Genomic DNA, 55,895 nt, shown 5'->3' on the forward strand with positions numbered 1-55,895 from the left:
CGGCGCGCCCCAGCCGCGGGCCGGCGCGCGCACCGCCGCGCGCGCGTCGATCGGGCGCAGCTGTTCCAGCACGTCGGCGGCATTCTGCACCAGCGTCGCGCCGTCACGGATCAGCGTGTTGCAGCCCTGCGCGCGCGGATCGGACGGATGACCCGGCACTGCCATCACCTCGCGGCCCTGCTCCCCCGCCAGCCGCGCGGTGATGAGCGAGCCGGAGCGCGGCGCCGCCTCCACCACCAGCGTGCCCAGCGCCAGCCCGGCGATGATGCGATTGCGGTGCGGGAAGTGCCGCGCGCGCGGCTCGGTGCCGGGCGGCATCTCGGCGATCAGCAGCGCTTCCTGCGCGATCCGCTCCTGGAGCGCGGCGTTCTCGGGCGGGTAGGCGACATCGATCCCGCCCGCGATCACCGCGATCGTCGCGTGGCCGGCGCCCTCGTGCGCCGCGGTGTCGATCCCGCGCGCCAGCCCGGAGACGACGCTCGCCCGCTCCGCCGCCAGATCGTGCGCCAGCGTGCGCGCGAAGCGGCACGCCGCGGCCGACGCGTTGCGTGCGCCGACCAGCGCCACCGGCGTGCGCGTCACCAGCGACAGGTCGCCTCGCACCGTCAGCACCGCCGGCGCATTGTCGATCTCCGCCAGCAACGCCGGGTAATCGCTATCGCCCAGGAACAGCAGCCGTGCGCCGAGCTTCTCGATCAGCTGCTGCTCGCGTTCGATCGCCGCGGTAGAGGGAGGCTCCGGCACGCGCCCGCCGCCACGCCGCGCCAGCTCCGGCAATGCGTCCAGCGCCGCCGCCGCCGAGCCGAAGCGTGCCAGCAATTGCCGATAGCTGACCGGGCCGATCGACGGCGTGCGGATCAGCCGCAGCCGCGCCGCCACCTCGTCCGCAGCCGTCGTCATCAGTCGCCGCCGCCGCCGCCGTCGCAACCACCGCCGCCACCGCCGCCATCGCCGCAACCAGCGTCGCCGATGTCGCCACCACCGCTGTCATCACCGCCGCCGCCGCCGGCCGCATGCTGCTTCGACGCGCCGACGCGCGGTTCGGTGCCGTCGACCAGCCGCGCGATATTGGCGCGATGCTTCCAGAGCACGATCGCGGCCAGCGCCATCAACAACGGCACCACGTCGAAATCGCCGAGGATCGCGGCGGTCACCGGCGTGCTGATCGCCGCCGCCATCCCGGCCAGCGACGACAGCCGCGTCGCCGCCAGCAATCCCAGCCACACGATCGCGAACACCAGCCCGATCGGCCAGCCGAGCCCCAGCGCGATCCCCATCAGCGTCGCCACCCCCTTGCCGCCGCGAAGGCGCAGCCACACCGGATAGCAATGCCCGATCAACGCGCCCGCCGCTGCCAGCGGTTGATCGCCCGGCCAGATCCACGCCACCAGCAGCACCGCGGCCAGCCCCTTGGCGAGGTCGAGCAGCAACGTCGCCGCCGCCAGCCCCTTGCGCCCGGTACGCAGCACGTTGGTGGCGCCGATGTTGCCCGAGCCGATTTGCCGCAGGTCGCCCGCACCGGTCATGCGCGTCAAAATCACCCCGAAGGGGATCGACCCCAGCAGGTATCCGATCAGCAACGCCGACAGCGGCGCCATCCAGATGATCTCGGTTGGCAGCGTTCGATCCCCCTTGGTGCGCCCGGCTTAGCCGAAACGTTTCGGGTACGCCACCGCGAGAGCGTTGCCGGCCGCCACCGTTCCGGACTAAGCGCGGCGGGTGACAGAGGCGGCACCGATCCTGTTCTTCGATTCCGGGGTGGGCGGCCTGTCGGTGGTCGCGCCCACCCGCGCGCTGCTGCCCACCGCGCCGATCGTCTATGCCGCGGATTCGGCGGGCTTCCCCTACGGAACACGCACCGAGGCGGAGATTGCGGCGCGCGTGCCGGCGCTGCTCGGGCGGCTGGTGGAGCGCTATCGCCCGCGGCTGGTGGTGATCGCCTGCAACACCGCCTCGACGATCGCGCTGCCGGTGGTGCGCGCGGCGCTGGACGTCGCAGTGGTCGGCACCGTCCCCGCGATCAAACCGGCCGCGGCGATGAGCATCACGCGTGTCATCGGCGTGCTTGGCACCGAGGCGACGGTGCGCCAGCCGTATGTCGACGATCTCGCGGCGCGCTTCGCGGCCGATTGCACGGTCCTGCGCCACGGGTCGGCGGCGCTGGTGGAGCTCGCCGAGGCGAAGCTGGCCGGCGAGGCGCCTGATCCCGCAGGGGTGCGCCGCGCGCTGGACGGGTTGTTCGGGCAGCCCGGCGGGGACCGGATCGACGTGATCGTCAACGCCTGCACGCACTTCCCGTTGCTGGAGGCGGACATGGCGGCCGTCGCGCCGCCCGGCATGCGCTTCGTCGATGGCGGCCCGGGCATCGCGCGCCGAATCGCCTGTCTCACCGCGGGGCAGGAATGGCCGGCCGTGCCGGGCGGCGACACCTTGGTGTTCACGCGGCTGGGCGAGCGCGAGCGTCGGCTCGCGGCGGCGCTCCACTCCGCCCACGTCGAGGCGCTGTAGCGGCCGCAAACGCCGTTAGGCACGGGGGGTAGGGCAATTTGTCCACGCTTTCCGATTACACAGAATGCTGTTCTGCGCTGGCTATCGCGCTCGGCAGGGAGTAATCGCGGGCACCATGAGGACGGAGAGCATCGAGGCGCGCGGCGTGGATTACTCGCGCGTGTTCACCCAGGCGATCGACCGGCTGCACGCCGAAGGTCGGTATCGCGTGTTCATCGACATTCTCCGCAACAAGGGGATGTTCCCCAATGCGCGCTGCTTCGCCGGACACAACGGGCCGAAGCCGATCACCGTCTGGTGCTCGAACGATTACCTCGCGATGGGTCAGCATCCGAAGGTGATCGCCGCGATGGAAGAGGCGCTGCACGATGTCGGCGCGGGCTCCGGCGGCACGCGCAACATCGGCGGCAACACCCATTATCACGTCGATCTCGAGCACGAACTGGCCGACCTGCACGGCAAGCAGGCGGCATTGCTGTTCACGTCCGGCTATGTCTCGAACGAGGCGACGCTGTCGACGCTGGCGCGTGTGCTGCCGGGCTGCATCATCTATTCCGACGCGCTGAACCACGCCTCGATGATCGCCGGCATCCGCAATTCCGGCTGCGAAAAGCGCGTGTTCCGCCACAACGACCTCGCGCATCTCGAGGAACTGCTCGCCGCTGACGACGCCGCAGTGCCCAAGCTGATCGCCTTCGAGAGCGTCTATTCGATGGAGGGCGACATCGCCCCGATCGCAGCGATCTGCGACCTCGCTGACAAGTATAACGCGCTGACGTATCTGGACGAGGTTCATGCGGTGGGCATGTACGGCGCGCGCGGCGGCGGCATCTCGGAGCGTGACGGCGTCGCCGATCGGCTGACGATCATCGAGGGCACGCTCGGCAAGGCGTTCGGGGTGATGGGGGGCTATATCGCCGCCGATCGCACGATCATCGACGTGATCCGCTCCTACGCACCCGGCTTCATCTTCACGACCTCGCTGTCGCCGGTGCTGGTCGCGGGCGTGTTGGCCAGCGTGCGCCACCTGAAGCAATCCAGCGCCGAGCGCGACGGGCAGCAAGCGGCGGCGGCGGCGCTGAAGGCGATGCTGCACGATGCCGGCCTGCCGGTGATGGCGGGCGAGACGCATATCGTGCCCGTGATGGTCGGTGACCCCGTGAAGGCCAAGAAGATCAGCGATATCCTGCTGGCCGAATATGGCGTGTACGTGCAGCCGATCAATTACCCGACGGTGCCGCGCGGAGCGGAGCGGCTGCGCTTCACGCCGGGGCCGGCGCACAGCGAGGCGATGATGCGCGAGCTGGTCGGCGCGCTGGTCGAGATCTGGGATCGGCTGGAGCTGCGGCTGGCGGCGTGATCCCCACGGGATCTGCGCCACCGCCACACAAAGCCGCCTTCATCCTGCGCACGGCGAAGGGCGACTTCGCACCAGACCGACGGAAGCGATCGCTGTCAGGGCCAATCCGATCCTACATAACCGAACGCGATTCAGCGACAGGCGCATGATGGGCGACGCGGGCAGCGGCAAGGCGATAGCATCGCTTGTTCAGTACCGCTCCGACCCACCGCGAACGGTCCTCGACGAGCGCTAAGTGCGGCTGGCGGCATGACAGGGCCGATCAACATTCCGCCGGTTTCCCTGCAAGCTCCGTCGTTGCGAGCGTAGCGACGCAATCCAGAGCCGGACCGGGACACGCCGGCTCGCTACGCTACGCTACGCTACGCTACGCTCGCAATGACGGCTGAAGGGAGCAAATCTGCCTGATCGTGGAAACGCGGTTCGCACGAACAGATCGATCGTCCTTGTCGGTGAGCAATTCGGCACCCGCGGGGCGCTGGAGGCCGATCCCGCCAAGGCGATGGCGGCGTGTTAAATATCCTCTTACCGGTCGCTCTGCGTTCGTCGAACGCCAGGCCCGCGTGCTCCGATACGCCCCGCCCAAATAGGCGATCCTTCTTCAGTGCGTAATTGCCGAAGCGCGAACGGCGCCGGCATGTATGCCAGCGGCTCATCCTCGGCATGTGGACCAGCTGCGCCGCAAGCGCATCTGCGCGCTCTTCCGACCACGGATGGGTAGGGCTGATGGCATAGCCAGCGGAGCTAGGGCCGATCGACGTTCCGCCAGCGTCCCCGCAAGCGCCGTCGTTGCGAGCGTAGCGAAGCAATCCAGGGCGTCGCGCGGGACAATGGACTGCTTCGCTGCGCCCGCAACGACGAGCGGAGCGAGCAGATCTGCCGATCGTGCGAGCGCGGTGCGCCCTGACGGATGGATAATCTTCGTTGCCGAACAGCCCGCCATTCGGGAGGCGTCGAATGTCGATCCCGCCTGGGATCGGCGCGGGCCCTTCCTCATTCGCCGCAGACCCGCCGAGCGCGTGCGCCACGCTCGCCCCGAAGCGCCAGACCTACTTCAATGGTTCGTCGCGCAGTGCGAGCATCGGCGGCAGGTACGGCAACGCTGCCTCCTTCGGCATCGTCGCCAGCTCCGCCGCGATCGCATCGGCGCGGTCCCGGGACGACGGATGCGTGCGGCTGTGGAACATGCCGCCGTCGATGCCGCTGCCATATTCGCGCCAGAAGCGCACCGCCAGTTGGGGGTCCCAGCCGGCGTTGCGCAACAGGTAGGCGCCCAGCAGGTCGGCCTCGGTCTCGGTCCGGCGAAACAGCCGCGCGTTGCGGCCGAACTCAGACAGCAGCCCCCATTTGACCCCCGCCGCCTCGAGCCGGACGCGGTGGCGCAGGATCGCATGCGCCAGCTCGTGCGCGACCACGACCGCGATCTGGTCGTCGCCGAACTTCTCGAACAGCGCGCCGCCGACCTGCACGACCTTGCCGTCCGACGATGCGCCCAGCTTGCTGCCGGTCAGCACCTCGAACTCGACGCGGCACCCGGCGCGCGGCAGCACCGTCACCCGTCGCTCCGCGCCGGCGTGGCGCAGCAGCAGCGGGATCGGTGCGGCGACGGGAAGCGCGGCGATCCGCGCCTGCGCCGCGTCGCGGGTCGCGCTGGTCGGGGTGTCGCTCGGCTGCGGCGCGGGCAGCGGTCGCCCGTCCACCGCTACCACTCCGTCGTCCGCCGCCACCCCGGCGAGCGCCGCGGGTGCGCCCGGCACCACCAGCTCGACCGCGACGGGCGTCGCGAAGCCGTCGCGCAGTTCGCGCGGATATTGGTCCGCGGCATGCAGGGTGGCGCCGATCACCGGCTGCTGCTCGCGGCACAGGGTGGCGTTGGCGGTGGTCAGCCGCCACGCGATCGCCGCCAGTCGCTGGTCGACCTCCAGCAGGCTCGGTGCGGCGTGCGCCGGGAGCGCGGCGAACGCGAGCAGGACGGCGGACAGTCGAAGGAACATACGCATCACTCGGGCTTGTTGGCGGCGGGGCGGAACGCGGCAGGCTCGATCCCGTGGCGCTGCATCCGGTCGTAGAGGCTGCGGCGCGGCAATTGCAACTCTGCCGCCGCCGCACCGACGTCGCCGCGGACCCGCTCCAGCGTGGCGCGGATCGTCGCCGCCTCGAAACGATCGACGCGCTCGGACAGCGGCAGCTGGTCCGCGGCAGTGGCATCGCCGCCGCCCAGCCCCAGCACCACGCGCGTCGCGTAGTTGCGCAGCTCGCGTACGTTGCCGGTCCAGTCGTCGCTCACCAGCCGCGCCTCCACCGCGGCGTCGATCATCGGGCGCGGTCGCCCGAAGCGCTCGGCGGCCTCGCCCAGGAAGAAGGCGAACAGCAGCGGCACGTCGGCGCGGCGCTCGCGTAGCGGCGGGATGCGCAGCCGCACCGTCTCCAGCCGGTAGAGCAGGTCCGCGCGGAACCGTCCGTCGGACGCCGCTGCGGACAGATCGGTCTTGGCGGCAGCCACCACGCGCAGGTTCACGATGCGCGGCGCGGCGCCCGGCTGCGGCAGCTCGCGCTCCTCGACGACGCGCAGCAGCTTGCCCTGCAGGGCCGGCGACATGCTGTCGATCTCGTCCAGGAACAACGTGCCGCGATCGGCATCGGCGATCCGCCCGGGATGCGCGCGGCTGCCGAACAGTGCCTCGTCGGCGATCGCATCGGGCAGGGCGGCGCAGTCGACCGCGACGAACTGCCGCGTACGCCGGTGGCTCCAGCGGTGAAGCAGCAGTGCGACCAGCTCCTTGCCGGTTCCCGTCTCGCCTTCCACCAGCACGTCGACGTCGATGTCGGCGAGCTGGCGGATCGTCTCGCGCAGCCGCACCATCACCGGCGTCTCGCCGATCAGCGGGTAATGCGTCTCCGCCTCCTCGACGGCGACGCGCAGCCGGCGGTTCTCCAGCACCAGCCGCCGCACGTCGAGCGCGCGGCGCACGCTGGCGATCAGGTGGTCGGCCGCGAACGGCTTGGCGATGAAGTCCCACGCGCCCTTCTTCAGCGCGGCGACCGCGGTGGCGATGTCGCCGTGCCCGGTCATCAGGATCACCGGCAGTTCGGGGTCGCGCGCCGCCACCGCCTCGGCGACGGCGTGGCCGTCCATCTTCGGCATGCGGATGTCGCTGACCACCACGCCGGGAAAGTCGGCGCCGAGCAGCGCCAGCGCCGCGCGCGGGTCGGCGAACGGCTCGACGTCGATGCCCGCGATCGCGAAGCTGTCGGCCAGCGCATGACGCAGCCCGTCGTCGTCGTCGATCAGCACGACGCGCAAGGCGGGCGGAGCGGTGGGTGTGTCGTTCATGCGCGTCGCACCGTCGCCACGAACGCCGTGCCCCCCAGCGGCGACGCGACGATCTGCAGGCTGCCCTCGAACTGCACCATGATGTCGCGTGCGATCCCCAGGCCGAGTCCCAGTCCGTCGGGCTTGCCGGTCACGAACGGGCTGAACACGTCCTCGCCCAGCGCCGGGTCGATGCCCCCGCCGTTATCCGCCACGGTCACGCTCACCCATGTCCCTTCCTCATCCACCAGCAGTGCGATGCGTGGATCGTCGCGCCCGGCGACTGCGTCCAGCGCGTTGTTGAGCAGGTTGACCAGCACCTGTTCCAGCCGCACGCGCCCCGCGATCACCGCGGGTTGCCCGCGCGCCGGCCAATCCAGCGCGACGTTCGCGCCGCGCAGCCGGTCGCCGACCAGCAGCAGCGTACCCTCCAGCACCTCGTCGAGCGCCACCGGCTCGATCCGTCCGGTGCCGCGGCGTGCGAAGCGGCGCATCTCCTGCGTGATCGACCCGATCCGCGCGGTCAGCCCGACCGCGCTTTCCAGCGTCGCGCGCACGCGATCGAGCCGGCCATGATCCAGGTGATGCTGCGCATTCTCGGCCAGCGTGCGGATCGTCGCGACCGGCTGGTTGATCTCGTGCGCCAGCCCGGCGGTGATCGATCCCAGCGACGCGAGCCGGTTCGCCTGCGCCAGTTCCTCGCGCGCGGCACGGAAGCGCCGGTCGGCGTCGGCGCGGCGCTCCATCTCGGCGCTGAGCTCGGCAGTGCGCTCGGCGACCGCTTCCTTCAGTTCCTCGCGCACCGCCGCGCCGCGCGCCGCGCGGCTCGCGCGCCACACCAGCAACGCGGCCAGCAGCACCAGCACCAGCACCAGCGTCGCGGTGGCCAGCCGCGCCAGCCCGGTCGCCTCGCGCAGCGCACGTGCGATCGACACCGTGCGCACCAGTCGCCAGCCGGGTACGTCGAGCGTTGTCGCGACCATCAACAGGGTCGGATCGGCGCCCGGCCGGAAAGACGTCGGCGGCAGCGGTTCGTCGCCGAACTGCCCGCTGGCCCGGATCGCGGCGCGCGTCGCGGGCGACAGCGGGTAGAGCGTGCGCAACCGCTCGCGCCGGTCGGTCGTGGCCAGCACGATGCCGCGCGCATCGCTCAGCAACGTAACGCCGGGATCGTTGGCCCAGGCGCGCGCCACCGCCTCGAACTCCACCTTTACCACCACCACGCCGAGCGGCCCGCGCGAGCCGTCGATCCGCCGCGCCATGAACAGCCCGGGCCGGCCGCTGACGTTGCCCAGCGCGAAATATTCCGACGCCGCGTTGCGCATCGCCATCCGGAAATAGGGACGAAAACGATAGTCGTGCCCGACGAAGCTGTTCGGCGTTGCCGCGTTCGATGCCGCGACGGTCAGCCCGCGCGCGTCGATCGCATAGATCACCGCCGCGCCGGTCCGCGCGGCAAGCGGCGCCAGCTTCCGGTCGAGCCGCCGCGCCGCGCCCGCATCGGTGCCGCCGGTCAGCGCATCGCGCAGGTCGCCATATTCGCTCAGCACGATCGGCAGCAGCCGGTATTTGGCCAGTTCGCTGTCGAGCAGCCGCGCCTGTTGCTGCGCGGTACGCAGTGCGGTGCCGCGTGCCTCCTCGCGGGCGTGACGGACCGTCCACGACGCGGCCGCGAGATAGAAGAGCGTCGCGATCGCCACGATCGCCAGCGGCGTCAACAGCCGGGCGTGGCGACGAAGCAGCGACATGCGTGCGGAATATCGCACCCGCGGCTGCGAAGTCACGCAGGATTTCGCGACCGCCGAACTGATCCACAGCAGAACCGCCTATAGAGTTTCGAGTTGATTCATCGTTTTACCCTATCGGCACAGCGACTTTTTGCGATCGCGCCCGTCCGCGTCATGCTGCGGACAAGCCGAGAGACACGGCAAGAGAGGACTGAATGTACAAGGATTTCAACGCGGCGCGCGGCGCCAAGGCAGCCGGGCGCACCATCGCCGTTCGCGCGCTGCTGCTGGGCGGCTCGCTGCTCGTCGCGGTGCCGGCGCTTGCTGCGCCGCTTGATCCTGTCGCCCCGCAGATGACCGGGACGAAGGAGGCTCCGGCCACGCCGTCCGTCGTCGGCTATCCCGCGATCGGCAACGGCGAGGGGACCCTGTCGGGCAAGTACAATGTCTCGCGCTGGGCCGAGGACTGGCGCGCGATGCGCGATCCGGCCAGGCGCGACGATCCGCTCGACCGGCTGAAATACCTGCCGCTGACGCAGGAAGGCGACGTGTACCTGACGCTGTCGGGCGAATTTCGCTATCGCGTGCAGGAAACCACCAACCCGGACCTGCGCGACCGCGCCGCGCAGCGGCAGGAGCGGACGCGGATCTTCGCGGGCGCCGATCTGCATCTCGGCGAGCACGTCCGCTTCTACGGCGAGCTGGCACATGCCGGCTTGTCCGGCGTCAATCTCGGCGCACCGGGCGCCAATTTGCGCAACACGCTGACGCTGCAACAGGGCTTCGGCGAGGTGAAGGGGCAAATCGGCGGCGCCGAAATCGGCGTCCGCGGCGGCCGGCAGGAATTCACCGACGGTCCCAATCTGTTGATGGCGGTGCGCGACGACCCCACGCTGCACTTCGTCCTCGACGGCGTGCGTGGCTATGTCCGCGGCAAGCGCCTGCGTGCCGACGTGTTCGACCTCAACTTCGTGAATTACGGCCGTGAGGGGCTGGGCGACGACCGTACGGACGGCGCGCGGCGGTTCAGCGGCGTGACGTTCGGCTATGTCGTGCCCAACGACTTCCTCGGCACGTCGAAGCTGTTCTTCGATCCGTTCGTCTGGCGGCTGCGCAACCGGGCCGCGGCCTGGGGGCGGCAGACCGCGCGCGAGGAGCGGATGTTCTACGGCCTGCACCTGTACGGCGACGTCGATCGCGCGACGATCGACTGGACCGTCAACTATCAGGCCGGCGACTTCGGCGATCGCAAGATCAGCGCGTGGCAGGCGTTCCTGGCGCAGACATGGCGCATCGCCAAATCGGCCGGCGCGCCGCGCGTCGGCGTCCACGTCGATTATGGCAGCGGCGGCGGCGCTGCCAGCGGGCAGGGTTCGGTGCGCACGGCGAGCGGGTTGTACGGCAACAACATCTATTACAGCTATCAGGGCTTCCTGACGCCGACCAACCTGATGGCGATCTCGCCCAACGTCACGGTGCAACCGGTCAAGAACCTGCGCGTCACCGGCGAATACACGATGGCGTGGCGCCCGAACGTGGGCGAGGCGGTCTATCGTGCCTCCGGCGCTCCCTTTGCGGGGACGCAGAACGTGGGCGGCAAGCACGTCGCGGACCTGATCCGCGCGCAGGCGATCTGGTCGGTGACGCCGCGGATCTCGTTGACCGGGCGTTACGAACACATGATGGTGAAGGACGCGCTGTCGAACGCCGGCTACAAGAACTCGGATTTCCTGGCGGGCTGGATCAGCCTGAGATTCTAGGAACATGAAGCAAGGGAGAGATACATGGCGAGTGCGCCCGACAACGGGAGCCGGTTGAAGTCCATCATCGGTGGCTCGACCGGCAATTTGGTCGAATGGTTCGACTGGTACGTCTACTCGGCGTTCACGCTGTATTTCGCACCGCACTTCTTCCCGTCCGATGATCCGACCGCGCAGCTGCTCAGCGCCGCGGCGGTCTTCGCGGTCGGCTTCGTCATGCGGCCGATCGGCGCATGGATCATGGGCATCTACGCCGATCGCAAGGGCCGCAAGGCGGGGCTGACCTTGTCGGTGACGCTGATGTGCCTCGGTTCGCTCATCATCGCCTGCACGCCCAGCTACGCGACGATCGGCATCTTCGCACCGGCATTGCTGGTGCTCGCGCGGTTGATGCAGGGCCTGTCGGTCGGCGGCGAATATGGCGCCAGCGCGACGTACCTCTCCGAGATGGCCGGCAAGTCGCGACGCGGCTTCTTCTCCGCGTTTCAGTACGTCACCTTGATCTCCGGCCAGTTGCTCGCGATCATGCTGCTGCTGATCCTGCAATCGGTGATGGACAAGCCCGCGCTGGAGGAATGGGGCTGGCGCATTCCGTTCGTGATCGGCGCGTTGCTGGCGGTGGTGGTCTTCTACCTGCGCCGCGGGCTGGCCGAGACGAACAGCTTCAAGAACGCGCATGCCGGTGATGCGCCGAAGTCGGGCTTCCTGATGCTCCTGAAGCATCACCCGCGCGAAACGGCGCTGGTGATGCTGCTCACCGCCGGCGGCACGCTCGCCTTCTATGCCTATTCGATCTACATGCAGAAGTTCCTGGTCAACACGTCCGGCTTCTCGAAGGAAGTCGCGACGCAGATCAACGCGGTGACCCTGTTCATCTTCATGCTGTTGCAGCCGGTCGCGGGCGGCCTGTCGGACAGGATCGGGCGCAAGCCGTTGATGATCGCCTTCGGCGTGGCGGGCGTGCTGTTCACCTACCCGATCTTCTCGGCGCTGGAGCATACCCGCGATGCCACGACCGCCGGGCTGCTCGTGATGGCGGCGCTGATCATCGTCACGGGCTACACCTCGATCAACGCGGTGGTGAAGGCCGAGCTGTTCCCCGCGCACATCCGCGCGCTGGGTGTCGCGCTGCCCTATGCGCTGGCCAACACGATCTTCGGCGGCACCGCCGAATATGTCGCGCTGCGCTTCAAGAAGGGCGGCTGGGAGCAGGGCTTCTACTGGTACGTCACGGTGATGATCGGCATCTCGCTGATCGTATACCTGCGGATGCGCGACACCGGGCGCGACAGCCTCATCAGCGAGGATTGAGGGGGCACTGACCGCCGGCGTCCCTGCGAAGGCAGGGACCCATAATGGTCAGGTGGCGGGCCTCGTCCGGCCCGCGCCGTCGCTGCGAGCGTGGGGATGCGGTCCGGGCCGTCCTGGTCCAGCCCCCGATCGCCTCGCTGTGTGCGCCACGACGGTCGGTACGTCTTCTCCCTCCAAAGGCGGTGACGGAGGTTTTCCTGCGGGCTTCGCAGCGCTACATCCCCGCGCATGACCGATACGCTGCTCGATCCGCTCGTCCTTCCCGACTTTCCGGCGCTCGCTCCCGAGGCGATCGCGCCCGCGCTCGACGCCGCGATCGCGCGCCATGCCGAGGCGGTGGCGAGCGTCACCCGCGACCGTCCGACCACCTTCGATCAGGCATGGCTCCCGCTCGAGCGCGCCGAGGCGGCGGTCGACGCATTGTGGTCGGCGGTGTCGCACCTGCGCGGCGTCGCCGACACGCCCGAGCTGCGCGCCGCGCACGCCGCCGGGCAGGAGAAGCTCGTGCAGCATTTCATGGCGGTCGCGCAGGATCGTGACCTCTACGATGTGCTGACCGCGCTGGAAGCCGCGCCCGCCTTCGCCGATCTGCCACAGGCCGACCGTGTCGCGGTCGAACATGCGGTGCGCGATTTCCGGCTCGCCGGCGTCGCGCTCGACGACGACGATCGCGCGCGCTTCGCGGCGATCTCGGTCGAGCTGTCGGCATTGTCGACCGAATTCGGCAGCGCGGTGCTCGACGCGACCGATGCCTGGACGTGCCACATAGCGGACGAGGCGCGGCTGGCCGGCATCTCCGCGCCCGACAAGGCGATGTTCGCCGCCGCGGCGCACGCCAAGGGGCTGGATGGCTGGCTGGTCACGCTCCAGCAGCCGAGCGTCAGCGCGGTGCTGACCTTTGCGGAGGACCGCGAGCTGCGCGCCGATGTCTATCGCGCTTATGGCACGCGCGCCTCGGATCAGGGGCCGAACGCCGGCACCTACGACAACGGCCCGCGGATCGCGCGCATTCTGGCGCTGCGGCGGGAGGCGGCGCAGCTGCTCGGTTTCACCGATCCGGTCGCGCTGTCGCTCGAAACGAAGATGGCGCCCAACGCCGGCGAGGTGCTCGCCTTCCTGCGCGATCTCGGCCACCGCGCGCGCCCCGCGGCCGAACGCGATCTGGCGGGATTGCGCGCCTTCGCCGCCGCCGAACTCGCGATCGCCGACCTGCAGCCGTGGGACGCCGGCTTCGCCGCCAACCGGCTGCGGCAGGCGCGCTATTCCGTCGATGAGCAGGAGGTGCGCGGCTATTTCCCGGTCGAGCGCGTCACGGCCGGCTGGCAGGCGCTGCTCGGGCAGTTGTTCGGGCTGACGCTCACGCGGCGGGACGACGTGCCGCTCTACCACGCGGATGCGCATTACTACGATGTCGCCGACGATGGCGGGGAGGTGTTCGCGGGGCTGTACCTCGATCTCCATGCCCGGCCCGGCAAGCGCGGCGGCGCGTGGATGGCGCAGGCGCGGCCGCGGCTGCGCGACGGCAACAACGTCCGCGTGCCGGTCGCCTATCTCGTCTGCAACTTCGCGCCGCGCGGCGACCACCAGCCGTCGCTGCTGAGCCACAGCGATGTCGTGACGTTGCTCCACGAAACCGGCCATTGCCTCCATCATCTGTTCACGCGCGTCGATCGCCCGTCGATCGCGGGGACCAGCGGGTTCGAGTGGGACGCGGTGGAGCTGCCCAGCCAGCTGATGGAGGATTTCGCCTGGGACCGCGCGGTGCTGACCGCGATGTCGGGGCATCATGAAACGGGCGCGCCGTTGCCGCCGGAACTGTTCGACCGCATGGTCGCGGCGCGACGTTTCCAGTCGGGGATGTTCATCGTCCGCCAGCTCGAATTCGCGCTGTTCGACCTGCTGCTCCATCTCGGCACGATGGGCAGCGATCCGATGGAGGTGATCGGCGCGGTGCGCAACGAGGTGGCGGTGATCCGCCCGCCCGAATGGCACCGCTTCCCGCACGCGTTCAGCCATGTCTTCGCGGGCGGTTACGCGTCGGGCTATTACAGCTATCTCTGGGCCGAGGTGCTGGCGGCGGACGGCTTCGGGCGCTTTGCCGAAAACGGGCTGATCGATCGCGCCACCGGCACCGCGCTGCGCGATGAGGTGCTGGCGCGCGGCGCGACCCGCCCGGCGGCGGACAGCTTCCGCGCGTTCCGCGGCCGCGATGCGGATCCCACCGCGATGCTGGTGCGCCACGGCCTGTTGGAGGAGGCGCGGTGAGCATCCTGATCCTCACCACCGGTGGCACGATCGACAAGCTCTATTTCGATGCGCTCAGCGAATATCAGATCGGTGACAGCGTGGTCGACCGGCTGCTGAAGACCGCGCGGGTCGCCATGCCGTTTCGGGTGCACGAACTGCTCCGAAAAGACAGTCTGGAGCTCACCGACGCGGACCGGAACGCGATTTTACGCGCCGTTTGCGACACCGACGAGCACCGGATCGTCATTACGCACGGCACCGACACGATGACGGAGACCGCTAACGTGCTGGCGGGCAAGACCGGCAAGACGATCGTGCTGGTCGGCGCGCTCGCCCCGGCACGCTTCGCCGACAGCGACGCCAGCTTCAATCTCGGCATGGCTTTCGCCACCGCGCAGGTGGCCGGGCCGGGGGTTTGGATCGCGATGAACGGCACGATCTTCGACGGCACGAAGGTGCGAAAGGATCGCACGATCAATAGCTTCGTGCCCGCATGACCCGCACGTGGCTGGCCGAGGCGGTCCGCCGTATCGAGGCGGATTACAACCGCAGCGCCGACACGCACTTGATCCAGGTCGATCTGCCGCATCATGACGGCATCCAGCTATATCTGAAGGACGAAAGCAGCCACCCGACCGGCAGCCTGAAGCACCGCCTTGCACGCTCGCTGTTCCTGTACGCGCTGTGCAACGAGTGGATCGGGCCGGACACCTGCGTGATCGAGGCGTCGTCGGGGTCGACCGCGGTCAGCGAGGCATATTTCGCGAAGATGTTGGGGCTGCGTTTTATCGCGGTCGTTCCGGCCCTTACCGCCGCGCCGAAGCTGGACGCGATCCGGTTTCACGGCGGCGAGATCCACGCGATCGACGACCCGCGCACCGTCTACGACGTCGCGCACCGGCTCGCGCGCGAAACCGGCGGACATTACCTCGACCAGTTCACTTATGCCGAGCGTGCGACGGACTGGCGCGGTAACAACAACATCGCCGAAAGCATCTTCGCCCAGATGGCGGAGGAGGAGCATCCCGTGCCCGCGTGGATCGTATGCGGGGCGGGCACCGGCGGGACATCTGCGACGATCGGCCGCTTCATCCGCTATCGCCGTCACGCGACACGGCTCTGCGTCGCCGATCCGGTGAACTCGATCTTCCACCGTCATTATGACGACCGCGCGGCGGTGGCGCTGCCGGAAGGGTGCGCGTCGCGGATCGAGGGCATCGGCCGCCCACGCGTCGAGCCGAGCTTCGTGCCCGGCGTGATCGACCGGATGATCGCCGTCGAGGACGGAGACAGCCTGGGCGCGATGCGCGCGCTGGGCGGCGTGCTGGGGCGGCGCGTCGGAGGGTCGACCGGGACGAACCTGTGGGCGTGTGCGCAGTTGATCCGCGAGATGGCGACGGCGGGCGAGCGCGGCAGCATCGTGACGCTGCTGTGCGACGGCGGCGACCGCTACGGCTGCACCTATCACGACGATACCTGGCTGGCGGACAGCGGGTTGGCGTGGCAGCGCGCCGATGCCGAGATGGCCGCGTTGCTGGCATAGATCGGGTCGCCCATCCAGATCAATCTGCGGCCTTTACGGCTTCCCCGCACCCGCCCCATGGGTTAACAGCCGCGGCATGACGGCGGTGGATCAACCCGCGCAGGGACGTTTCGAGGGGAACATGCACCTCTTCGCGCTGCGCGTCTATTTCGAGGATACCGACCTGTCGGGCGTGGTCTATCACGCCAACTATCTGCGTTACATGGAGCGCGCCCGCTCGGACATGCTGCGTGCCGGCGGAATCGACCAGCGTGCGCATTTCGAAGGCGGCGGCGGCGCTTACGCGATCACCGACCTCGCAATCGGCTATCGCGCGCCGGCGCGGCTCGACGATGCACTGCTGATCGAGAGCCGCGTCGTGCGGATCCGTGCTGCCAGCGTCGTCATTCATCAGACAGTCAGGCGCGGCGAGGAAATGCTGGCGCAAGCGACCGTTACCGCGGCACTGGTCGGTCCGGACGGCCGTCCGCGTCGCCAGCCCGCGGCCTGGGTCGACACATTCCGCCGTCTCGCGTCATTGGGGGAAGACACGCCGTGAATCCGATTTTGCAGACCGACGCGGCCACGCTGTCGCCAATTGCCTTGTTCCTCCAGGCCGACTGGGTCGTCAAGGCGGTGATGCTGGGGCTGCTGCTCGCCAGCATCTGGACCTGGGCGATCATCATCGGTTTCTGGCTGAAGCTGGGCCGTACCCGCCAGCGCACCGAAGCGTTCGAGCGCGATTTCTGGAAAGCCGAGGACATCGACGCCTTCTACAAGTCGCAGACGCATACCGACCTGCCGTCAGCGCGGGTGCTGAACGCGGGTGTCACGGAGTGGCGGCGCTCGACGCAGGGCCAGAAGATCGACCGCGACGGCACGCGCGATCGGCTGGCGACAGTCATGGGCTCGGCGGTTGCGCGCGAGATCGACCAATTGTCGGATCGGCTGAACGTACTGGCGACGGTCGGATCGGTGGCGCCGTTCGTCGGATTGTTCGGCACCGTCTGGGGCATCATGCGCAGCTTCACCGCGATCGCGAGTCAGCAGAACACCAGCCTGTCGGTGGTCGCGCCCGGCATCGCCGAGGCGCTGTTCGCGACCGCGATCGGGCTGTTCGCGGCAATCCCCGCGGTGATCGCCTACAACCGCTTCAGCCACGCGATCAACCGCATCGAGGCGCGGCTGAACCGCTTTGCCGACGGCTTCCACGCCACGCTGTCGCGGCAGCTCGACGGCGAACGCTGATGGCGATGCATCTGCCCTCCGCGCGCGGGCGCGGCCGGCGTGCGCCGATGGCGGAGATCAACGTCACGCCGCTGGTCGACGTGATGCTGGTGCTACTCATCATCTTCATGGTCACGGCGCCGTTGATGACGCAGGGCGTGCCCGTGAACCTGCCCGACAGCCGTGCCAAGCCGCTGGATCAGGAACAGCAGCCGACCGAGATCGCGCTTGATGAGCAGGGCCGCATCTTCATCGCCAAGGAAGAGGTGAGCGCCGACGCGCTGCCCGCCCGGCTGACGGCGATCGCCGAAAGCGCAAAGGGCGACCAGCCGCCGCAGGTGTTCCTGCGTGCCGATCGTGGGCTGGATTACGGCCGCGTGATGCGCGTGATGGGCGAGCTGAACCGCGCGGGCCTGAACCGCGTCGCGCTGGTGACGGTCGGCGAGGAATAAGTGGAGCGCGCGGAGAAGATCGGCCTCGGCGTTGCCGTAGCGGGACACATCCTGCTGTTCGGCGTGCTGTCGGTCGGCTTCCTCGCCACCCCAAACCCGATCAAGCTGAAGCAGACGCCGGTCGAGGTCAGCCTGGTCAAAGACGTGGCGCTGGAAGCGGCGGCGCCCGCGCAGACCGAGGCACCCTCGCAGGCAGTCGCTCCCGAGGTCGGCGAGCCTGAAGAGGCGCCCCCGCCTGCCGAGGCGCCGCCGCAGCCGGTTCCCGCGCCGGTTCCCGAACCCGCGCCGCAGCCGGAGCCGAAGCCTGCGCCCAGGCCGGCACCGCCGAAGCCCGCTCCGCCGAAGCCTGCACCCAAGCCGGCGCCGGCGCCGAAGCCGGTACCCAAGCCGCAGCCCAAACCGAAGCCCGCGCCGCCGGCCGCGGAGAAGGCGCCTTCGAAACCTGCGCCGACGAAGCAGCAAAGCGCCGCCGCGTCGTCGAGCACGTCGAAGACTCCACCCGCCGCCGCGAAGGGCAAGGGCAAGACCGAAGCCGCCAAGGGCGAGCGCCCGCGCGGCAGCCGCCTCGGCAGCGACTTCCTGAAGGGCCTCACCGCCGAGAAGAGCGATGCCAAGCCCAACGACGCGCCGCCAGCGGCGCGGGTCGATGGCAAGGCGCTTGCGGCGATCCAGCAGGCAATCGCGCGGCAGATCCAGCCGTGCGCCGACCGACAGGTTGATCCCGGCCCCGGCGCGAACCAGATCGTGACGACGCTCAACCTGCGGCTCAACCGCGACGGTACGCTGTCGGCGACACCGACCGTGGTGCGGCAGAATGGGGTAGACGACGACAATCGACGTTATGCACGGCGCGTGGTCGATCTCGGCGTCGCGGCATTCAAAGGCTGTTCGCCGCTGAAACTTCCGGCAGAATATTATTCCACCGCCAACGGGGGGTGGAGCAACATCAACTATAATTGGAAACTGCGGTGATGCGACTCCGGCTGCTCCTCCTCGCCACGCTCGTCTCCCCGGTTGCGCTTGCGCCGGCAGCGCCCGCATTGGCGCAACAGGCGATCCCGGCTACGCCACCCGCGGCAGGCGCGCCGCTCGGCGCACCAGCCGGGCAGACCCCGCCGCCGCTGGAGGTCGATGTCACCGGCGGTATCTCTGCGCCGATGCCCATCGCGATCCCGCCGATGCCGACGCAGGCGGTGACCCAGACGGCGGCCGGGTCAACCGATCAGCTCGGTCGGCAGCTGGCCGAGATCGTCAGCAACGACCTGCGCAATTCCGGGCTGTTCACCCCGCTTGCCCCTGGGCGAATGCGCGCGATCGGTTTCCCGGAAGTGACCGCACCGGCGTTCGACTATTGGGGCGGATCGGGCGCGCAGGCGCTGGTGCAGGGCTATGTTCGCGCCAATGGCGATGGCACGTTGACGGTCGGCTGCTACCTCTATGACGTGTCGGCGCAGACGCAACTGACGCGGCAAGGTTTTGTCGTGCCGCCGTCCGACTGGCGCCGCGCGGGCCATAAATGCGCCGACATGGTCTACACCCGCCTGACTGGCGAGGGCGCCTATTTCGACAGCCGCGTGGTCTACGTCAGCGAGACCGGGCCCAAGGGCAATCGCATCAAGCGGCTCGCGATCATGGATCAGGACGGGGCCAACAGCCGCTTCCTGACCGCCGGTTCCTCGATCGTGCTGACCCCGCGCTTTGCGCCGAACCAGCAGTCGATCGTCTACATGAGCTATGTCGGCAAGACGCCGGCGATCTACGTCTACGACATCGGGTCGGGGCGGCAGCGGCTGGTGGTGCAGAACGTCGCGACCACCTTCGCGCCGCGCTTCTCGCCGGATGGCCGCTACATCCTGTTCTCGATGGCGCAGGCCGGCAACACCGACCTGTACCGCGTGTCGGCGGCCGGCGGCACGCCGCAGCGCCTGACGACTTCGCCCGGGATCGACACGGGCGGCAGCTATTCGCCCGACGGGTCGCGGATCGTGTTCGAAAGCGATCGTTCCGGCGGGCAGCAGCTCTACGTGATGAATGCGGACGGCTCGAACCAGCAGCGGATCAGCTTCGGAGGCGGGCGCTACGCGACGCCGGTGTGGAGCCCGCGCGGCGACCTGATCGCCTTCACCAAGATTCAGGGCGCGTTCCGGATCGGTATCATGAGCCCGTCCGGGCAGGGTGAGAAGCTGCTTACCAACAGCTGGCAGGACGAGGGGCCATCGTGGAGCCCTAACGGCCGCGTGCTGATGTTCTTCCGTCAGGGGCAGGGCAATGCGGGCAAGGCCGACCTGTGGTCGGTCGACCTGACCGGCGTGAACGAGCGCCGCGTTCCCACCCCGCTCGACGGATCGGATCCCGCCTGGGGTCCGTTGCGCCCGTAAGTTAGCGTATCAGAACCGAAACAAGATGGAGACAGGCCCATGGCACGACTGACCACCACCTTTTTGATGGCGACCGCGCTGGTCGCCACCGCTGCCTGCTCGAAGAAGCGGCCCGAGGTATTGCCGCCCGCCCCCGGCGCCGCGCCCGCTACGTCGACGCAGACCGGTCCGGTCGATCCCAATGGCGGCGTCACGCCGGGCTCGGCGGCCGATTTCAAGCGCTCTACGCAGGGCGACACGGTGCTGTTCGGGCTCGACCAGTACGACATCGACTCCACCGCGCGCGCGATCCTCGACTCACAGTCGGAGTGGCTGCAGCGCTACAATAACGTGACGATCACGATCGAGGGCCATGCCGACGAGCGCGGCACCCGCGAGTACAACCTGGCGCTCGGCGACCGTCGCGCCAACGCTGCCAAGAACTATCTCGCCGCACGCGGCATCTCGCCGGCACGCATCACGACGATCAGCTACGGCAAGGAACGCCCGGCTGCACTCGGCTCGGATGAGTCGAGCTGGGCGCAGAACCGCCGCGCCGTAACGGTCGTCGTCGGGGGATGATGGGCGCGGGAAGGGCCTGACAAACCTTCCCGCATCTCGGACCTGATCCGGGGTCCCGCTTCCTTCTCACGCTGAGGAGAAGCGGGATCTGGATCGGGTCGGAGGCGGCGCGCCGACCCACCGCCCCTGCTTACGCAGGCGTGATCGGCGGGTTCTCCATCTCGGCCTTAACCTCGACGATCAGGTCCTTGCGGCTCAGCTTTCCGATCATCGTCTTCGGTATCGCCGCGCGCACCACCACGCGATCGACGCGCTCGTGCTTGCCGAGCTGCGGGTTCAGCCATGCCGCCAATGCCGCACCGTCCGCCTCCGTACCCTCGTTCAGCGTCACATAGGCGCGCGGTACTTCGCCGCGATAGGTGTCGGGCAGGCCGATAACCAATGCCTCGCGTACAGCGGGATGGTGATAGAGGATCGCCTCGATCTGGCTCGGGAACACCTTGAACCCGCCGACCGAGATCATGTCCTTCAGGCGGTCGACGATCGCGATGAAGCCGTCGGCATCCACCGTCCCGACATCGCCGGTACGCAGCCAGCGTCGCCCCTCCGCATCCAGCGCGAAGGTGGTGTCGTCGGCATCAGGCCGGTTCCAGTATCCCGCCATCACCTGCGGCCCCAGTGCGACGATCTCGCCCGGCTCGCCAACGGGGGCGGGGCGCGTCGGATCTTCCTTGTCGACCAGCCGGATCCGCGTCGCGGGCAGCGGCTGCCCGATCGTGCCGGACTTCTGCCCGCCCTCATACGGGTTGGTGGTCAGCACCCCGGTGCTTTCCGACAAGCCATAGCCTTCGATCAACGTCGAATGAGTTGCGGCCTCCCACTTCACCTTCAGCTCAGCGTTCAGCGGTGCCCCGCCCGAGATGCACACGCGCAGTGACGCGAACTCCGTCTGCGCCAGCTTCGGATGGTCGAGCAACGCCTGGTACATCGTCGGCACGCCGGGCAATGAGGTCGGCTTGGTACGCGTGATCGTCGCCAGCGCCTGTCCTGCCTCGAAACGTGGCAGCAGCACCATCTCGCCTCCGGTGACGATCGTGCGGTTCATCACGCAGGTGTTGGCGAAGACGTGGAACAGCGGCAGTACGCCAAGGATGCGGTCGCCTTCCTCAGGATGGGGGTCGAGCTGCGCCACCTGTCGCGCGTTCGCCGCGACGTTCGCGTGGGTCAGCATCGCACCCTTTGGCACGCCAGTGGTGCCGCCCGTATATTGGATCAGCGCAACGTCGCGCTCGGCATCGATCGTGGGTGGCGGCAGCGCGCCATCGTTGGCGATCAGCGCCGAAAACGCCATCACGCGCGGATCGGCCGGTCGCCTGGCAGTCTCGGCTCGCTTGAGCAAGCGGTAGAAGAACGACTTGGCAGGCGGCAATGCCCCCGCCACGGAGCCGACCACCAACCGTTCCAGGCCGCTCTTCTCCAGCACCTTCAGCGCGTTAGGGAGCAGTGCGGTGGCGGAGATCGTGAACAGCACGCGCGTGCCCGAATCCTCGACCTGATGGCACAATTCGTCGATCGAATAGAGCGGAGAGAAATTGACCACCGTCGCCCCGAGCCGCAGCGCGCCGTGATAGGCGGCGAGATAATGCGGCACGTTGGGCAGGAACAACCCGACCCGATCACCCTTGCCATAGCCGAGCGCGGCCAGCCCGGTCGCGACCCGCCGTACGCCATCCGCCAACTCGGCGTAGCTATAGTGTCGGCCGAGGAAGTCGATCGCCCGCCGGTCCGCGAAGCGCGCTGCGGATGCGTCGAACAGCTCGGGCATCGTTACTGGGGGGAACGCGGTGTCCCACGGAATCGGGTGGCGGTAGGCCTGGCGCCAGTCATGCTCGTCGCTCATTGACACGGTTGTAAGCAACAACCTGCGACGCGCAAGCGGTCAGCGTTTCAGCAGCGCTGCGAACGTAACCGCGGGATGCAAGGCACTTGCGATCGCCAGCGCCGCCGGTGCCGAGCAGCCGGCATCGACCTGTGGCATCATCCGCGTGTCGAGCATGATCGATATCTGCCCAATCGCCAGGGTGCGATGCCCGCGCAGATCGGCGACAAAGCGCCGAGCACAGCGACGCCGATCTGCAGTGGGTGTAATCGGGCGAGCGGTGCATGGTAACGACCTTCCTCGCATCTGCGCCAGCATACATGATGGCCAGTCAGCCGACCGCGCTCAGGCAGCTTCTGCCCAGCGCAGCCGGTCTCGCCCGGCGCGCTTCGCGGCGAACAGCGCGTCATCGGCGCGGCGGTACAGCGCCTTCCAGTCGCGCTCGTCGGCGATCGCGCCGCATCCGCTGCCCAGCGAGGCGGTGACCGCGAGGTCGAACGGCATCGCCGCGGTGCGGATGTGCGTCAGGAGCCGCTCCGGCAGGGTAGTCGCGTCCAACGGGGCGAGCACGGCGAACTCCTCGCCCCCGATCCGCGCGACCAATGTGCCCCCCGGAACGGCATGGCGCAACGCGTCGGCGAAGACCCGCAGCACCTGATCGCCGCCGTCATGGCCGAGCGTCTCGTTGACCTTCTTGAAATGATCGATGTCCACCAGCACCAGTACGTGCGGCTCGCTCCGGCCTATCGCTTCTCGCAGGAAGCTGCGCCGGTTCATCAGTCCGGTCAGCGGATCGCTGTCCGCCAGCAATCGCGCCAGCATCTCCTGTTCGCGCGCGATATCGCGTTCCTCCCCCAGCAGCTTGATTCGCCACGCAATCGCCAGCCCGCTGCAACTCGCCTCCAGCGCCATCGCAATCAACGTCGAATTGTCGATCCAGAAATTCCATTCGAGCAGGCCCAGCGCCTGCAACACCCGTGCTGAAGCGGTCAGCAGCGGAAGGCCCCAGGCGATCGAGAAAGCGCGCGCGTAACGATATTCGGCATGCCAACCGCGCCACAGCAGTGGTACCGTCAACAACAACGTCAGCGCGAACGCCAGCGACATCGCGCGGTCGAGCAGCGCGGCATGCCAAGGCATGAACAACGCATAGGCAAGCGAGGCCGCCAGCAGCGCGATCATCGCCGCGTCGATCGCGCGCCGTACCCACCCGCGCGTGACCTCGGCCGCGAAGAAGCGCCGTGCGAATACCATCGCGCTGCACAAGGTCGCCGCCAGCAGCAGTACATTCAGCCGGAGCCGCAGGTTGTTGTCCATCGCCGTCAGCTGCGCGAGCAGCCCCGAAGTGCTCGCGGCATAAGCGATCAGGAATAGCACCATCGCGCAATAAGGCGTGTGGAAGCGCTGCCGCAGCGCGGCACCAAGCGCTGCGTTGAAGAGCAGCAGCGCCCCGGCCAGGCCGGCGAAGCCGGCGTAAAAGGCGGCCAGCCGCAACTCGTAATGTTGCGATACGTCAGGGGAGACCAGGTGCGGCTCCAGCACCAGCCCGCGCAGGTTCACCGCGCCCCGCACGTGCCACAGCAGCCGAACGGGCCGTGCCGTCGCCGCGGGGATCGGCAATTCGAACGTTGCGCCCAGCTTCAGGTGCCGCCATGCGGTCGCGCTGGTCAAGCCAGTCGTCCGGATCGAGCCATCGGCATACAGGACGTGCAGCGTGATCGCATCCTGCCACAGGCTCCCGGAACGGACCAGCATCCCTGGCCCCACCGCAGGAAGGATAGCGGAGCGTACCCAATAGTCGCCGCCCCCGGCGCGGCGTTGCGGCCCCTCGCACGTGAAGCCCTCATCGCTTCCGAGTATCACCGTCGCACGATCGCCTGGAGCGGCGTGACGATAGCAGGTGGCGAGCGGAACATTGGTACTCGCCGAAGCCGCCGGCGCGATCGCCAGCGTCGACAGGATCATGGCGAACGCAGCCACGATACGATGAACGACCCCCCCGGACATGCGGACACGCTATGCCATATTTGGCAAACAGAGTGTTAACGTTCGAGGCGGCAAAACGTAAATAATTATGGGTGTTAGCCACGCAGGCGGGTGGCTGGATCGCGACCGATTTACGCACCAGCGCAGCCGCTTGGGCCGCGGACGACACATAAGTCACGGAACGGCGATTTCCTTTGAAAGGTTAACGGGCCGGGGATCGTACCCCGGCCCGTCGGCAGGTTAGTCCGCCGCCGCGGGGGCTGCCTTGCCCTTCTTCTTGCCGGGCTTGGGCGCTGCGGCCTCGATCGCGAAGCTTAGGGCACCGTCCTTCATGTGCACGGTCACTTCGCCGCCGTGCACCAGCTTGCCGAACAGCAGCTCCTCGGCCAGCGGCTGCTTGATCTTCTCCTGGATCAACCGCCCCATCGGCCGTGCGCCGTAAAGCTTGTCATAGCCCTTCTCGGTCAGCCACTTCTTCGATTCCTCGTCCAGCTTGATGTGCACGTCCCGATCGGCGAGTTGCAGTTCGAGCTGGAGGATGAACTTGTCCACAACGCGCGCCACCACTTCCGGCGGCAGGTAGCCGAACGGCACGATCGCATCGAGGCGATTGCGGAACTCCGGCGTGAACATCTTCTGCACCGCCTGTTCGTCCTCGCCCTCACGGGTGAGGTTACCGAACCCGACCGTCTCCCGCGCCATGTCGGATGCGCCGGCATTGGTCGTCATGATCAGAATGACGTTGCGGAAGTCGACTGTCTTCCCGTGCTGGTCGGTCAGCCGTCCGTTGTCCATCACCTGCAAGAGGATGTTGAACAAGTCCGGGTGCGCCTTCTCGATTTCGTCGAGCAGCAGCACGCAATGCGGGTTCTGGTCGACTGCGTCCGTCAGTAGGCCGCCCTGATCGAAGCCCACATAGCCCGGAGGCGCACCGATCAGGCGGCTTACCGAATGGCGCTCCATATATTCGGACATGTCGAAGCGCTGGAGCGGGATGCCGAGGATCGTCGACAATTGCTTGGCGACCTCGGTCTTGCCCACGCCGGTCGGCCCGGTGAACAGGTAATTGCCGATCGGCTTCTCCGGCTCGCGCAGCCCGGCACGCGCCAGCTTGATCGCGCTGGCAAGCTTCTCGATCGCCGCATTCTGCCCGAAGACGACGCGCTTCAGGTCGGTCTCGAGCGTCTCGAGCTGCTTCTTGTCGTCTGTCGAAACGCTCTTCGGCGGAATGCGCGCCATGGTCGCGATGACCGCCTCGATCTCGCGCGCGGTGATCGTCTTCTTGCGCTTGCTCGGCGCCACCAGCATCTGCATCGCGCCGACTTCGTCGATTACATCGATTGCCTTGTCGGGCAGCTTGCGGTCGTTGATATAGCGTGCAGAAAGTTCGACCGCCGACTTGATGGCCTCGGGCGTGTACTTGACCGAATGGTGTTCCTCAAACGCCGAGCGCAGCCCCGCGAGGATCTTGATCGTGTCCTCGATCGTCGGTTCGTTGACGTCGATCTTCTGGAACCGGCGCAACAGCGCGCGATCCTTCTCGAAGTGGTTGCGGAACTCCTTGTAGGTCGTCGAGCCGATGCAGCGGATCGTGCCGCCGGACAGCGCCGGCTTGAGCAGGTTCGACGCATCCATGGCGCCACCGCTGGTCGCGCCGGCCCCGATGACGGTGTGGATCTCGTCGATGAAGAGCACCGCGTGCGGCAGCTTCTCCAACTCGTTGACGACCGCCTTCAACCGCTCCTCGAAGTCGCCGCGATAGCGCGTGCCGGCCAGCAGCGCGCCCATATCAAGCGAATAGATGACCGCCGGCAGCAGCACGTCGGGCACGTCGCCCTCGACGATCTTGCGCGCCAGTCCTTCGGCGATCGCGGTCTTCCCGACGCCGGGATCGCCGACATAGAGCGGGTTGTTCTTCGACCGCCGGCACAGGATCTGCACCGTGCGATCGACCTCCGCAGAGCGTCCGATCAGCGGGTCGACCTTGCCGACCTTGGCCTTCTCGTTCAGATCGACCGTGAACTGCTTCAGTGCGCTCTCGCCCTTCTTGCCGGGCGCGTCGGACTTGTCCTTCTTCTCTTCCTGGGGTGCGCCTTTGGCACTGGTCGCCTCCGGAGTCGCGGCGCCCTTGCCGACGCCGTGGCTGATGAAGCTGACCGCATCCAGCCGGCTCATGTCCTGCTGTTGCAGGAAATAGACGGCGTAGCTTTCACGCTCGGAAAACAGCGCGACGAGCACGTTGGCGCCGGTCACTTCATCGCGACCGGACGACTGGACGTGCAGGATCGCGCGCTGCACCACGCGCTGAAAGCCGCTGGTGGGCGAGGGATCGGTCGCGGCATCGACCTTCAGCGCGCCCAGTTCGGTATCCAGGTAATGCGAAACGGTGGTCTTCAACTCGCTCAGCTCGACTCCGCAGGCAGACATTACCTGGCTGGCGTGTTCGTCGTCGAGCAGGGCGAGCAGCAGGTGTTCGAGCGTCGCATATTCGTGGCGGCGCGACGAGGCGGCCTCGAGTGCCTTGTGCAGCGTGGTCTCGAGAGCGCTGGCAAATGACGGCATCAGGTTACTCCTTGCAGGCCACGTGAAGCCACGCGACCCCTTGCGACGAATGTCGTGATGCAAGGGCTCCGCATCAAGCGTCGCCGGACATCACGCCGCGTCTTGCACCCGCCGACCCCATGAAGCCGCGCTGCGCAGACCCTTAGCTTCTGAATAACGCGTCCGCACTTGCACGATGGTTAACGGCGCCTTCGATCTTTCGTCGCACCCGCGCGATCTCGCCTTCGAGCGCTACGACGCGCGCTTCCAGCTCCACCATCGACAGCCGGTCGAGATCCTCGCGCAGCAGCGCGGTCAGCGGATCGTCGGGATTGGCCCCAAGGATGTCGTCCAGGTCCACGCTCGCATCGTTGACGCTGCGGAAGGCGAAGTCAATAAGGCTGGCCAATGACTATAAGGGGTTCCGCGACACGATGACCGACGTGCCCGATGCGATGTTGGCGATCGACCCTGCGGCGGCGGGCGGTCCCGAGGTGCTGGTGCCGGTACGGCGCACGGTGCCCGCGCCGCGCGACGGCGAGGTGCTGGTGCGGGTTGCGGCTGCGGGCGTGAACCGCCCCGACGTGATGCAGCGGCAAGGACTCTATCCGCCGCCGCCCGGCGCTCCCTCTACGCTGGGGCTTGAAATCGCGGGTGAGGTGGTGGCGGTGGGCGAGGGCGTCGATCCCGGCCGGCTCGGCGCACGCGTCTGCGCGCTGGTTGCGGGCGGCGGCTATGCCGAATATGCGGTCGCGCCCGCCGCGCAATGCCTGCCCGTGCCCGATGCACTGTCGATGGCGGAGGCGGCGGCGCTGCCTGAAACGCTGTTCACCGTCTGGACGAATCTGTTCGAACGCGCCTTCGCCGTGGAGGGCGATACCGTCCTGGTACACGGCGGAACCAGCGGGATCGGCACGATGGCGATCACGCTGGGCAACCTCTTCGGGCTGGAGGTGATCGTAACGGTTGGCTCGGCGGAGAAGCAGGCCGCGGCCCTGCGACTCGGCGCCGATCACGCGATCGACTACAAGACCGAGGATTTCGTCGCGCGGGTTAAGGAGATCACCGGCGGGCGTGGCTGCGCGGCCGTGCTGGACATGGTCGGTGGCGACTATGTGCCCCGAAACCTGCAATGTCTCGCCGACGATGGCCGCCACGTCTCGATCGCGGTGCAGCGCGGCGCGTCGGCGACGGTGCCGCTGTTCGAGATCATGAAGCGCCGGCTCACGCTGACGGGTTCGACGCTGCGTGGGCGGGACGCCGGGTTCAAGGCGCTGGTCGCCGAAGAGATCGCGCGCACCGTCTGGCCGTTCGCCGAGGCTGGCAAGCTGAAGCCGGTGATGGATCGAACCTTCCCGCTCGCGCAGGCCGCCGACGCGCACCGCCGGATGGAAGAGGGCAGTCACGTCGGCAAGATCGTACTGACGATGGTGTGAGCGGCGTCGTCGATGCGAGCATGGCGAAGCAATCCCGGCTGGCTTGATCCGGCGCAGGATCGCTTCGCTACGTTCGCGACGGCGCTTTTTGGCGATACCGCACTGTGGGCGCGGTATCCGCCGACGGTCCCGACGTTCGTCGGGATGAGTAGGCCGTCCTACTTCAGCGCCGCTCGTACGCCTTCGGCAACGCGCCTTCCACCGGCGTCAGATAACGATCCCGCAGCTCGCTCTGCCGCGAGCGCATCGGCTGCGACACGCCGTCGATCCATGTCGCGACCGGCACTGAGGACAGCTCCAGCGGGTCACCGTCCCAGATCACCACGTCCGCGCGCCGCCCGGCGCGCAGCGAACCGATCTCGCCCCCCATCCCGATCGCCTCGGCCGGTGCGCTGGTGATCGACGCGAACGCCTGTCCCCAGTCGAGCCCGGTTGCGCCGGGTACGCGCGCGATGGCGACCAGATTGCCCGCAAACTGCCGCAGCACATGGTCGCCCCCCGACGCACCCGTCGAGGCGAGCCCGACCGGTACGCCCGCCGCGCGCAGCCGCCCGACGTTCGACTCGGTCGCCGCCAGGTTCTCGAAATTGGCAGGCAGGTCGGCCAGCGCCGCCGCAATTACCGGCACCTTCGCCGCCGCGATGTCGCGCGCGACCAGCCAGCCCTCGGTCACGCCGACCAGCACCAGCTTCAGCTTCGGATAGTCGCGGGTCAGCGCCAGTACGTTGCGGATGTCCGCCGCACGTTCGACATGCACCAGCAGCGGCACCTGCCCGTCGAGCACACGCAACAGCGCGTCGGCATCGCTGCGCGTCACCAGCGCGTCGCGCGATCGCCCGTCGAATGCAGCCGGGTTCCGGCGGAAGTCCTGCGCCTGCGCAAACGCGTCGCGCAACAGCGCATAGGCGGCGGGGCGGCTGCCGCCCGCCAGCTTGCCGCCGCTTTCACCCAGTTCGACAAATTGGAACGCGCGTGGCCGCGTAACGGCGTCCGGATCCGCGCCCAGATCGATTACCGCACCCTGACCGGCGAAAATCGATCCCTCCGCACTCGGCGTCACGATCGCGCGGGTCACCCCGCCGAGCCGCTCGTTCGCGACCTTCACCGCCGCCGGATTCACCCCCAAGGATACGTCGATCGCCGCCTTGAACGGCGAGTTGCGTGCGCCTGCGTCGTTGCTTTCCTGAACACCATCGGCATCGACGAGCGAGATGTCGCTCAGTGCCGAGACGACGCCCGCCGAAACCCACTTGCCGGTCGCGTCGATCACCTGCGCGCCCGCCGGCACCGCAACCCCGCGCCCGGCCGCCAGGACGCGACCATTTGCGATCACCACCGTGCCGCCCTCGACTGGCGCGGAGCCGTCGCCGATCGCGACCGTACCGCCGGTGATCGCCACGGTCTGCGCCGTCGCGGGGCTGGCCAGCATCGTGGCGAGCAAAAGGAACGCGCGCTTCACTTGACGTCTCCCGATCCGGGCTGGCCGAGTTCGAAGTCGCTCACCGGGCGACGTTTCGGATCGGTCGCATCGTAGAGCATCGCGCCGTCGACCCACACCTTTTCGGGTCGTGTGTAGACGCTGAACGGATTGCCGTTCCACAACACCACGTCCGCCATCTTCCCCGGCTTCAGGCTGCCCGTTTGCGCATCGATTCCCAATGCCTTCGCCGGACCGATCGACAGCCACTTCCACGCCGCCGCATCGCTGATCTGGATGCCCGAGTGCCGCGCCGAGGACAGCGCCTTGGCCACTTCCTGGTTCAGCCGCTGAATGCCGTTCTCGTCGTCGGAATGGATCATCGCGCACGCGCCGGCATGATCGAGGATCGCGAGATTTTCGCCGATCCCGTCATAACTTTCCATCTTGAAGCCGTACCAATCGGCCCACACCGCGGCGCAGGTGCCGCTCGCCTTCAGCAGATCGGCGATCTTGTACGCCTCCACCGCGTGGTGGAACGCCGTCACTTTATACCCGAATTCCTTGGCCATATCGAGGACGATCGCCATTTCGTCGGCTCGATAGCAATGGTTCTGCACCATGATCTCGCCCGACAGGACGCCGCGCAGCGTATCCATGCCGATGTCGCGCTCGGGCTGGTCGCCGCCCTCGGCTTCGTACTTGTCCCATTTGCGCTTGTACGTCGCTGCCTTCGCCCACGTCTGGCGATCGACCGCAACATTGCCCATGCGTGTCGAAGGTTCGCGGTTTTTGCTGCCATAAACGCGCTTCGGGTTCTCGCCGCACGCCATTTTCAGCCCATAAGGCGCGCCGGGGAACTTCATTGCCTGCATTGTGCGCGCATAAACGTTCTTCAGCACCACGCTGCGCCCGCCCATCAGGTTCGCCGAACCCGGGAGGATCTGCAACGTCGTGACGCCGCCGTTTGCCAGCGCGCGGCCGAAGCCGGGGTCCTGCGGCCAGACGCTGTGCTCCGCCCAAACGTCGGCGGTGATCGGGCCGGTCGCCTCGTTGCCGTCGGAATGCGCCTGCACCGAGGGGGTCGGATAGTCGCCGAGGTGGCTGTGGATGTCGACGATGCCGGGCGTCACGAACTTGCCCTGGCCGTCGATCACCGTCGCGCCGGCGGGCGCATCCAGCGTCTGGCCGACCGCCACCACCTTGCCGTCCGCGAACAGCACCGCGCCGCCGTCGATCCGCCCGCCCTCACCGTCGAAGATCGTGACGTTGCGCACCAGCGTCGGCGCGCCGGGATAGGGATGATAGGTCGAGGGATAGGGATCGTGCGCATAGCGCACCGGCGGCGCCTTCTTCGTCGCTGTTGCCGGCTTGTCGGCGGTCGTCGCGCACGCCGACAGCGGCAGCGCGATGAGCGCAGCCGACAGCAACACGCGCCTGGCGCGATCCGAATTCATGGCGAGACCCCTTTTTTCATACCCTTTGTTGTCCCGATCATGGACACGCTCTTGTGGCACGGTCAAGCGAGCCCGCACGCCATTTGCCGCGAAACGTGGCGGCGGAAAGGTTCCGCGTGGATATTCATTGTCGCAAATAGATTTACATTGGAATCCTTATACAACTTGCGTTGACCTGTGCGGGAACGCTGCTACGGCGATGCCGGTAAGTAAGGGAGTTCGCGATGTCCGATGATACCATGACCGCCAATGCAGTTGAGCTTGCCACCGAGTTGACGATCGCGTGGCTGGCAAATCCCAACACCCGCGCGTCCGGCGAGGATGTCCCGGCATTTCTGCGGACGATGCACGATGCGGTGACCAACCTGTCGTCGTCGACTGCGCCGGCCGCACCGGAAGAGCCCGCGGCAGAATATACGCCTGCGGTATCGGTGCGAAAGTCGCTCGCGTCGAAGGATCATCTGATCTCGCTGATCGACGGCAAGCCTTACAAGACGCTGCGCCGCCATCTGGCCGGTCATGGTCTGACCCCGGAAGAGTATCGCCAGCGCTATGGCCTGAAGGCTGATTATCCGATGGTCGCCGAAAGCTATTCGGAAGCGCGTCGCGACATGGCCAAGAAGATCGGCCTCGGCCGCAAGCCGGGCGCGCGTCGCACCGAGGGCGCCGCTGCCCCGGCGGAGCCTGCCACCACCGGCACGCGTGGCCGTCGCAAGAACGCCGCGGCCGACGCCTGACGCAGACCGGCGCGGGCGCGGTACTGTAATGGCGATCGTCGATCCGATGATCGCCCCGGCGGTGGACCGTGCCCGCGCGTCGCTCGCGCAGGCTTTGCGCGAGATGGTGGGTAGTGGCGAGCTCGATCTCGCCCGCCCACCCGGCGACGACGGACTGATTGGCGCGTCTTCGCCCGCCTGGGCGGTGCACGGCGATTTCTCCGCGATGATGATCGGCGGCATCTCGGCCTTGCTGCTCCAGATGCTGCACCCCGGCGCGCTTGCCGGCGTGTGGGACTATAGTGATTTTCGCCGCGACCGGCTCGGCCGGCTTCGCCGCACCGCGCAGTTCATCGCGGTCACCACGTACGGATCGACCGTCGCTGCCGAACACGCCATAGCGCACGTCCGCAGCATTCACGACCGCATCCACGGCACGCTGCCGGACGGCACACGGTACGACGCCAACGATCCTGCGCTGCTGACCTGGGTGCACGTCGCCGAGACCGACAGCTTCCTGCGTGCCTATCTACGTTACCGCGACCCGGCATTCTCCGCGGAGGCGCAGGACCGGTACGTCGCCGATACCGCGATCGTCGCCGAACGGCTCGGCGCGCGCGACGTGCCGCGTTCGCGTGCCGACATCGCCGCCTATTATCGTCGCGTCCGTCCCGAGCTGCGCGGCGACCACCGCGTGCATGAGGTCGCCGACGCGCTGCTCGCCCGCGGTCCCGACCCCGCGCAGGCAGCCGGACTGGCCGTCGCCTCCGCCGCCGCGCTCGACCTGCTGCCCGGCTGGGCGGCCGCGCTCCATGATCGTCGACCCGCGCCGCTCACGCGCCCTGCGATCCGCGCCGGGGCCGATGGTCTCGCGCGCATCCTGCGCTGGGCGCTCCGGGCGCGCTGATCGGGCTGGCACCCTTGGCGCCGCTGGCACGTTGAGCGTGAGCGAGAGGAGCATGGACATGCCGCTGACGACCGATGCCGAGATCAAGGCGCTTCTGGAAGAGGTGCGCACCATCGCGCTGGTCGGCGCGTCCGATCGCCCGACCCGACCCTCGAACGGCGTGATGGCGACGCTTCAGGCGCACGGCTATCGCGTGATCCCGGTCAATCCGCAGATCACCGGCGAACATATCCACGGCGAGTTCGTGTTCCGCGATCTCGAGCAGCTCGGCGATCCGATCGACATGGTCGACATTTTCCGGCGCTCGTCGGAGGCAGGGGCGGTTGTCGACCAGGCGATTGCGATCGGCGCCAAGGCGGTGTGGCTGCAACTCGGCGTGATCGACGACGACGCAGCGGCGCGCGCCGAGGCCGCTGGGCTGAAGGTGGTGATGGACCGCTGCCCCGCGATCGACCTGCCGCGGTTGGGCGTGCGCCGGATCGAACGCTGACGAACCTCCGGTGGTCATCCCCGCGACCGGGACCAGAAAGCCCGGGTCGTTGCAAGGACCGTCACTTCAGCGCCTTGGCCCGGCGGCCGCGCGAGAGTGACGCGACGTTCAAGCCAGCCCACTCTCCCCATGATTGGTCGCAGCTGTTACAAGCCCCCGACATCATAAGAAGGGGAGTGCATGTCCAGTCTGTTCCGGCGCAAGCCGATCGCGGTCGATCACGGCAGCGGCCCGGTGCTCGCGCGCACGCTGTCGTGGCCGCATCTGGTTGCGCTTGGCGTTGGCGCGATCGTCGGCACCGGCATCCTGACGCTGATCGGAGTGGGCGCTGACCGCGCCGGCCCGGCAGTGATGCTCAGCTTCGTCATTGCCGGCAGCATCTGCGCCTGCGCAGCGCTCGCCTATGCCGAGATGTCGACGATGATCCCGGCCTCCGGCAGCGCTTACACCTATAGCTACGTCGTGCTGGGTGAAGTGATCGCCTGGGTGATCGGCTGGTCGCTGATCCTGGAATATTCGCTGGTCGTCTCGACGGTGGCGGTCGGCTGGTCCGGCTATGCCTCGGCATTGTTGACCCCGCTCGGCTTCCCGACCGCGCTGACCAATGGGCCGGAGCTTGGCGGCATCGTCAATCTGCCGGCCATCTTCATCATCGCGGTCGTCGCGGGGCTGCTATGCCTAGGTACCAAGGAGAGCGCGACGCTCAACGCGGTGCTGGTCGCGATCAAGCTTGTCGCGCTGACCGTCTTCGTGATCGTCGCGCTCCCGCACTTCGACGCCGCCAACCTCCACCCGTTCATGCCGCACGGCTTCACTGCTTCGGTCGATCCCGACGGCAAGGAACGCGGCGTCATGGCCGCAGCCGCGATCATTTTCTTCGCTTTCTATGGCTTCGACGCGATCTCGACTGCTGCGGAGGAGACCAAGAACCCGGGCCGCGATCTTTCGATCGGGATCATCGGGTCGATGTTCGGCTGCATCATCATCTACGTCGGCGTGGCGGTCGCGGCGGTGGGTGCGCTCAGCTACACGCATTTCGCGGGCTCGCCGGAGCCGCTGGCGCTGATCCTGCGCGATATCGGCCGGCCCGGCTTCGCGACCTTCCTGGCCGCCAGCGCGGTGATCGCACTGCCGACGGTGTTGCTGGGCTTTCTCTTCGGGCAGAGCCGCATCTTCTTCGTCATGGCGCGCGACGGGCTGTTGCCCGCCGGGCTGGCGAAGGTGTCGCGCCGTGGCGCGCCGGTGCGGATCACGTTGATGACGGCAGCACTTGTCGCGGTGATCGCGGGCGTGATGCCAATCGACGCGATCGCCGCGCTCGCCAACGCGGGTACGCTGGCGGCGTTCGTCGCCGTCTGCGTGTGCATGATGGTAATGCGCAGGCGTGCGCCCGATGCGGAGCGGACGTTTCGCACCCCGTTGGCGCCCGTCGTCGGGACGCTCGGCGTGCTGGGCTGCGTCTACCTGTTCTTCAGCCTGCCAGCCAAGACGCAGCTGTACTTCCTGTTGTGGAACCTGCTCGGGCTGGTGCTGTACTTCGCCTGGGGCCGGAAGCGCGCGATCGTGGCGTAACGCCCCGGCTGCGCTCGCATGACGAAGGAACGTTTAGCGCTTTTTCACGAACTCCGCCCGCAGCACCAAGCCCTTGATGCCGTCGAAGCGACAGTCGATCTCCTGTGCGTCGCCCGTCAGCCGGATCGACTTGATCGCGGTCCCGCGCTTCAGCGTCTGGCTGGTTCCCTTGACCTTCAGGTCCTTCACCAGCGTGACCGCATCGCCGTCGGCCAGCAGATTGCCGACCGCGTCGCGCACCTCGATCCCCACCGCCGCCGCTGCCGCCCCTGTCGACGCCGCGCCCGTTGCGCCGTCCTGCACCCACTCGCCGGTTGCTTCGTCGTAGATATATTCGTCGCTCACGTGCCCACCCCATATAAAAAGAGGGAGGACCGGCGGCCCTCCCTCCACATTCCCGAAGTGTCCGGCGCGCTTACGCGGCCAGATTGCGCAACACGTACTGAAGGATGCCGCCGTTCAGGAAATACTCCAGCTCGTTGACGGTATCGATCCGGCAGCGCGTCTGGAACTGCTCGGTCGACCCATCGGCGCGCTTCAGCGTGACGGTCACTTCCTGGCGCGGGCGCAACTGCGCGACGTGCTGGATCGTGAACGTCTCGTCGCCGGTCAGCTTCAGCGTCTCGCGCGTCACGCCGTCCGCGAACTGCAACGGCAACACGCCCATCCCGACCAGGTTCGAACGGTGGATCCGCTCGAAGCTCTCGGTGATGACGGCGCGCACGCCCAGCAGGTTGGTGCCCTTCGCCGCCCAGTCGCGTGACGAACCGGTGCCATATTCCTTGCCGGCGATGATGACGAGCGGGGTGCCATCGGCCTTGTGGCGCATCGCTGCGTCATAGATCGGCATCACCTCGCCCTCGTAACGGCTCATGCCGCCCTCGACGCCGGGCACCATCTCGTTGCGGATGCGGATGTTGGCGAACGTACCGCGCATCATCACGTCGTGGTGGCCACGGCGTGCGCCATAGCTGTTGAAGTCGCCGCGGCTGACCTGATGCTCCTGCAACCACTTGCCCGCCGGACTGTCGGCCTTGATGCTGCCGGCCGGCGAGATGTGGTCGGTGGTGATCGAATCGCCCAGGATCGCCAGCGGCTTCGCCTCGATGATGTCGGTCACCGGGGCGGGGGTCATCTCCAGCCCGTCGAAATACGGCGGGTTGGCGACATAGGTCGATCCGGCGCGCCACGCGTAGGTGTCCGATCCGGTGACGTCGATCGCCTGCCACTTGTCGTCGCCCGCGTAGACGTTGCCGTAGCGCGCGCGGAACATGCCGTCGTCGATGTTGGCGGTCATCAGGTCCGACACTTCCTGATTGGTCGGCCAGATGTCGCGCAAGTAGACGTCGCTGCCGTCGGTCGCCTGACCGATCGGCGTTTCGTTCATGTCGGTGGTGACCGTGCCCTTCAGCGCATAGGCGACGACCAGCGGCGGCGAGGCGAGGAAGTTCGCGCGCACGTCGGGCGACACGCGGCCCTCGAAATTGCGGTTGCCCGACAGCACCGACGCGGCGACGAGGTCGTTCTCGTTGATCGCCTTGCTGATCGGCGCGGCCAGCGGCCCGGAATTGCCGATGCAGGTGGTGCAGCCATAGCCGACCAGGTTGAACCCGATCGCGTCGAGATCCGCCGACAGCCCGGCCTTGTCGAGGTAGTCGGTGACGACCTGCGACCCCGGTGCGAGGCTGGTCTTCACCCACGGCTTCGGCTTCAGCCCCAGCGCGTTCGCCTTGCGCGCGACGAGCCCGGCGGCGACCAGCACCGACGGGTTCGACGTGTTGGTGCAGCTGGTGATCGCCGCGATCACGACGTCGCCGTCGCCGATGTCATGCCCGCGATCGTCGACCGCGACGCGCTGCGGCTTCTCGCGGTGGTACAGCTTGAAGAGGTCGCCGTTGAACACCTCGTCCACCGTGTCGAGGCTGACCTTGTCCTGCGGGCGCTTCGGGCCGGCGAGCGAGGGCACGACCGTGCCCATGTCCAGCTCCAGCGTGTCGGTGAACAACGGGTCGGCCGCGTCGGCATAGCGCCACATGCCCTGCGCCTTGGCATAGGCCTCGGTCAGCGCGACGACCTCGTCCGGACGCCCGGTCAGGCGCATATAGTCGAGCGTCTTGTCGTCGACCGGGAAGAAGCCGCAAGTCGCGCCATATTCCGGCGCCATGTTGGCGATCGTCGCACGATCGGCCAGCGTCATCTGGTCGAGACCCGGGCCGTAGAATTCCACGAAGCGCCCGACCACGCCCTTGGCGCGCAGCATCTGCGTGACCGTCAGCACCAGATCGGTCGCGGTGATGCCCTCACGCAGCGCGCCGGTCAGCTTGAAACCGACGACCTCCGGGATCAGCATCGACACCGGCTGTCCCAGCATCGCGGCCTCCGCCTCGATCCCGCCGACGCCCCAGCCGAGCACGCCAAGGCCGTTGATCATCGTCGTGTGGCTGTCGGTGCCGACCAGCGTGTCCGGATAGGCGATCGTCGCGCCGCGCCCGTTCTGGTTCTGGGCATGATCGCCGCTTTCCTCGGACGCCCAGACGGCGTGGCCGATATACTCAAGGTTCACCTGGTGGCAGATGCCGGTGCCCGGCGGCACGACCTTGAAATTGTCGAGCGCCTTCGATCCCCACTTCAGGAACTCGTAGCGTTCCGAATTGCGGGCATATTCCAGATCGACGTTCTCCTCGAACGCCTTGGGCGTGCCGAATTCGTCGACCATCACCGAGTGATCGATCACCAGGTGGACGGGCACCTGCGGATTGATCTTCGCGGGGTCGCCGCCCAGCTTCGTGATCGCGTCGCGCATCGCGGCCAGATCGACCACGCACGGCACGCCGGTGAAATCCTGCATCAGCACGCGCGCGGGGCGATACTGGATCTCGCGATCCGAACGACGCTCCTGCTGCCAGTCGATGATCGCCTTCACGTCCGCCTCGGTCACGGTCACGCCGTCCTCGAAGCGCAGCATGTTTTCCAGCAGCACCTTCATCGAGAAGGGCAGGCGGCTGATATCGCCGAACTTCGCCTCGGCGGTCTTCAGCGAGAAATAGTCGTAGGACTTGCCGCCGGCCTCCAGCGTGGAGCGGGCGTTCAACGTGTCCTGGCCGATGGCCGTCATGGGCATAGTCCTTTCTTCAAGGGCCGTCGTCGGCGATGGCGCGCGCGAGCGGCACGCAGGGCGGCGACGGGAGCGAAACTCTCGGTCGCCGTGGGCGATAGCAGCGGTGCCGCAGGTGCGAAAGGGGTGGAACGGCCGGTTCGGTAAGCGATTGTGACCAAGGCGCACGGGGCGCGGGAGGGCAGGGGGCGATGGCACGCAAGCTGAAGGTGTTCCGCACGCCTGCCGGCTTCCACGACGCCTATGTCGCCGCGCCGAGTCGCAAGGCGGCGCTGGCGGCCTGGGGCGCCGACGCCGACCTGTTCGCGCGCGGCATGGCGGAGGAAGTCACCGACCCGGCGCTGATCGAAGCGCCGCTGGCGACGCCCGGCGCGGTGGTGAAGCGCTCACGCGGGAGTGCTGAGGAGCATCTCGCCGCCACGCCGTCATCGCGCCGCAAGCCGACCGCGAAGAAGCCCGCGCCGGAGACGAAGAAACCGCCGCGGCCCAGCCGCCGCGCGCTCGACGCCGCGGAAGCGGCGCTGAAGGACGCGACCGAGCGCCACGCGGCCGCACGCAAGGATCTTGCGGATCGCATCGCCGCGCTGGAGCGCGAACGCCAGACCGCCGAGCGCCGCTGGCAAAAGGATCGCGCCGCGCTGGAAGACGATCGCGACGCCGAACGCGACCGCTACGAGGCCGCGCTCGCCAAGTGGCGCTAGGACCAATCGACATTCCCCAGCGTCCCCGCGAGCGGGTAAGGGGCGCAAACCTGCGCGATCGAGCGCGGTGCGCCATGACGGATGGATAATCTTCGTTGGCGAACAGCCCGGCATTCGCGAGGCGCTGAATGTCGATCCCGCCTAGCGCGGATCGCCGACGACGCTCGCCGCCGGTGACGGTCGAGGCGGGGTCGATTCCGGTAGAGCTATCTGCCCCCGCTGTCTCGCAACGAGGGGAGAAACCGCCCGGGTGCGCGGCGGGGCCGCGGCGATCGCCGCCTCGGGATCGTGGAACCGGGCGGTCGCGCCGCTTCGGGCTGTCCTACACGTACGGCTCCGCGGTATCAGCGGCGGGGCGGCATGGGGGATCGAACATGGACAAGTGCGGCGGAGAGGTGGCGGCGTTTCGTTATCGGCATGACGGATGGACGCCGGCGCGGCAGGTGGCGTTCCTGCACGCGTTGCGCGAAACCGGATGCGTGCGCACGGCTTGCGCGCATGTCCGGCTGACCTCGACATCGGCGTATCGCGTGAAGAAGCGCATCCCCGATTTCGGCGCGGCGTGGGACGCGGCGCTTGCCTATCAGATGCCGGCGCTGGAACGCGCCGCCTACAGCCGCGCCGTCGAGGGATGGCTGGAACCGATCGTCTACAAGGGCGAGGTGGTGGGGCATCGCCGCCGCTATTCCGATGCGATGCTGCGCCTGCTGCTGTTGCGCGAGGATGCGCGGCGCGCGCCGCGCGTGGACGCGAGCGCCGCGCTTCCCGACCCGCAGCGACGGGCGCGGGCGGAGGCGGAGCTCCTGAGGCGGCTCGATGCTCTGGCGAAAAGGAACAAGGCCGTGGACGCCTGGCGGGAGTAGGCGGCGGCACCCCCGGCCGGACGCCGGGGAGCGGAAGCGGTGCCGGTCGCCGGCACCGCTACAGCGTCGGCAGCATCTCCGTCAGCACCTCGAGACACGCCACGCCCAGCGCCCGGGACCGCTCCGGGCTCCACCCGAATTGCGGATCGGGGTTCGCGTCGTGATCCTTGAACGGCATCTCCAGCGTCGCCGCCACCGCGCCGAATCGCTCGGCGAGCTGGTTGGTCGACATCGACAGATTGGCTCTTCCCGGCGCGGCTTTCTGATAGCCCAGCTCGGTCTGGAAGTCGGGAGTGTGCGCCGCGAGCCGCTCGCCGAATTCGATGAAGCGCGCACCGCGCGCGTCGTCCCACGACGGAATGCCTTCGAACCCGGCGATGAAGTTTGCGGCGATCGCCTCGTCGCCGTGCACGTCCATCGCGAAGGTGACGCCGGTCGCGTCCATTTCACGCAGCACGCACAACACTTCCGGGCTGCGCTCGGCGGTGGGGGCGTGCCACTCACGGTTCAGATTCACCCCCGCAGCGTTGGTGCGCAAATGCCCGCGCCGCGTGCCATCCGGGTTCATGTTCGGAACGACGTGCACCGTCGCGGCGCCCAGCAGCGGCGCGGCTGCCGGGCTGGTCAGCCAGTCGAGCGCGCCCTCCATCCAGAATTCGGTCATCGATTCGCCGGGATGCTGGCGCGCGTAGAGCCACACCTGCTTCGCGCCGTCGCCGATCCGGAAATAATCGATCGCCTGCCCGTCCAGCGTCGTGCCGAGCTCGCGATGCGTGACGCCGGCGCGCGCGGCGATCCGCGCCACCAGCCGGGCGTGCATCTCCATCGTATAAGGCGCGAAATAGGCGAACCACGCCACGTCGCCCTGCCCGGTCCAGTCGAAGCTGAGCACGCCGGCGGCATAATCGGTGTCGATCATCCGCCACGCGTCGAGATCGGTGGAGGCGCGCGCGCGATATCCCGGCCAACCGAACGAATAGGCCGATTCGCCTGCGTTCACGATGCGGAACGTCACGCGCTTGCCGCGCAACCCGGCGGCGCGAAAGGAGAACCACTGGAAGAACTCCGACTGGTGGTCGCGCACGATCTCCAGGTCGCAACGCCAGTCATCGCCTTCGCCCTCGATCGCGACGACGCGGATGTTGCCGCCGTCGAACGCGGCATTGATGTGCAGGGTCATTACTTTACCTCGACCGTCCGGCCCGAATCGCCCGGGAAGTCCTTGAACAACGCGCCTGCCAGCCGCGACGCGACCGAGCCGGCATCGGCATCTGGCGCGCTGGTGTCGGTCAGCGATTGCGCCTGCCCCTCCCAGATCGCGTCGGCGCCATGACGAATGCGCACCGCGAGTTCCGTGACCAGCCCCAGCCGCCCGCCGCCGTCGCCGCCGACCGGGAAGCTCACGCCGCCGCCCAGCCCGGTGCCGCCGCGCCAGCCGCCGGAGTAGCCGCCGCCGCCGATCCCGATCTGGACGGGCGAACGGCGCGCCGGCAACCCACGTTCGGCGCGGGTGAATCCGACCGTCGCGATATATTCGGGCTTGGCGCCGGGCGCGGGGCTGGTGAAGCCGTTGCGCAGCAGCTCCGCCTCGACCGCGGCGGCATAGGTCTTGTACTCAAGGCTGGCGGAGGAGGGGCCGGGCAGCGGCTCGACCACCACCGTCCCGCGCTGTGCCACGGTATCGTAGTGGAAGCGCGTGGCCTGCACCGGAAAACGCTGGGGCCCGGTCGCGCACGCCGCCAGTGGCGCCAGCGAGAGCAGCAGAAGGACGGCGCGACGCATGACAAACCCCCATGTAGATCGTTACGACATAGCAACGCGCGCCCGGGCCGCAAGCTCCCGCTCGGTTGACTTTCCGGCGCACGCTCTCTAGGCGGCGCGCTTTCCCGTTTTCGAAGAAGCGCAGCCATGAAGATCCGCAACAGCCTGAAGTCGCTCAAGGACCGTCATCGCGACAACCGCGTCATCCGTCGCCGCGGCCGCACCTATGTGATCAACAAGACGAATCGCCGGTTCAAGGCCCGCCAGGGCTGATTTCCGGCATGTCGCCGACGTCGGTTATCTTCGACGTCGGACACGTCCTGTACGACTGGAATCCGCGGGTTCTGTACGAGCGCCTGTTCGACGACGAACAGGCGCTTGACGTGTTCCTGAACGACGTCGCCACCCGCGCATGGCATTTCCAGCACGATGCCGGTCGTCCGTTCGCGGAGACCAGCGCGGAGCTTAGCGAGCTTTTCCCGGAACATGCCGCGATGATCGCGCTGTGGGGGCCGCGCTTTGGCGAGCAGATTCCGGGGCCGATCCCCGGCATGATCGCGATCGTCGAGGAACTCGACGCCGCGGGCGTGCCGCTGTTTGCGATCACCAACTTCTCGGGCGAGTTCTTCCCGCCGTTCCGCACGCGCGAGGCGGCGGTGTTCGATCGCTTCCGCGACATCGTCGTGTCGGGGGACGAGCGGCTGGTGAAGCCGGATGCGGCGATCTACCGGCTGGCGCTCGACCGATTCGGCCTGACCCCCGAAGCGGCGTTCTTCATCGACGACAATGCCGACAATATCGCCGGTGCCGCCGCGCTCGGCATCCACGCGCACCATTTCCGCGATGCCGCGACACTGCGGCCGGCATTGGTCGCGGCCGGGCTGTTACGCTGATTCACGCGGAACGTTCGGGCGCACCGCGGCTTTCTCGTCCCGTCACCTGAACGGGAGTAAGCCATGGAAGACGATCGCGTTTGGGCGTTCGAGGAAAGCCTGTGGACCGGCGATGCGCAGCATTATCGCGAATCGATCGACGAATCGGCCCTGATGGTCGTGCCGCAGCCACCGTTCGTTCTGGAAAGCGCGGCGGCGGTGGAAGCGGTATCGCAGACGCCGCGCTGGGAATCGGTGTCGTTCGCCGACGGCCGGATCGTCCGCCCGCAGGAGGGGCTGATCGTCATCGCCTATCGCGTCGAGGCGGCGAAGGGCGACGAACGCTATGTCGCGCATTGCACGTCCACCTACCGGCGCGTGGAGCATGAGGTGTGGCGCGTCGTCCAGCACCAGCAGACACCGCCGCTGACCGCCGACGCGCGCGCTACGTCGTCGTAACGGCCGGGCCGACAGGGACGACGCGTTGGGGAAAGACCCTGGCTGCGTCGGCCCTGTCGTAGCGTCGGCGGGTCGGGCCTGTCCGTATGATGGCGGGGTGTCCGGAACTTCGCTACAATTCACGTTTCGCGTCGGCTAACGCGGCGACTTTTCTCCAGAGGCGGACGTTGGCGGCATGATGCGACCGGGTTGCGCGAACGCGGCGCGCGGCGCGATCTGCGACTCGGCTCCCGAGCGGGTGCCCGTCAATTTGTTACGATACGCAGCGACGGCCGTCGCGTTGCCGATGCTGTGGAGGGTGGCTATCCCGCCACGCCAAAAGCGGGAGCGCCGCGCGTCAGCAGGAATCCATCCTCTCCGCGGTGCAGTTCTTCTTCGAGCTCGGAAATATAGGCGCTGAGCGTCAACATCGACAACGGGTCGTTGATCATCGCGCGGGCCCGGCGTGCCGCGGCCAGATCGAGATGCAATCGCTCACCGCACGTCAGCCCAGCCATTTCCTGCATTCCCCCTGTTGCGATCGTCGCGCAACATAGGTGCAACATAGCTCAATAAGCTTATTGTATGAAAATGGCCGGACACCGGCAATTTTTTCCTGTTCGCCGCGGTTTGCGACGAGATGTGGCCGCGGGCAGGGCAGCCGATCGCCCTGCCCGCGAAGCCATCAGTTTGCGTCGGGTGAACGGTAATCCTTGAGTTCGTCGCCGACGATCTGGACGACGTGCAGCACGTTCGTCGAACCCGGCGTACGGAACGGCACGCCCGCCATCACGATCACCCGGTCGCCCGCCTTGGCGATGCCCTGGCGCAGCGCGATGCGCTTGGCCTTGGCGACCATCTCCTCGAACGATTCGACGTCACGAGTGATGACGTTGTGCGTGCCCCACAGCAGCCCCAGCCGCCGCGCCGTGTCGGTGCTCGGCGTCAGCACCAGGATCGGCACCGACGGCCGTTCGCGCGCGATGCGGCGTGCGGTCGACCCCGACATGGTGAAGCAGATGATCGCCGCGGCCGAGACGGTGTCGGCGATGTTCTTGGCGGCTTCCGCCAGCGCATCGGCAGTGGTCGGGTCGGGGCGCATCACCGTGAAGTGGATGCGATCGCCGTGCATCGGATCGCGCTCCACCGCGTCGCCGATCGCGTTCATCATCGCGACCGATTCGACCGGCCACGCGCCCGCCGCGCTTTCCGCCGACAGCATGATCGCGTCGGCGCCGTCGTAGATCGCGGTGGCGACGTCCGAGACCTCGGCGCGCGTCGGCGACGGCGACTGGATCATCGATTCGAGCATCTGCGTGGCGACCACCACCGGGCGGCCCATCCGCCGCGCCGTCTCGACGATCCGTTTCTGCAGCGGCGGCACCGACTGCGGCGGCAGTTCGACGCCGAGATCGCCGCGCGCGACCATCACGCCGTCGCACGCCTCGACGATCTCCTCCAGCCGCTCGATCGCCGCCGGCTTCTCGATCTTGGCGAGCAGCGCCGCCTTGCCGCCGATCAGCTTGCGTGCCTCCCACAGATCCTCGGGGCGCTGCACGAACGACAGCGCGATCCAGTCGACCCCCTGGTCGATCGCGAAGGCCAGATCGGAGCGGTCCTTTTCGGTCATCGCCGCCATCGGGATCACCACGTCGGGAACGTTCAGCCCCTTGTTGTCGGACAGCGCCCCGCCGACCTCGACGCGGGTGACGATCCGGTCGCTGTCGTGTTCGGTGACGCGCAGCACCAGCTTGCCGTCGTCGAGCAGCAGGCGCGCGCCCGGTTCGATCGCCGCGAAGATCTCGCGGTGCGGCAAGCGCACGCGCGTGGCGTCGCCGGGCGTGGCGTCATGATCGAGCACGAAGGTGCTACCATGTTCCAGCGTGACGCGGCCGCCCTCGAACTTGCCGACGCGCAGCTTCGGACCCTGAAGATCGGCGAGGATCGTCGTCGGGCGGCGGAATTTCTCCTCCATCGAGCGGATCGCCTGGATGACCGCGATCTTCGATTGCTGGTCGCCGTGGCTCATGTTGACGCGGAACGCGTCCGCGCCCGCCTGGAAGAGGGTGGTGATCATTTCCAGCGTGTTGCTGGCCGGGCCGAGCGTCGCGAGCACGCGAACCTTGCGCGAGCGCGGAGCGATTTGATTCGGGTTAAGGGTCATGCGCCTTCCTGCTTTGCCGACCCGGCCTTAACCCCTATTTTCGCAGGATCAAATGCAGGAGAAGATATGGATCGGTTGGACAGCATAGACGATGCCGCAGCGGCGGCGGCGTTCCGGCGCCTCGTCGTGCACCTGCGCCACCGCAGCGATGCGCAGAACGTCGACCTGATGGGGCTGGCGGGTTTCTGCCGAAACTGCCTGTCGGACTGGGTGGCCGAGGCCGGCGGGTTCGACAAGGACGATGCGCGACAGGCGATCTATGGCATGCCCTATGCGCAGTGGAAGGCGCAGCATCAGGGCGATGCGACCCCGGAGCAGCTGGAACGCATGGCCGAGAGCGTGAAGAAGAACGCCTGATCGCAGGCGCGCCGCACGCCGCGGCGAAATGCTTGAGCGCGGCGACGCACCGGCGTAGACGCGCCGCCGCACCCACATTGCGGGTATCCACAACGCCGTCCCCGCCCCAGCGCGATTCGCGCCGGGCGTCGCGGGCGGCGTGTAGAATTTGGGGGAAGTACGATGGCGGAAGAGCGTGGCGAAGGCATGGGCGGCGGCGCGGTGGCGGCCGACGAGCTGCGACTGCTGATCGAGCGGGCCGAGCGGCTGGAAGAAGAGAAGAAGGGCATCGCCGACGACATCAAGGACGTGATGGCCGAGGCGAAGAGCCGGGGCTACGACGCGAAGGCGATCCGCAAGATTTTACAGATCCGGAAGAAAAAGCGCGAGGAATATCAAGAAGAACAGTCGATCCTCGAAGTCTATATGCAGGCACTTGGCATGCTTTGATGCCAAGACGCCGCATTTGTTAACGATATCTTCGTCGTGCGCGCCGCATACGTTTGCGACGACGGGCGGGCGACGGGGGTAACGAACAGGTGCTGGCGGCTTTGCAGACCGGATTCCGACCGCGGGAGGAGCGGATCACCGTCCTCATCCCGTCGCGGATGCGGCTGGAGTCGCAATGGCATGACCTGGTCATCCACAACGTGTCGTCGCGCGGGTTGATGGCGGGGTGCGATTCCCCGCCGGCGGTCGGCAGCTATGTCGAAATCCGCCGCGGCACGATCGTGATCGTCGGGCGCGTGCAATGGACCAAGGGCCGGTTCTTCGGGATGCGCGCGCAGGACCGGCTGTCGGTGAAGGCGTTGATCGACGAGCCGCGTCTCGCCAGCCGTCCCAAGCGCAGCAACGACGACGACAGCGTCGCCAGCGACCGCCGCGCCGAACGCCGGCTGGCGCATGAGGCGCAAATGGCGCGGCGGGTCGAACGATCGCGCACGTTCGCGTCGATGTTCCAGTTCGTGGTGCTGGTGTGCGTCGGGCTGACGATGGCCGGCATTGCCGCGCACAGCGTCTACCAGATGCTCTCCGCCTCCGGGCAGCAGATCGAGGCGGCGCTGAAGACGCCGTGATGCGGCGGGATGGAGGCGGGTAGCCCGGTGGCGCTCTTCGCCTGGTGGCGCACGCCGTTCAAGGCAGCGGCAGACGGCCCGTTGCCGTGCTACGCCGCTTCGGAGGCCGCGGTCGTCCAGCCGAGGTGCGGGATCGTGATCGATCGCTTGCCCGCCATGTCGGTGCGCGTCACGAAGAGGTCGCGCCCCTCGATATACCCGATCAGCCGCTTCACCCGCCCGATCGAGCTGGTGCCATAAGTGTCGGCGATCGCCATGTCGGACGGGCAGGGCGCGCCGTCGCGTGCCGCCTTGGCGACCAGCAGGAACGCGCCCAGCATGTCGTCGGGCAGCCCGCCTGCCAGCGCCAGCACGCTCGCCCATTCCTCGGCATGGGGATCGAAGATCCCGGCGCGCGCGCACGACAGCCGCCGGCTGAACGCCGCGAGATCGAGCGCCGGCTTCGGGATTCCGGCCATCCGGCAGCGCACCTGAAAATCCTGGAAAAGTACCGCCGCCGGTCGCCCGGTGCTCTCGCCCTCGGTGACGATCGCGCGCAGGACGTCGGCATACACCCCCTCGACCTCCTCCTCGGACCGGTCGGGCAGCGACGGCGCGGGCACGCCCGGCGCCGGGGTAACGAGGTCGGCGAGCAGTTCGTCGGCCGGCACGCGCCGCGGCCGCGGATCGAACGTCATCGGCAGCGTCGGCGCCGGCTCGGGCGAGACGTCCAGCAACGAGCGCAGGTCGACCGAATCGCCCTGCGGCAACGGCACCAGCTTGGGGCTGCCGCTGCGCGCCTGCGTCTCGACGGTCCCGATCCGGACCGTGATCGGACGCCGCGACACCGCCGGACCCAGCGCCATGAACGTACCGCGCGCCAGGTCGCGGATCGCCTCCGCCTGCCGCCGCTCCATGCCCAGCAGGTCGGCGGCGCGCGCCATGTCGATGTCGAGGAAGGTGCGCCCCATCAGGAAATTGCTCGCTTCCGCCGCGACGTTCTTGGCAAGCTTGGCCAGCCGCTGGGTCGCGATCACGCCGGCGAGACCACGCTTGCGCCCGCGGCACATCAAATTGGTCATCGCCGACAGCGAAGCGCGCCGCACGTCCTCCGCCACCTCGCCCCCGGTGGTGGGCGCGAAGAGCTGCGCCTCGTCCACCACCACCAGCGCCGGATACCAATGCTCACGCGGGGCATCGAACAGCGCGTTCAGGAAACCGGCGGCGCAGCGCATCTGCCCTTCCGCCTCCAGCCCTTCGAGGCTCAGCACCACGCTGGCGCGATGTTCGCGCAGGCGGGCGGCGATTCGCGCCACCTCGCGCTCCGCATAATCGGCACCCTCGATCACGACATGGCCGTACCGTTCGGACAGGGTGACGAAATCGCCTTCTGGATCGATCACCACCTGCTGCACCTGACCGGCCGACCGTTCGAGCAGCCGGCGCAGCAGGTGCGACTTGCCGGACCCGGAATTGCCCTGGACGAGCAATCGGGTGGCGAGCAGTTCTTCGAGGTCCATGGTCACGGGCGCGCCGCGGTCGTCGCTGCCCATGTCTACGCTGACGGTCATGATCGCGCCCCGTTTGGCCGATCATACCCCCCTTGAGCAAGCGCTTTGCGCCGGCCCGGCGCCCCGCTAGAGCGCGCACCTCACTTGTCGGGAAGATAGCATGGCGCACCGCCCACCGATCGCCGATCTCGCGCTGCGGCTGTTCGGCAAGCCGCACCATTCGCTCGATGCGGAGGAGCGGCGCGTTCTCGACAGCATCGATGCCGGCACGCTGGTCAGCCGCGACGCCGCGGACGAGGCCGACCTGCGCTCCAGCTTCGGCGATCGCCTGGCCGACAAGGTCGCGGCGATCGGCGGGTCGTGGGGCTTCATCATCGCGTTCACGATCGTGCTGGTCGGCTGGATGCTGCTCAACACCGACGTGCTGCGGTATTTCGGAAAGCAGTTCGATCCCTATCCGTACATCTTCCTCAACCTGATGCTGTCGACGCTGGCCGCGGTGCAGGCGCCGGTGATCATGATGAGCCAGAACCGGCAGGCGTCGAAGGATCGACTCGCCGCCAGCCTCGACTATGAGACCAATCTGCGCGCCGAGCTGGAGATCCTGCGCCTGCACGAAAAGCTCGACCGGCTGGTCGTCGAGCGGCTGACGGCGCTGGAGGCGAAGATAGACCGCTTGGCGAACATGGGTCCGGCGTCCTAAAGGCACCGGATTATCCGTCAGAGGCGACCATGGCAGGCCATTCCAAGTTCAAGAACATCATGCACCGCAAGGGCGCGCAGGATAAGAAGCGCTCCGGCATGTTCTCCAAGCTCAGCCGCGAAATCACCGTCGCCGCGAAGATGGGCATGCCCGATCCGGACATGAACCCGCGGCTGCGCGCCGCGGTGAACGCCGCCAAGGCGCAGTCGATGCCCAAGGACAACATCCAGCGCGCGATCGACAAGGCGAGCAAGGGCGACACCGAAAATTACGAGGAAATCCGCTACGAGGGATTCGGCCCCGGCGGCGTGTCGCTGATCATCGAGGCGCTGACCGACAACCGTAACCGCACCGCCACCAACGTGCGCACCGCGGTGTCGAAGAACGGCGGCAACCTCGGCGCGTCGGGCTCGGTCAGCCACGGCTTCGATCGGATGGGCCTCATCAACTATCCCGCCACCGCCGGCGATGCCGAAAAGGTGTTCGAGGCCGCATTGGAGGCCGGTGCCGAGGACGTGACGTCCGGCGAGGACGGCCATGAGATCTGGACCGAGCAGGGCGCGCTGCACGAGGTCGCCAAGGCGCTCGAGCCGGTGCTCGGCGAGGCCGAGGGCGCGAAGCTGGCGTGGCGCCCGCAAACGATGGTCGAGGTCACGGAGGGCGATGCCGCGACGCTGTTCAAGCTGATCGACGCGCTCGACGACGACGACGACGTCCAGACCGTCTGGGGCAATTACGAAGTGTCCGACGAGGTGATGGCGAAGCTGGGGTGAACTGAGATGATCATCCTCGGCCTCGATCCCGGCCTCGGCACCACCGGCTGGGGCGTGATCCGCGCCGAGGGCAACCGGCTGAGCCACGTCGGCAACGGGCAAATCCGCACCGACCCGTCGATGCCGCTCCCGCGCCGCCTCGCCAACCTGTACGCCGCGCTGATAGACGTGATCCGCGCCGAGCGCCCGGACGAGGCGGCGGTCGAGGAGGTGCTCGGCAACACCAACGCGCAATCGACGCTGAAGCTGGGGCAGGCCCGCGGGGTCGTCCTGCTGGCGGCGAGCGGCGCGGGGCTGGCGATCGGCGAATATCATCCGTCCACGGTCAAGAAGGCGGTGGTGGGCACCGGCGGCGCGGAGAAGCGCCAGATCCAGGCGATGATGGGGGTGCTGCTACCCGGCACGAAGCTGGCGGGGCCGGATGCGGCCGACGCGCTGGCGGTCGCGATCTGCCACGCGCATCACGTCGCGAGCGCGCAGGGGATGATGCGGCGGGCGCGGGCGGGGGCGTGATCGTGACGATCTTCCTGCCGCGCGAGGAAGGCGGGGGAGAGGGTAAAGTCTGGTGCGCCGGCGTCGGGCAAAGGCTGGCAGCGTTCGCTTAGCTGCGGATCGGCTCGCACGCGATCCCGTCGCCGTCGCCGTCCATCTCCGTACGATACCCCGGCTCATCGCGATAGATCGGCGCAGTGCCGGCGGCGCGGGCTTCGTTGCAGCCCGGCCAATAATCGCCGGATGCCGGCGACCTGCGGCGCTTGAGTCCGCCCGCGACGGCCGCAACACGGGCGGCGTGCGCGATCGATGAGCGACCCTGCGAGGTCATCGCGACCGATCCCACTCCGCCGACCACCCCGACCAGTGCGGCGATCCCGATGATGGCCGTTACGCCGCTGCCGGTCTGTCCCGTCATGCGCCCGTTATAGCGGCGATCCGTAAAGCAACGCTTTCACTGTAGGGCGACCGCATCCACCCAGACCGTCGACACCTCCAGCGCCGCGGCCGCGATCACGGCGATGCGGATCATGCAGACGCCGTACCGGAAAGTCCCCGGCCAGCCCCGACACCGGCAACAGCGCGGCGGCGGCGAAGCCGGGCGGTCCCAGGTTCACCTCGCATGTGAACGCGACCGCGACCACGGGGCGAGGAGCGCAGGCCAGCGGCACTCGCACCGCGTGGCGCCCGGCCACATGCCCCCGCATTACGTCACCGCGCGATGCCGCCTGCCGCCAGCACGGCCAGCGTGACGAGGTCGCCCGCCGTGGAGGTCATCGGCGCGATCTGCACCGGCTTCTCCATGCCCACCAGCATCGGCCCGATCATGTCGTCGCCGCCCAGTTCGCGCAGCAGCTTGGCGGAGATGTTCGCCGATTGCAGCCCCGGCATCACCAGCACGTTGGCCGGCCCGGAAAGGCGTGCGAACGGGAAGTTGCGCAACTGGCGCGGGTTCAGCGCGACGTCCGGCGCCATCTCGCCCTCATATTCGAATCCGACCTGGCGGCGGTCGAGCACCTCCACGGCGCCGCGGATGTTGTCGAGCCACTGGCCCGCCGGATTGCCGAACGTCGAATAGCTGAGGAACGCGACCCGCGGTTCCTGGCCCAGCCGTCGCGCAACCGCCGCGGTCTGCTCGGCGATGTTGGCCAGTTCCTCGACGTTGGGACGCTCGTTCACGGTCGTGTCGGCGATGAACACGGTGTGCGACTGGCCGACCAGCACGTGGATGCCGAACGCGGTGCGGCCGGGCGCCGGATCGATCACGCGCTTGATCTCGCGCATCGATTGCGCGAACGGGCGCGTCACGCCGGTGATCATCGCATCCGCCTCGCCCAGCTGCAGCAGCACCGAGCCGAAGATGTTGCGATCCTGGTTGATCATGCGCTCGACTTCGCGGCGCAGGAACCCGCGGCGTTGCAACCGTGCGTAGAGGAAGTCGACCATCTTGGGCACCAGCGGCGAGACGCGGCTGTTGTGCAGCTCGTATTCCTCCGGGTTGGCGATGCCCAGTGCGCGCAGCTTGTCGTACACGTCCTCGCGCCCGACCAGTACCGGCGTGCCGTAGCCGCCTTCCTTGAACGCGATCGCCGCGCGCAGCACGACCTCTTCCTCGCCCTCGGCGAACAGAACGCGCTTCGGATTGGCCTTCGCGCCTTCGTAGGCGAGGCTCAGCACCGAGGTGGTGGGGTTCATCCGCGCGCGCAGCGCATCGGCATAGGCGCGCATGTCGAGGATCGGCTTGGTCGCGACGCCCGAATCCATCGCGGCCTTGGCGACGGCCGCGGGGACGATCTCCATCAGCCGCGGATCGAACGGCGACGGGATGATATATTCCGGGCCGAAGCTGTGCTGCACGCCGTACGCGATCGCCACTTCCTCGGGCACGCGTTGCCGCGCCAGTTCGGCGATCGCATTGGCGGCGGCGATCTTCATCTGGTCGTTGATGCCGGTCGCGCGCACGTCCAGCGCACCACGGAAGATGAACGGGAAGCAGATGACGTTATTGACCTGGTTCGGATAATCCGAACGGCCGGTCGCAACGATCGCGTCGGGGCGCGCCGCCTTGGCCAGTTCCGGCCGGATCTCCGGCTCTGGATTGGCCATCGCGAAGATGATCGGCGCCGGGGCCATGTCGACCACCATCTCCGGCTTCAGCGCGCCCGCCGCCGACAGCCCCAGGAATACGTCGGCGCCGTGCAGCGCCTCGGTCAGCGTGCGACGGTCGGTGTTCGCGGCATGCGCTGACTGCCACTGGTTCACGTCGTCGCGACCCTGGTAGATCACGCCGGTGCGGTCGCAGATCAGCACGTTGTCGTGCCGCACGCCCATCGCCTTGATCAGCTCCGTGCACGCGATCGCCGCCGCGCCCGCGCCGTTCACGACGACCTTGATCTCCGACAATCGACGCCCGGTCAGCAGGCAGGCGTTGATGACGCCCGCGGCGCAGATGATCGCGGTGCCGTGCTGGTCGTCATGGAAGACCGGAATGTTCATCCGCTCGCGCAGCGTCTGCTCGATAATGAAGCATTCCGGCGCCTTGATGTCCTCGAGGTTGATGCCGCCGAACGTCGGCTCCATCAGCTCGATCGCATCGATGATCCGGTCGACATCCTCGGTCTTCAGCTCGATATCGATCGAATCGACGTCGGCGAAGCGCTTGAAAAGCACCGCCTTGCCTTCCATCACCGGTTTGCTTGCCAGCGCGCCGAGGTTGCCCATGCCGAGGATCGCGGTGCCGTTGGAGATCACCGCGACCAGATTGCCCTTGGCGGTATAATCGTAGGCGGTCGTGGGATCGTCGGCGATCGCCTGGACCGGAACGGCGACGCCCGGCGAATAGGCCAGCGCCAGATCGCGTTGCGAGGCCATGGGCTTGGACGGGACGATCTCGATCTTGCCCGGGCGTCCTTCCGAGTGGAACAGCAGGGCCTCCCGCTCGAACTGGACATTGCGTTCGTCGGGCTGGGTGCGATCGTCGGTCATGGCGACAGTCCTTACGGAAAGCCTGCGCCGATGGGAATATGGCTAGGGTCCAAACTTGATCAGGGCGCGGACCTGACGGAGCGGATTCGGGCGCGCGGCTAGCGTTGCTCCAGTGCCAACAGATGTTGCTTGGCGGCCAGCCCGCCGGCGAACCCGGTCAGCGCCCCCGATCGCCCGATGACGCGATGGCACGGCGTGACGATCGAGATCGGATTGCGCCCGTTCGCCGCGCCCACCGCGCGCATCGCGGTGGGGCGGCCGATCGCCAGCGCGATATCGGCATAGCTGCGCGTTTCGCCATACGGGATCGCGTTCAGCGCGCGCCATACCGCCTGCTGGAAATCGGTGCCGCGCGGCGCCAGCGGCAGGTCGAACGTGGTGCGCGTGCCCGCGAAATAGTCGCTGATCTGGGTCGTTGCGGCGGCGAGCACCGGATGATCGCCTTGCTCCTCCATCGTCGCCAGTCGTACCCTGCCGGGTGGATCGTCCGGCCACAGCACGGCCACCAGCGCGGCGTCGTCGGCGACCAGCGTCAGCGCACCGAGCGGGGATGGGAGGGAGGTGCGATACAGCATGGACGCGCCTTAACCCGCCGCGCCGCGCCGCGCATCCCGTGGCTTGCGCCCAAACTGCCCGGTGGCCTTCGTGCGCCCGCGCCGCTATGTTCGCGCGATGAAGCACGAGCCCGGCATTTTCGAGCGATCCGATCCGGAAGCGATCGCGGCAGCCGATGCGCAGGCGGAGGCCGATATCCCTGCGGGGCGGGTCCATTCGCATGCTATCGTCGGGGAATGGTCGATGACGTGGGGCAAGCCCGGCCGCCTGCCGTTCAAGGATTGGCTTGCGCAACGGAATGGCTGAGGTCGTCTGGACGGACCAGGCGCTCGAACAACTCGACCTGATCGTCGCCCATATCGAATTGTTCGATCACGTCGCGGCCGGGCGGCTGCGCACCCGGCTGTTCGATGTAGCGAGCAGCTTGCAGACGTTCCCGGCGCGTGGTCACCCGGTGGACGCCACCCGCCGTGAGCTGCTGACCGTTCCACCTTACATGTTGCGATACCGCGAGGACGGCGAGATCGTATGGATCGTCGGCGTCCGCCATGCCGCCCGCCGCCCGGACTGAACCGTTCCATGACCATTATGCCCGCCCCCACGCCGATGATGGCGCAATATCTCGCGTTGAAGGCGGAGGCTGAGGATTGCCTGCTGTTCTATCGCATGGGCGATTTCTTCGAGCTGTTCTTCGATGACGCGCGCGTCGCCGCGCAGGTGCTCGACATCGCGCTGACCGCGCGCGGCGAACATGCCGGCGAGAAGATCCCGATGTGCGGCGTGCCCGTCCACGCCGCCACCGCTTACCTGCAACGCCTTATCAAGGCCGGGCACCGCGTCGCCATCGCCGAGCAGACCGAATCGCCCGAGGCGGCGCGCAAGGCGCGCGGGTCCAAGGCGCTCGTCAACCGCGCGATCGTCCGCGTCGTCACCGCCGGCACGCTGACCGAAGAGACGTTGCTGGACGCACGGTCGGCGAACTGGTGCGTGGCGGTCGGCGAGACCGCCGGCGGCGAGGTCGCGGTCGCCGCCGCCGACGTGTCGACCGGCCGCTTCGAGGTGATCGCCTGCGACCGCGGCAACCTTGGCGCGGAACTCGCCCGGCTCGGCGCGGCGGAAGTCGTCGCGGCGGAGGGCAGCGAAGTCCCCGCCACCGTCTGGCGCCCGCGCGCCGAGTTCGACAGCGCGCGCGCCGAGGAGCGGCTCAAGCGGCTGTTCGCGGTCGCCACGCTCGACGGCTTCGGGCAGTTCGGACGCGCCGGGCTTTCCGCGGCGGGCGGGCTGGTCGCCTATCTCGACCACACCGCCAAGGGGCAGCTGCCGTTCCTGCGCCCGCCGGTGCTCGCCGCCGCGCGCGACACGATGGCGATCGACGCGGCGACCCGCGAGAGCCTGGAGATCACCTGCACGGCCGCCGGGCAGCGCAAGGGCAGCCTGCTCGACGCGGTCGACCGCACTGTCACCGGCGCGGGCGCGCGGCTGCTCGCCGCCGATCTCGGCGCGCCGTTGATGGACCGTGCCGCGATCGACGCGCGGCTCGATCTGGTCGCCTTGTTCCACGACGATGCGGCATTGCGCGAACGGATGCGCGCCGCGCTGCGTGCGCTTCCCGACATCGGGCGCGCGCTCGGGCGGCTGGCGGCCGGGCGCGGCTCCCCGCGCGACCTCGGCCAACTCCGCGACGGACTGGACGGCGCATGGGCGATCGGCGACCGGCTCGGCAAGCTGGAGGGCGCGCCGGCGATGCTCGCGACCCTTGCGCCCCGCCTGCGCGGCCACGGGGGATTGATCGACCTGCTCAAGCGCGCGCTGGTTCCCGCGCCACCGATCGAGGCGAGCGACGGCGGCTATATCGCGGCGGGCTACGATGCCGCGCTGGACGCGCTGCGCGATACCGGCAGCGGCGGCCGCCGCGCCATCGCCGCGCTGGAGGCGACCTTCCGCACCAGGACCGGGATCGCCGCGCTCAAGATCCGCCATAACGGCGTGCTTGGCTATCACATCGAGGTGCCGGCCCGCGCAGCCGATCCGCTGATGGCGGCGGACTCGGGCTTCACGCATCGCCAGACGCTCGCCGGAGTCGTGCGCTTCAATGCGCCGGAGCTGCACGAGGTCGCCGCCAGCGTGACGCAGTCCGGCGCGCACGCCCTCGCTGCCGAGGCGGCGCATCTCGAGGATCTCACCGCGCAGGCGCTGGCCGGGCGCGAGGCGATTGCCGCCACCGCCGACGCCGTCGCACGGCTCGACGTCGCCGCCGGGCTCGCCGAGCGCGCGATCGAAGGCGGCTGGTCGCGCCCCGCGTTTGCGGATCACGCCTGTTTCGAGGTTGCCGGCGGTCGCCATCCGGTCGTCGAGGCGGCGCTGTCGCGGAGCGGCGACCGCTTCGTCGCCAACGACTGCGTGCTGGGCGAACGCTCGCGGTTGTGGCTGGTCACCGGCCCCAACATGGGCGGCAAGTCGACGTTCCTGCGCCAGAATGCGCTGATCGCGGTGCTCGCGCAGGCCGGCGCGTGGGTGCCCGCGGCTTCCGCACGGCTCGGGCTGGTCGACCGGCTGTTCAGCCGTGTCGGCGCGTCGGACAATCTCGCGCGCGGGCGCTCGACGTTCATGGTCGAGATGGTCGAGACCGCCGCGATCCTCGCGCAGGCGACGCCGGACAGCTTCGTGATCCTCGACGAGGTCGGGCGCGGCACCTCCACCTACGACGGGCTCGCGATCGCCTGGGCGGTGGTGGAGGCGATCCACGAGGACAATCGCTGCCGCTGCCTGTTCGCCACGCATTATCACGAGCTGACCCGGCTCGCCGAACGCTGCGACGCGCTTTCGCTCCACCATGTGCGGGCGCGCGAGTGGAAGGGTGAGCT

At 68.1% G+C, this 55,895-nt stretch carries 52 protein-coding genes and 1 pseudogene (2 of these 53 cut by a window edge); 32 read left to right on the forward strand and 21 right to left on the reverse strand.

Translation table 11 applies throughout. From position 1 onward, the window contains the following. Both dprA and plsY read right to left on the reverse strand, forming a co-directional pair. A protein-coding gene (gene dprA / locus SPHPHY_RS0102320) for a DNA-processing protein DprA (protein WP_028056393.1) crosses the window boundary here: on the reverse strand, positions 1–900 show its 5' portion. Its footprint begins 189 nt before the window's first position; only the first 900 of its 1,089 coding nucleotides appear in the window; it begins with the start codon at positions 898–900; its stop codon lies beyond the left edge, outside the window. A 110-nt stretch (positions 901–1,010) separates the two neighbouring features. Next, positions 1,011–1,598 (reverse strand): annotated as a pseudogene (gene plsY / locus SPHPHY_RS18965) (glycerol-3-phosphate 1-O-acyltransferase PlsY); the annotation flags it as partial. A 121-nt stretch (positions 1,599–1,719) separates the two neighbouring features. Between plsY and murI the strand changes: the two are divergent. Next, positions 1,720–2,508, forward strand: coding sequence for a glutamate racemase (murI, locus tag SPHPHY_RS0102330; RefSeq protein ID WP_022685105.1), 789 nt, complete (start codon positions 1,720–1,722; stop codon positions 2,506–2,508). Between the two features lie 115 nt (positions 2,509–2,623). Further along, positions 2,624–3,868, forward strand: a complete 1,245-nt coding sequence (gene hemA, locus SPHPHY_RS0102335) for a 5-aminolevulinate synthase (RefSeq protein WP_022685106.1) — start codon at positions 2,624–2,626, stop codon at positions 3,866–3,868. A gap of 1,049 nt (positions 3,869–4,917) precedes the next feature. Here hemA and SPHPHY_RS18970 read toward each other — a convergent pair. The 3 genes from SPHPHY_RS18970 to SPHPHY_RS0102350 are packed head-to-tail and all read right to left on the reverse strand — an operon-like array spanning position 4,918 to position 8,929. Continuing rightward, complete coding sequence (locus SPHPHY_RS18970) at positions 4,918–5,868, reverse strand: M48 family metallopeptidase (RefSeq protein WP_043129901.1); 951 nt, start codon at positions 5,866–5,868, stop codon at positions 4,918–4,920. Continuing rightward, entirely contained in the window at positions 5,868–7,202 is a 1,335-nt protein-coding gene (locus SPHPHY_RS0102345) for a sigma-54-dependent transcriptional regulator (RefSeq protein ID WP_022685108.1), read from the reverse strand. Before SPHPHY_RS0102345 ends, SPHPHY_RS18970 begins: the two co-directional genes overlap by 1 nt. Then, a complete protein-coding gene (locus tag SPHPHY_RS0102350; protein ID WP_022685109.1) occupies positions 7,199–8,929 on the reverse strand; it encodes an ATP-binding protein in 1,731 nt (576 codons plus the stop codon). The genes SPHPHY_RS0102345 and SPHPHY_RS0102350 overlap by 4 nt, the downstream gene beginning before the upstream one ends. A gap of 194 nt (positions 8,930–9,123) precedes the next feature. Here SPHPHY_RS0102350 and SPHPHY_RS0102355 point away from each other — a divergent pair, with 194 nt between their 5' ends. From SPHPHY_RS0102355 to pal, 11 genes are all read left to right on the forward strand, one after another. Then, the gene (locus tag SPHPHY_RS0102355; protein ID WP_022685110.1) at positions 9,124–10,668 is read left to right on the forward strand and encodes an alginate export family protein; all 1,545 of its coding nucleotides are present in this window, start codon (positions 9,124–9,126) and stop codon (positions 10,666–10,668) included. A gap of 24 nt (positions 10,669–10,692) precedes the next feature. Then, a complete protein-coding gene (locus tag SPHPHY_RS0102360) occupies positions 10,693–11,979 on the forward strand; it encodes an MFS transporter (RefSeq protein ID WP_022685111.1) in 1,287 nt (428 codons plus the stop codon). A gap of 228 nt (positions 11,980–12,207) precedes the next feature. After that, the gene (locus SPHPHY_RS0102365; protein ID WP_022685112.1) at positions 12,208–14,244 is read left to right on the forward strand and encodes a M3 family metallopeptidase; all 2,037 of its coding nucleotides are present in this window, start codon (positions 12,208–12,210) and stop codon (positions 14,242–14,244) included. Continuing rightward, positions 14,241–14,723 (forward strand): asparaginase domain-containing protein, encoded by a 483-nt coding sequence (locus SPHPHY_RS0102370; RefSeq protein ID WP_022685113.1) that lies wholly within the window; start codon positions 14,241–14,243, stop codon positions 14,721–14,723. The genes SPHPHY_RS0102365 and SPHPHY_RS0102370 overlap by 4 nt, the downstream gene beginning before the upstream one ends. Next, the gene (locus tag SPHPHY_RS0102375) at positions 14,720–15,769 is read left to right on the forward strand and encodes a PLP-dependent cysteine synthase family protein (RefSeq protein ID WP_022685114.1); all 1,050 of its coding nucleotides are present in this window, start codon (positions 14,720–14,722) and stop codon (positions 15,767–15,769) included. Before SPHPHY_RS0102370 ends, SPHPHY_RS0102375 begins: the two co-directional genes overlap by 4 nt. 76 nt (positions 15,770–15,845) lie before the next feature. After that, the gene (gene ybgC, locus SPHPHY_RS0102380; RefSeq protein WP_022685115.1) at positions 15,846–16,307 is read left to right on the forward strand and encodes a tol-pal system-associated acyl-CoA thioesterase; all 462 of its coding nucleotides are present in this window, start codon (positions 15,846–15,848) and stop codon (positions 16,305–16,307) included. Beyond that, on the forward strand, positions 16,304–16,996 hold the full coding sequence (gene tolQ / locus SPHPHY_RS0102385) for a protein TolQ (protein WP_022685116.1): 693 nt from the start codon (positions 16,304–16,306) through the stop codon (positions 16,994–16,996). Before ybgC ends, tolQ begins: the two co-directional genes overlap by 4 nt. Further along, entirely contained in the window at positions 16,996–17,427 is a 432-nt protein-coding gene (tolR, locus tag SPHPHY_RS0102390; protein ID WP_022685117.1) for a protein TolR, read from the forward strand. The genes tolQ and tolR overlap by 1 nt, the downstream gene beginning before the upstream one ends. Continuing rightward, the gene (locus SPHPHY_RS0102395; RefSeq protein ID WP_022685118.1) at positions 17,428–18,399 is read left to right on the forward strand and encodes a hypothetical protein; all 972 of its coding nucleotides are present in this window, start codon (positions 17,428–17,430) and stop codon (positions 18,397–18,399) included. Further along, positions 18,399–19,805, forward strand: coding sequence for a Tol-Pal system beta propeller repeat protein TolB (tolB, locus tag SPHPHY_RS0102400; RefSeq protein ID WP_022685119.1), 1,407 nt, complete (start codon positions 18,399–18,401; stop codon positions 19,803–19,805). The genes SPHPHY_RS0102395 and tolB overlap by 1 nt, the downstream gene beginning before the upstream one ends. A gap of 39 nt (positions 19,806–19,844) precedes the next feature. Next, positions 19,845–20,366, forward strand: coding sequence for a peptidoglycan-associated lipoprotein Pal (gene pal / locus SPHPHY_RS0102405; RefSeq protein ID WP_022685120.1), 522 nt, complete (start codon positions 19,845–19,847; stop codon positions 20,364–20,366). 130 nt (positions 20,367–20,496) lie between these two features. On the opposite strand, the gene SPHPHY_RS0102410 is transcribed toward pal, so the two are convergent. The 4 genes from SPHPHY_RS0102410 to SPHPHY_RS0102430 form a co-directional block, all read right to left on the reverse strand. After that, a complete protein-coding gene (locus SPHPHY_RS0102410) occupies positions 20,497–22,206 on the reverse strand; it encodes a long-chain-fatty-acid--CoA ligase (RefSeq protein WP_022685121.1) in 1,710 nt (569 codons plus the stop codon). Positions 22,207–22,530: 324 nt separating this feature from the next. After that, positions 22,531–24,165 (reverse strand): sensor domain-containing diguanylate cyclase, encoded by a 1,635-nt coding sequence (locus SPHPHY_RS0102420; RefSeq protein WP_022685123.1) that lies wholly within the window; start codon positions 24,163–24,165, stop codon positions 22,531–22,533. 246 nt (positions 24,166–24,411) lie between these two features. Continuing rightward, the gene (clpA, locus tag SPHPHY_RS0102425; protein ID WP_022685124.1) at positions 24,412–26,733 is read right to left on the reverse strand and encodes an ATP-dependent Clp protease ATP-binding subunit ClpA; all 2,322 of its coding nucleotides are present in this window, start codon (positions 26,731–26,733) and stop codon (positions 24,412–24,414) included. Between the two features lie 142 nt (positions 26,734–26,875). Continuing rightward, positions 26,876–27,073 (reverse strand): DUF1192 domain-containing protein, encoded by a 198-nt coding sequence (locus tag SPHPHY_RS0102430; protein ID WP_028056398.1) that lies wholly within the window; start codon positions 27,071–27,073, stop codon positions 26,876–26,878. A 73-nt stretch (positions 27,074–27,146) separates the two neighbouring features. Between SPHPHY_RS0102430 and SPHPHY_RS0102435 the strand changes: the two genes are divergently transcribed. Then, a complete protein-coding gene (locus SPHPHY_RS0102435; protein WP_022685126.1) occupies positions 27,147–28,148 on the forward strand; it encodes an NAD(P)H-quinone oxidoreductase in 1,002 nt (333 codons plus the stop codon). A 163-nt stretch (positions 28,149–28,311) separates the two neighbouring features. On the opposite strand, the gene SPHPHY_RS0102440 is transcribed toward SPHPHY_RS0102435, so the two are convergent. Then, on the reverse strand, positions 28,312–29,607 hold the full coding sequence (locus tag SPHPHY_RS0102440) for an amidohydrolase family protein (protein WP_022685127.1): 1,296 nt from the start codon (positions 29,605–29,607) through the stop codon (positions 28,312–28,314). Beyond that, the gene (locus SPHPHY_RS0102445) at positions 29,604–31,022 is read right to left on the reverse strand and encodes an amidohydrolase (RefSeq protein ID WP_022685128.1); all 1,419 of its coding nucleotides are present in this window, start codon (positions 31,020–31,022) and stop codon (positions 29,604–29,606) included. The genes SPHPHY_RS0102440 and SPHPHY_RS0102445 overlap by 4 nt, the downstream gene beginning before the upstream one ends. Positions 31,023–31,246: 224 nt before the next feature. On the opposite strand from SPHPHY_RS0102445, the gene SPHPHY_RS0102450 reads away from it, so the two are divergent. The 4 genes from SPHPHY_RS0102450 (at position 31,247) to SPHPHY_RS0102465 (ending at position 34,707) form a co-directional block, all read left to right on the forward strand. Then, positions 31,247–31,759, forward strand: coding sequence for a MucR family transcriptional regulator (locus SPHPHY_RS0102450; RefSeq protein ID WP_022685129.1), 513 nt, complete (start codon positions 31,247–31,249; stop codon positions 31,757–31,759). A 28-nt stretch (positions 31,760–31,787) separates the two neighbouring features. Continuing rightward, the gene (locus SPHPHY_RS0102455; protein ID WP_022685130.1) at positions 31,788–32,645 is read left to right on the forward strand and encodes an oxygenase MpaB family protein; all 858 of its coding nucleotides are present in this window, start codon (positions 31,788–31,790) and stop codon (positions 32,643–32,645) included. 58 nt (positions 32,646–32,703) lie between these two features. Then, a complete protein-coding gene (locus SPHPHY_RS0102460; RefSeq protein WP_028056401.1) occupies positions 32,704–33,135 on the forward strand; it encodes a CoA-binding protein in 432 nt (143 codons plus the stop codon). 180 nt (positions 33,136–33,315) lie between these two features. Beyond that, positions 33,316–34,707, forward strand: coding sequence for an amino acid permease (locus SPHPHY_RS0102465; RefSeq protein ID WP_022685132.1), 1,392 nt, complete (start codon positions 33,316–33,318; stop codon positions 34,705–34,707). Positions 34,708–34,740: 33 nt separating this feature from the next. Here SPHPHY_RS0102465 and SPHPHY_RS0102470 read toward each other — a convergent pair whose 3' ends face one another. Together SPHPHY_RS0102470 and acnA are read right to left on the reverse strand one after the other, a co-directional pair. Further along, complete coding sequence (locus tag SPHPHY_RS0102470; protein ID WP_022685133.1) at positions 34,741–35,052, reverse strand: alkylphosphonate utilization protein; 312 nt, start codon at positions 35,050–35,052, stop codon at positions 34,741–34,743. 70 nt (positions 35,053–35,122) lie between these two features. Then, a complete protein-coding gene (gene acnA, locus SPHPHY_RS0102475; RefSeq protein WP_022685134.1) occupies positions 35,123–37,822 on the reverse strand; it encodes an aconitate hydratase AcnA in 2,700 nt (899 codons plus the stop codon). Between the two features lie 191 nt (positions 37,823–38,013). Between acnA and SPHPHY_RS0102480 the strand changes: the two genes are divergently transcribed. Further along, positions 38,014–38,523 carry a hypothetical protein gene (locus SPHPHY_RS0102480; RefSeq protein ID WP_022685135.1) on the forward strand — a complete coding sequence of 170 codons (510 nt, stop codon included), beginning with the start codon at positions 38,014–38,016 and terminating at the stop codon, positions 38,521–38,523. A 374-nt stretch (positions 38,524–38,897) separates the two neighbouring features. Further along, positions 38,898–39,386: a hypothetical protein gene (locus SPHPHY_RS20810; RefSeq protein WP_022685136.1), complete on the forward strand. Its 489-nt coding sequence runs from the start codon at positions 38,898–38,900 to the stop codon at positions 39,384–39,386. 58 nt (positions 39,387–39,444) lie between these two features. Here the strand turns inward: SPHPHY_RS20810 and SPHPHY_RS0102490 are convergent, their stop codons facing one another. Both SPHPHY_RS0102490 and SPHPHY_RS0102495 read right to left on the reverse strand, forming a co-directional pair. After that, entirely contained in the window at positions 39,445–40,566 is a 1,122-nt protein-coding gene (locus SPHPHY_RS0102490) for a M14 family metallopeptidase (protein ID WP_022685137.1), read from the reverse strand. Beyond that, entirely contained in the window at positions 40,566–41,168 is a 603-nt protein-coding gene (locus SPHPHY_RS0102495) for a hypothetical protein (RefSeq protein ID WP_022685138.1), read from the reverse strand. The genes SPHPHY_RS0102490 and SPHPHY_RS0102495 overlap by 1 nt, the downstream gene beginning before the upstream one ends. Before the next feature lie 126 nt (positions 41,169–41,294). Here SPHPHY_RS0102495 and ykgO point away from each other — a divergent pair, with 126 nt between their 5' ends. From ykgO to SPHPHY_RS0102510, 3 genes are all read left to right on the forward strand, one after another. Then, positions 41,295–41,420: a type B 50S ribosomal protein L36 gene (gene ykgO, locus SPHPHY_RS0102500; protein WP_003046794.1), complete on the forward strand. Its 126-nt coding sequence runs from the start codon at positions 41,295–41,297 to the stop codon at positions 41,418–41,420. Positions 41,421–41,428: 8 nt separating this feature from the next. Then, on the forward strand, positions 41,429–42,040 hold the full coding sequence (locus tag SPHPHY_RS0102505) for an HAD family hydrolase (protein WP_022685139.1): 612 nt from the start codon (positions 41,429–41,431) through the stop codon (positions 42,038–42,040). A 63-nt stretch (positions 42,041–42,103) separates the two neighbouring features. Continuing rightward, the gene (locus SPHPHY_RS0102510) at positions 42,104–42,478 is read left to right on the forward strand and encodes a hypothetical protein (RefSeq protein WP_022685140.1); all 375 of its coding nucleotides are present in this window, start codon (positions 42,104–42,106) and stop codon (positions 42,476–42,478) included. 302 nt (positions 42,479–42,780) lie between these two features. Here SPHPHY_RS0102510 and SPHPHY_RS0102515 read toward each other — a convergent pair whose 3' ends face one another. Then, the gene (locus tag SPHPHY_RS0102515; protein WP_156024976.1) at positions 42,781–42,975 is read right to left on the reverse strand and encodes a hypothetical protein; all 195 of its coding nucleotides are present in this window, start codon (positions 42,973–42,975) and stop codon (positions 42,781–42,783) included. Positions 42,976–43,142: 167 nt separating this feature from the next. Beyond that, on the reverse strand, positions 43,143–44,621 hold the full coding sequence (gene pyk, locus SPHPHY_RS0102520; protein WP_022685142.1) for a pyruvate kinase: 1,479 nt from the start codon (positions 44,619–44,621) through the stop codon (positions 43,143–43,145). Between the two features lie 66 nt (positions 44,622–44,687). On the opposite strand from pyk, the gene SPHPHY_RS0102525 reads away from it, so the two are divergent. The 3 genes from SPHPHY_RS0102525 (at position 44,688) to SPHPHY_RS0102535 (ending at position 46,033) form a co-directional block, all read left to right on the forward strand. Beyond that, positions 44,688–44,978 (forward strand): DUF1244 domain-containing protein, encoded by a 291-nt coding sequence (locus SPHPHY_RS0102525; RefSeq protein ID WP_022685143.1) that lies wholly within the window; start codon positions 44,688–44,690, stop codon positions 44,976–44,978. A 162-nt stretch (positions 44,979–45,140) separates the two neighbouring features. Further along, entirely contained in the window at positions 45,141–45,407 is a 267-nt protein-coding gene (locus tag SPHPHY_RS0102530) for a DUF2312 domain-containing protein (RefSeq protein ID WP_051148253.1), read from the forward strand. Between the two features lie 89 nt (positions 45,408–45,496). Beyond that, positions 45,497–46,033 (forward strand): PilZ domain-containing protein, encoded by a 537-nt coding sequence (locus SPHPHY_RS0102535; protein ID WP_022685145.1) that lies wholly within the window; start codon positions 45,497–45,499, stop codon positions 46,031–46,033. Positions 46,034–46,122: 89 nt separating this feature from the next. Here SPHPHY_RS0102535 and SPHPHY_RS0102540 read toward each other — a convergent pair whose 3' ends face one another. After that, the gene (locus tag SPHPHY_RS0102540; protein ID WP_022685146.1) at positions 46,123–47,583 is read right to left on the reverse strand and encodes an ATP-binding protein; all 1,461 of its coding nucleotides are present in this window, start codon (positions 47,581–47,583) and stop codon (positions 46,123–46,125) included. Positions 47,584–47,683: 100 nt separating this feature from the next. On the opposite strand from SPHPHY_RS0102540, the gene SPHPHY_RS0102545 reads away from it, so the two are divergent. The 3 genes from SPHPHY_RS0102545 to ruvC are packed head-to-tail and all read left to right on the forward strand — an operon-like array spanning position 47,684 to position 49,512. After that, positions 47,684–48,226 (forward strand): DUF1003 domain-containing protein, encoded by a 543-nt coding sequence (locus tag SPHPHY_RS0102545; protein WP_022685147.1) that lies wholly within the window; start codon positions 47,684–47,686, stop codon positions 48,224–48,226. Between the two features lie 29 nt (positions 48,227–48,255). Continuing rightward, entirely contained in the window at positions 48,256–48,999 is a 744-nt protein-coding gene (locus tag SPHPHY_RS0102550; RefSeq protein ID WP_022685148.1) for a YebC/PmpR family DNA-binding transcriptional regulator, read from the forward strand. A 6-nt stretch (positions 49,000–49,005) separates the two neighbouring features. Continuing rightward, positions 49,006–49,512 (forward strand): crossover junction endodeoxyribonuclease RuvC, encoded by a 507-nt coding sequence (gene ruvC / locus SPHPHY_RS0102555; protein ID WP_022685149.1) that lies wholly within the window; start codon positions 49,006–49,008, stop codon positions 49,510–49,512. Between the two features lie 88 nt (positions 49,513–49,600). Here the strand turns inward: ruvC and SPHPHY_RS18980 are convergent, their stop codons facing one another. The 3 genes from SPHPHY_RS18980 to SPHPHY_RS0102570 form a co-directional block, all read right to left on the reverse strand. Beyond that, the gene (locus SPHPHY_RS18980; protein WP_022685150.1) at positions 49,601–49,909 is read right to left on the reverse strand and encodes an excalibur calcium-binding domain-containing protein; all 309 of its coding nucleotides are present in this window, start codon (positions 49,907–49,909) and stop codon (positions 49,601–49,603) included. 293 nt (positions 49,910–50,202) lie between these two features. Then, the gene (locus tag SPHPHY_RS0102565) at positions 50,203–52,476 is read right to left on the reverse strand and encodes an NADP-dependent malic enzyme (RefSeq protein ID WP_022685151.1); all 2,274 of its coding nucleotides are present in this window, start codon (positions 52,474–52,476) and stop codon (positions 50,203–50,205) included. Between the two features lie 98 nt (positions 52,477–52,574). Then, positions 52,575–53,051: a methylated-DNA--[protein]-cysteine S-methyltransferase gene (locus tag SPHPHY_RS0102570; RefSeq protein ID WP_022685152.1), complete on the reverse strand. Its 477-nt coding sequence runs from the start codon at positions 53,049–53,051 to the stop codon at positions 52,575–52,577. A 97-nt stretch (positions 53,052–53,148) separates the two neighbouring features. Here SPHPHY_RS0102570 and SPHPHY_RS0102575 point away from each other — a divergent pair, with 97 nt between their 5' ends. The 3 genes in view from SPHPHY_RS0102575 to mutS are tightly spaced (at most 35 nt apart) and all read left to right on the forward strand, a layout consistent with a single transcriptional unit that may run on beyond the window. Continuing rightward, positions 53,149–53,337: a hypothetical protein gene (locus SPHPHY_RS0102575; RefSeq protein WP_028056404.1), complete on the forward strand. Its 189-nt coding sequence runs from the start codon at positions 53,149–53,151 to the stop codon at positions 53,335–53,337. Continuing rightward, a complete protein-coding gene (locus tag SPHPHY_RS0102580; protein WP_022685154.1) occupies positions 53,330–53,602 on the forward strand; it encodes a type II toxin-antitoxin system RelE/ParE family toxin in 273 nt (90 codons plus the stop codon). Before SPHPHY_RS0102575 ends, SPHPHY_RS0102580 begins: the two co-directional genes overlap by 8 nt. Positions 53,603–53,637: 35 nt before the next feature. Continuing rightward, positions 53,638–55,895, forward strand: the 5' portion of a protein-coding gene (gene mutS, locus SPHPHY_RS0102585; protein ID WP_022685155.1) for a DNA mismatch repair protein MutS. Its footprint extends 319 nt past the window's final position; 2,258 of the gene's 2,577 nt are visible here — the first part of the coding sequence; it begins with the start codon at positions 53,638–53,640; its stop codon lies off the right edge, out of view.

This window comes from Sphingomonas phyllosphaerae 5.2, assembly GCF_000419605.1.
GTDB lineage: Bacteria > Pseudomonadota > Alphaproteobacteria > Sphingomonadales > Sphingomonadaceae > Sphingomonas > Sphingomonas phyllosphaerae_B.

Excerpts from the sequence above, each read along its gene's own strand:
- hemA (WP_022685106.1), top strand. The coding sequence starts at position 2,624 with ATGAGGACGGAGAGCATCGAGGCGCGCGGCGTGGATTACTCGCGCGTG.
- SPHPHY_RS0102350 (WP_022685109.1), bottom strand. The coding sequence starts at position 8,929 with ATGTCGCTGCTTCGTCGCCACGCCCGGCTGTTGACGCCGCTGGCGATC.
- SPHPHY_RS0102450 (WP_022685129.1), top strand. The coding sequence starts at position 31,247 with ATGTCCGATGATACCATGACCGCCAATGCAGTTGAGCTTGCCACCGAG.
- SPHPHY_RS0102345 (WP_022685108.1), bottom strand. The coding sequence starts at position 7,202 with ATGAACGACACACCCACCGCTCCGCCCGCCTTGCGCGTCGTGCTGATC.
- SPHPHY_RS0102465 (WP_022685132.1), top strand. The coding sequence starts at position 33,316 with ATGTCCAGTCTGTTCCGGCGCAAGCCGATCGCGGTCGATCACGGCAGC.
- ruvC (WP_022685149.1), top strand. The coding sequence starts at position 49,006 with ATGATCATCCTCGGCCTCGATCCCGGCCTCGGCACCACCGGCTGGGGC.
- acnA (WP_022685134.1), bottom strand. The coding sequence starts at position 37,822 with ATGACGGCCATCGGCCAGGACACGTTGAACGCCCGCTCCACGCTGGAG.
- SPHPHY_RS0102355 (WP_022685110.1), top strand. The coding sequence starts at position 9,124 with ATGTACAAGGATTTCAACGCGGCGCGCGGCGCCAAGGCAGCCGGGCGC.
- ykgO (WP_003046794.1), top strand. The coding sequence starts at position 41,295 with ATGAAGATCCGCAACAGCCTGAAGTCGCTCAAGGACCGTCATCGCGAC.
- tolR (WP_022685117.1), top strand. The coding sequence starts at position 16,996 with ATGGCGATGCATCTGCCCTCCGCGCGCGGGCGCGGCCGGCGTGCGCCG.
- SPHPHY_RS0102570 (WP_022685152.1), bottom strand. The coding sequence starts at position 53,051 with ATGCTGTATCGCACCTCCCTCCCATCCCCGCTCGGTGCGCTGACGCTG.
- SPHPHY_RS20810 (WP_022685136.1), top strand. The coding sequence starts at position 38,898 with ATGGACAAGTGCGGCGGAGAGGTGGCGGCGTTTCGTTATCGGCATGAC.
- SPHPHY_RS0102530 (WP_051148253.1), top strand. The coding sequence starts at position 45,141 with ATGGCGGAAGAGCGTGGCGAAGGCATGGGCGGCGGCGCGGTGGCGGCC.
- SPHPHY_RS0102495 (WP_022685138.1), bottom strand. The coding sequence starts at position 41,168 with ATGCGTCGCGCCGTCCTTCTGCTGCTCTCGCTGGCGCCACTGGCGGCG.
- SPHPHY_RS0102505 (WP_022685139.1), top strand. The coding sequence starts at position 41,429 with ATGTCGCCGACGTCGGTTATCTTCGACGTCGGACACGTCCTGTACGAC.
- SPHPHY_RS0102515 (WP_156024976.1), bottom strand. The coding sequence starts at position 42,975 with ATGGCTGGGCTGACGTGCGGTGAGCGATTGCATCTCGATCTGGCCGCG.
- SPHPHY_RS0102455 (WP_022685130.1), top strand. The coding sequence starts at position 31,788 with ATGGCGATCGTCGATCCGATGATCGCCCCGGCGGTGGACCGTGCCCGC.
- SPHPHY_RS0102565 (WP_022685151.1), bottom strand. The coding sequence starts at position 52,476 with ATGACCGACGATCGCACCCAGCCCGACGAACGCAATGTCCAGTTCGAG.
- clpA (WP_022685124.1), bottom strand. The coding sequence starts at position 26,733 with ATGCCGTCATTTGCCAGCGCTCTCGAGACCACGCTGCACAAGGCACTC.
- SPHPHY_RS0102460 (WP_028056401.1), top strand. The coding sequence starts at position 32,704 with ATGCCGCTGACGACCGATGCCGAGATCAAGGCGCTTCTGGAAGAGGTG.
- SPHPHY_RS0102375 (WP_022685114.1), top strand. The coding sequence starts at position 14,720 with ATGACCCGCACGTGGCTGGCCGAGGCGGTCCGCCGTATCGAGGCGGAT.
- SPHPHY_RS0102480 (WP_022685135.1), top strand. The coding sequence starts at position 38,014 with ATGGCACGCAAGCTGAAGGTGTTCCGCACGCCTGCCGGCTTCCACGAC.
- SPHPHY_RS0102580 (WP_022685154.1), top strand. The coding sequence starts at position 53,330 with ATGGCTGAGGTCGTCTGGACGGACCAGGCGCTCGAACAACTCGACCTG.
- SPHPHY_RS0102435 (WP_022685126.1), top strand. The coding sequence starts at position 27,147 with ATGACCGACGTGCCCGATGCGATGTTGGCGATCGACCCTGCGGCGGCG.
- SPHPHY_RS0102510 (WP_022685140.1), top strand. The coding sequence starts at position 42,104 with ATGGAAGACGATCGCGTTTGGGCGTTCGAGGAAAGCCTGTGGACCGGC.
- SPHPHY_RS0102540 (WP_022685146.1), bottom strand. The coding sequence starts at position 47,583 with ATGACCGTCAGCGTAGACATGGGCAGCGACGACCGCGGCGCGCCCGTG.
- SPHPHY_RS0102410 (WP_022685121.1), bottom strand. The coding sequence starts at position 22,206 with ATGAGCGACGAGCATGACTGGCGCCAGGCCTACCGCCACCCGATTCCG.
- pyk (WP_022685142.1), bottom strand. The coding sequence starts at position 44,621 with ATGACCCTTAACCCGAATCAAATCGCTCCGCGCTCGCGCAAGGTTCGC.
- pal (WP_022685120.1), top strand. The coding sequence starts at position 19,845 with ATGGCACGACTGACCACCACCTTTTTGATGGCGACCGCGCTGGTCGCC.
- SPHPHY_RS0102550 (WP_022685148.1), top strand. The coding sequence starts at position 48,256 with ATGGCAGGCCATTCCAAGTTCAAGAACATCATGCACCGCAAGGGCGCG.
- SPHPHY_RS0102365 (WP_022685112.1), top strand. The coding sequence starts at position 12,208 with ATGACCGATACGCTGCTCGATCCGCTCGTCCTTCCCGACTTTCCGGCG.
- tolB (WP_022685119.1), top strand. The coding sequence starts at position 18,399 with ATGCGACTCCGGCTGCTCCTCCTCGCCACGCTCGTCTCCCCGGTTGCG.
- SPHPHY_RS18980 (WP_022685150.1), bottom strand. The coding sequence starts at position 49,909 with ATGACGGGACAGACCGGCAGCGGCGTAACGGCCATCATCGGGATCGCC.
- SPHPHY_RS0102525 (WP_022685143.1), top strand. The coding sequence starts at position 44,688 with ATGGATCGGTTGGACAGCATAGACGATGCCGCAGCGGCGGCGGCGTTC.
- SPHPHY_RS0102445 (WP_022685128.1), bottom strand. The coding sequence starts at position 31,022 with ATGAATTCGGATCGCGCCAGGCGCGTGTTGCTGTCGGCTGCGCTCATC.
- SPHPHY_RS0102575 (WP_028056404.1), top strand. The coding sequence starts at position 53,149 with ATGAAGCACGAGCCCGGCATTTTCGAGCGATCCGATCCGGAAGCGATC.
- SPHPHY_RS0102545 (WP_022685147.1), top strand. The coding sequence starts at position 47,684 with ATGGCGCACCGCCCACCGATCGCCGATCTCGCGCTGCGGCTGTTCGGC.
- SPHPHY_RS0102360 (WP_022685111.1), top strand. The coding sequence starts at position 10,693 with ATGGCGAGTGCGCCCGACAACGGGAGCCGGTTGAAGTCCATCATCGGT.
- SPHPHY_RS18970 (WP_043129901.1), bottom strand. The coding sequence starts at position 5,868 with ATGCGTATGTTCCTTCGACTGTCCGCCGTCCTGCTCGCGTTCGCCGCG.
- ybgC (WP_022685115.1), top strand. The coding sequence starts at position 15,846 with ATGACGGCGGTGGATCAACCCGCGCAGGGACGTTTCGAGGGGAACATG.
- SPHPHY_RS0102490 (WP_022685137.1), bottom strand. The coding sequence starts at position 40,566 with ATGACCCTGCACATCAATGCCGCGTTCGACGGCGGCAACATCCGCGTC.